The sequence below is a fragment of the Pseudomonas sp. MWU13-2105 genome (genome assembly GCF_023242315.1).
In the GTDB taxonomy this organism is placed as follows: domain Bacteria; phylum Pseudomonadota; class Gammaproteobacteria; order Pseudomonadales; family Pseudomonadaceae; genus Aquipseudomonas.
In genome coordinates this window covers 1-57,671 of the sequence record NZ_JALLIY010000012.1, presented here as the reverse complement: position 1 = coordinate 57,671, position 57,671 = coordinate 1, and the positions used below count along the sequence as shown (strand labels likewise).

At 57.8% G+C, this 57,671-nt stretch carries 46 protein-coding genes and 1 pseudogene (1 of these 47 running past the window's edge); 20 read left to right on the top strand and 27 right to left on the bottom strand.

What is annotated here, in order from left to right:
* The 4 genes from M5B96_RS18440 to M5B96_RS18425 form a co-directional block, all read left to right on the top strand.
* Nucleotides 1-308, top strand: the end of a protein-coding gene (locus M5B96_RS18440) for an efflux transporter outer membrane subunit (RefSeq protein WP_248798162.1). 1,201 nt of this gene lie to the left of the window's left edge; 308 of the gene's 1,509 nt are visible here — the last part of the coding sequence; its start codon lies beyond the left edge, outside the window; its stop codon occupies nt 306-308.
* On the top strand, nt 305-1,534 hold the full coding sequence (locus M5B96_RS18435) for an efflux RND transporter periplasmic adaptor subunit (protein ID WP_248798161.1): 1,230 nt from the start codon (nt 305-307) through the stop codon (nt 1,532-1,534). The genes M5B96_RS18440 and M5B96_RS18435 overlap by 4 nt, the downstream gene beginning before the upstream one ends.
* A 3-nt stretch (nt 1,535-1,537) precedes the next feature.
* Entirely contained in the window at nt 1,538-4,612 is a 3,075-nt protein-coding gene (locus tag M5B96_RS18430) for an efflux RND transporter permease subunit (RefSeq protein ID WP_248798160.1), read from the top strand.
* 443 nt (nt 4,613-5,055) lie between these two features.
* A complete protein-coding gene (locus M5B96_RS18425; RefSeq protein WP_248798159.1) occupies nt 5,056-5,685 on the top strand; it encodes a response regulator in 630 nt (209 codons plus the stop codon).
* 136 nt (nt 5,686-5,821) lie between these two features.
* Here the strand turns inward: M5B96_RS18425 and M5B96_RS18420 are convergent, their stop codons facing one another.
* From M5B96_RS18420 to M5B96_RS18390, 7 genes are all read right to left on the bottom strand, one after another.
* On the bottom strand, nt 5,822-6,226 hold the full coding sequence (locus M5B96_RS18420; RefSeq protein ID WP_248798158.1) for a phosphate ABC transporter substrate-binding protein: 405 nt from the start codon (nt 6,224-6,226) through the stop codon (nt 5,822-5,824).
* Between the two features lie 11 nt (nt 6,227-6,237).
* Nucleotides 6,238-7,392, bottom strand: a complete 1,155-nt coding sequence (locus tag M5B96_RS18415) for a hypothetical protein (protein ID WP_248798157.1) — start codon at nt 7,390-7,392, stop codon at nt 6,238-6,240.
* A gap of 24 nt (nt 7,393-7,416) precedes the next feature.
* Nucleotides 7,417-9,039, bottom strand: coding sequence for a methyl-accepting chemotaxis protein (locus tag M5B96_RS18410; protein ID WP_248798156.1), 1,623 nt, complete (start codon nt 9,037-9,039; stop codon nt 7,417-7,419).
* A 597-nt stretch (nt 9,040-9,636) separates the two neighbouring features.
* On the bottom strand, nt 9,637-11,256 hold the full coding sequence (locus M5B96_RS18405; RefSeq protein WP_248798155.1) for a methyl-accepting chemotaxis protein: 1,620 nt from the start codon (nt 11,254-11,256) through the stop codon (nt 9,637-9,639).
* 330 nt (nt 11,257-11,586) lie between these two features.
* Nucleotides 11,587-12,528, bottom strand: coding sequence for a LysR family transcriptional regulator (locus tag M5B96_RS18400; protein ID WP_248798154.1), 942 nt, complete (start codon nt 12,526-12,528; stop codon nt 11,587-11,589).
* Nucleotides 12,529-12,557: 29 nt separating this feature from the next.
* Nucleotides 12,558-13,415: an HpcH/HpaI aldolase/citrate lyase family protein gene (locus M5B96_RS18395; RefSeq protein ID WP_248798153.1), complete on the bottom strand. Its 858-nt coding sequence runs from the start codon at nt 13,413-13,415 to the stop codon at nt 12,558-12,560.
* A gap of 4 nt (nt 13,416-13,419) precedes the next feature.
* Entirely contained in the window at nt 13,420-14,595 is a 1,176-nt protein-coding gene (locus M5B96_RS18390; RefSeq protein ID WP_248798152.1) for a CaiB/BaiF CoA transferase family protein, read from the bottom strand.
* A gap of 225 nt (nt 14,596-14,820) precedes the next feature.
* On the opposite strand from M5B96_RS18390, the gene M5B96_RS18385 reads away from it, so the two are divergent.
* Both M5B96_RS18385 and M5B96_RS18375 read left to right on the top strand, forming a co-directional pair.
* Nucleotides 14,821-16,569: an L-lactate permease gene (locus tag M5B96_RS18385; RefSeq protein WP_248798151.1), complete on the top strand. Its 1,749-nt coding sequence runs from the start codon at nt 14,821-14,823 to the stop codon at nt 16,567-16,569.
* Nucleotides 16,570-16,629: 60 nt separating this feature from the next.
* Nucleotides 16,630-17,568 (top strand): annotated as a pseudogene (locus M5B96_RS18375) (D-2-hydroxyacid dehydrogenase).
* Between the two features lie 202 nt (nt 17,569-17,770).
* Here the strand turns inward: M5B96_RS18375 and M5B96_RS18370 are convergent.
* The 4 genes from M5B96_RS18370 to M5B96_RS18355 form a co-directional block, all read right to left on the bottom strand.
* Nucleotides 17,771-18,814, bottom strand: a complete 1,044-nt coding sequence (locus M5B96_RS18370; RefSeq protein WP_248798148.1) for a flavin reductase family protein — start codon at nt 18,812-18,814, stop codon at nt 17,771-17,773.
* Between the two features lie 267 nt (nt 18,815-19,081).
* Nucleotides 19,082-20,116: a 4-hydroxy-2-oxovalerate aldolase gene (gene dmpG / locus M5B96_RS18365; protein WP_248798147.1), complete on the bottom strand. Its 1,035-nt coding sequence runs from the start codon at nt 20,114-20,116 to the stop codon at nt 19,082-19,084.
* Between the two features lie 22 nt (nt 20,117-20,138).
* Complete coding sequence (locus M5B96_RS18360) at nt 20,139-21,026, bottom strand: acetaldehyde dehydrogenase (acetylating) (RefSeq protein ID WP_248798146.1); 888 nt, start codon at nt 21,024-21,026, stop codon at nt 20,139-20,141.
* 31 nt (nt 21,027-21,057) lie between these two features.
* Nucleotides 21,058-21,891, bottom strand: a complete 834-nt coding sequence (locus M5B96_RS18355; protein ID WP_248798145.1) for a fumarylacetoacetate hydrolase family protein — start codon at nt 21,889-21,891, stop codon at nt 21,058-21,060.
* A 303-nt stretch (nt 21,892-22,194) separates the two neighbouring features.
* On the opposite strand from M5B96_RS18355, the gene M5B96_RS18350 reads away from it, so the two are divergent.
* The gene (locus tag M5B96_RS18350) at nt 22,195-23,511 is read left to right on the top strand and encodes an MFS transporter (RefSeq protein ID WP_263859624.1); all 1,317 of its coding nucleotides are present in this window, start codon (nt 22,195-22,197) and stop codon (nt 23,509-23,511) included.
* A gap of 81 nt (nt 23,512-23,592) precedes the next feature.
* Here the strand turns inward: M5B96_RS18350 and M5B96_RS18345 are convergent, their stop codons facing one another.
* The 13 genes from M5B96_RS18345 to M5B96_RS18285 all read right to left on the bottom strand — a co-directional run bounded on the left by M5B96_RS18345 (nt 23,593) and on the right by M5B96_RS18285 (nt 36,361).
* Nucleotides 23,593-23,979, bottom strand: coding sequence for a nuclear transport factor 2 family protein (locus M5B96_RS18345; RefSeq protein WP_248798143.1), 387 nt, complete (start codon nt 23,977-23,979; stop codon nt 23,593-23,595).
* Between the two features lie 99 nt (nt 23,980-24,078).
* Entirely contained in the window at nt 24,079-25,308 is a 1,230-nt protein-coding gene (locus M5B96_RS18340) for an MFS transporter (RefSeq protein WP_248798142.1), read from the bottom strand.
* The gene (locus M5B96_RS18335) at nt 25,298-26,107 is read right to left on the bottom strand and encodes an enoyl-CoA hydratase/isomerase family protein (protein ID WP_248798141.1); all 810 of its coding nucleotides are present in this window, start codon (nt 26,105-26,107) and stop codon (nt 25,298-25,300) included. The genes M5B96_RS18340 and M5B96_RS18335 overlap by 11 nt, the downstream gene beginning before the upstream one ends.
* A gap of 36 nt (nt 26,108-26,143) precedes the next feature.
* Complete coding sequence (locus M5B96_RS18330) at nt 26,144-26,902, bottom strand: enoyl-CoA hydratase/isomerase family protein (protein ID WP_248798140.1); 759 nt, start codon at nt 26,900-26,902, stop codon at nt 26,144-26,146.
* Nucleotides 26,899-28,071, bottom strand: a complete 1,173-nt coding sequence (locus M5B96_RS18325) for an acetyl-CoA acetyltransferase (RefSeq protein WP_248798139.1) — start codon at nt 28,069-28,071, stop codon at nt 26,899-26,901. The genes M5B96_RS18330 and M5B96_RS18325 overlap by 4 nt, the downstream gene beginning before the upstream one ends.
* The gene (locus M5B96_RS18320; RefSeq protein WP_248798138.1) at nt 28,068-28,448 is read right to left on the bottom strand and encodes a Zn-ribbon domain-containing OB-fold protein; all 381 of its coding nucleotides are present in this window, start codon (nt 28,446-28,448) and stop codon (nt 28,068-28,070) included. The genes M5B96_RS18325 and M5B96_RS18320 overlap by 4 nt, the downstream gene beginning before the upstream one ends.
* Before the next feature lie 4 nt (nt 28,449-28,452).
* Nucleotides 28,453-28,905 (bottom strand): MaoC/PaaZ C-terminal domain-containing protein, encoded by a 453-nt coding sequence (locus M5B96_RS18315; protein WP_248798137.1) that lies wholly within the window; start codon nt 28,903-28,905, stop codon nt 28,453-28,455.
* Entirely contained in the window at nt 28,902-29,381 is a 480-nt protein-coding gene (locus tag M5B96_RS18310) for a MaoC family dehydratase N-terminal domain-containing protein (protein WP_248798136.1), read from the bottom strand. The genes M5B96_RS18315 and M5B96_RS18310 overlap by 4 nt, the downstream gene beginning before the upstream one ends.
* A complete protein-coding gene (locus M5B96_RS18305; RefSeq protein ID WP_248798135.1) occupies nt 29,381-31,501 on the bottom strand; it encodes an acetate--CoA ligase family protein in 2,121 nt (706 codons plus the stop codon). Before M5B96_RS18305 ends, M5B96_RS18310 begins: the two co-directional genes overlap by 1 nt.
* Nucleotides 31,502-31,541: 40 nt before the next feature.
* A complete protein-coding gene (locus tag M5B96_RS18300; RefSeq protein WP_248798134.1) occupies nt 31,542-32,300 on the bottom strand; it encodes an SDR family NAD(P)-dependent oxidoreductase in 759 nt (252 codons plus the stop codon).
* A 17-nt stretch (nt 32,301-32,317) separates the two neighbouring features.
* The gene (locus M5B96_RS18295; RefSeq protein ID WP_248798133.1) at nt 32,318-33,448 is read right to left on the bottom strand and encodes an acyl-CoA dehydrogenase family protein; all 1,131 of its coding nucleotides are present in this window, start codon (nt 33,446-33,448) and stop codon (nt 32,318-32,320) included.
* Complete coding sequence (locus M5B96_RS18290; protein ID WP_248798132.1) at nt 33,449-34,582, bottom strand: acyl-CoA dehydrogenase family protein; 1,134 nt, start codon at nt 34,580-34,582, stop codon at nt 33,449-33,451.
* Nucleotides 34,583-34,609: 27 nt separating this feature from the next.
* Nucleotides 34,610-36,361, bottom strand: a complete 1,752-nt coding sequence (locus M5B96_RS18285; protein ID WP_248798131.1) for an FAD-binding protein — start codon at nt 36,359-36,361, stop codon at nt 34,610-34,612.
* 352 nt (nt 36,362-36,713) lie between these two features.
* On the opposite strand from M5B96_RS18285, the gene M5B96_RS18280 reads away from it, so the two are divergent.
* From M5B96_RS18280 to M5B96_RS18220, 13 genes are all read left to right on the top strand, one after another.
* A complete protein-coding gene (locus M5B96_RS18280; protein WP_248798130.1) occupies nt 36,714-38,360 on the top strand; it encodes a DUF1302 domain-containing protein in 1,647 nt (548 codons plus the stop codon).
* A gap of 80 nt (nt 38,361-38,440) precedes the next feature.
* A complete protein-coding gene (locus M5B96_RS18275; protein WP_248798129.1) occupies nt 38,441-39,787 on the top strand; it encodes a DUF1329 domain-containing protein in 1,347 nt (448 codons plus the stop codon).
* A gap of 265 nt (nt 39,788-40,052) precedes the next feature.
* Nucleotides 40,053-41,123 carry a WD40/YVTN/BNR-like repeat-containing protein gene (locus M5B96_RS18270; protein ID WP_248798128.1) on the top strand — a complete coding sequence of 357 codons (1,071 nt, stop codon included), beginning with the start codon at nt 40,053-40,055 and terminating at the stop codon, nt 41,121-41,123.
* A 59-nt stretch (nt 41,124-41,182) separates the two neighbouring features.
* Nucleotides 41,183-43,723 (top strand): efflux RND transporter permease subunit, encoded by a 2,541-nt coding sequence (locus M5B96_RS18265; RefSeq protein ID WP_248798127.1) that lies wholly within the window; start codon nt 41,183-41,185, stop codon nt 43,721-43,723.
* 101 nt (nt 43,724-43,824) lie between these two features.
* On the top strand, nt 43,825-44,601 hold the full coding sequence (locus M5B96_RS18260; protein ID WP_248798126.1) for an SDR family NAD(P)-dependent oxidoreductase: 777 nt from the start codon (nt 43,825-43,827) through the stop codon (nt 44,599-44,601).
* 10 nt (nt 44,602-44,611) lie between these two features.
* Nucleotides 44,612-45,844: an NADH:flavin oxidoreductase gene (locus tag M5B96_RS18255; protein WP_248798125.1), complete on the top strand. Its 1,233-nt coding sequence runs from the start codon at nt 44,612-44,614 to the stop codon at nt 45,842-45,844.
* A gap of 202 nt (nt 45,845-46,046) precedes the next feature.
* Complete coding sequence (locus M5B96_RS18250) at nt 46,047-47,153, top strand: helix-turn-helix transcriptional regulator (protein ID WP_248798124.1); 1,107 nt, start codon at nt 46,047-46,049, stop codon at nt 47,151-47,153.
* Nucleotides 47,154-47,320: 167 nt separating this feature from the next.
* Complete coding sequence (locus M5B96_RS18245) at nt 47,321-48,172, top strand: alpha/beta fold hydrolase (RefSeq protein ID WP_248798123.1); 852 nt, start codon at nt 47,321-47,323, stop codon at nt 48,170-48,172.
* A 64-nt stretch (nt 48,173-48,236) separates the two neighbouring features.
* On the top strand, nt 48,237-49,271 hold the full coding sequence (locus M5B96_RS18240; protein ID WP_248798345.1) for a ferredoxin--NADP reductase: 1,035 nt from the start codon (nt 48,237-48,239) through the stop codon (nt 49,269-49,271).
* Between the two features lie 52 nt (nt 49,272-49,323).
* Nucleotides 49,324-50,211: a VOC family protein gene (locus M5B96_RS18235; protein WP_248798122.1), complete on the top strand. Its 888-nt coding sequence runs from the start codon at nt 49,324-49,326 to the stop codon at nt 50,209-50,211.
* A gap of 114 nt (nt 50,212-50,325) precedes the next feature.
* Entirely contained in the window at nt 50,326-51,528 is a 1,203-nt protein-coding gene (locus M5B96_RS18230) for a flavin-dependent monooxygenase (RefSeq protein WP_248798121.1), read from the top strand.
* Nucleotides 51,529-51,606: 78 nt separating this feature from the next.
* On the top strand, nt 51,607-52,803 hold the full coding sequence (locus tag M5B96_RS18225; protein ID WP_248798120.1) for a Rieske 2Fe-2S domain-containing protein: 1,197 nt from the start codon (nt 51,607-51,609) through the stop codon (nt 52,801-52,803).
* Nucleotides 52,804-52,876: 73 nt separating this feature from the next.
* Nucleotides 52,877-54,586 carry an FAD-binding protein gene (locus M5B96_RS18220; protein WP_248798119.1) on the top strand — a complete coding sequence of 570 codons (1,710 nt, stop codon included), beginning with the start codon at nt 52,877-52,879 and terminating at the stop codon, nt 54,584-54,586.
* Nucleotides 54,587-54,625: 39 nt separating this feature from the next.
* Here M5B96_RS18220 and M5B96_RS18215 read toward each other — a convergent pair whose 3' ends face one another.
* From M5B96_RS18215 to M5B96_RS18205, 3 genes are all read right to left on the bottom strand, one after another.
* A complete protein-coding gene (locus tag M5B96_RS18215) occupies nt 54,626-55,531 on the bottom strand; it encodes a transporter substrate-binding domain-containing protein (RefSeq protein WP_248798344.1) in 906 nt (301 codons plus the stop codon).
* Between the two features lie 384 nt (nt 55,532-55,915).
* Nucleotides 55,916-56,731: an HpcH/HpaI aldolase/citrate lyase family protein gene (locus M5B96_RS18210; RefSeq protein WP_248798118.1), complete on the bottom strand. Its 816-nt coding sequence runs from the start codon at nt 56,729-56,731 to the stop codon at nt 55,916-55,918.
* Nucleotides 56,728-57,570, bottom strand: a complete 843-nt coding sequence (locus M5B96_RS18205; protein WP_248798117.1) for a MaoC family dehydratase N-terminal domain-containing protein — start codon at nt 57,568-57,570, stop codon at nt 56,728-56,730. The genes M5B96_RS18210 and M5B96_RS18205 overlap by 4 nt, the downstream gene beginning before the upstream one ends.
* Between the last annotated feature and the right edge of the window lie 101 nt (nt 57,571-57,671).

Genomic DNA, 57,671 nt, shown 5'->3' with positions numbered 1-57,671 from the left:
AAACCGCGTTCCGCGAAATGGCAGACGTACTGACCGAGCGTCAGCATGTGCTGGAACGTGTGCGTAGCGAAAAGGTGCTGAGTGCTCTCGCGCAGAGCAAGGCGCAGCGAACGCTCGCTGAGCTTGAAGCGGGAGGTGCCGACCGCACCCTCTTGCTGGCTTCGCGGATTCGTGTGGCTCAGGCGGACATGGTTTGGCAACAGGCTCGTCAGGCGCTATTGCTCAACCGGCTGGACATTTATCGCGTGCTTTGTGGTGTTGACACTGCACCTGCCCAACTCCTTTCCGACAATGAGTCTTCGCAATGAACCGTCACTCTGAACAACCCGAAACTTTCTGGATGAAGGGGGGCGTTGAACGACAACCTTTGATGAAGTCGGGGAGCGCGATGTGTCATCGTTTCGAGGGGATTTGCCGGGCAACTGAATCGCTTATCGGCAGCTTTTATGTAGTCTGCCTTGTCGCTTTGCTCTTGAGTGGCTGTTCCCGCACCGCGCCCACAGAACCGCCTGTCACGCGCGCCGTCAAGGTGGAAGCGGCAAAGGCGGTGGCAGGAGCGGGCGGACGCTTCACTGGCATAGTCCGGCAGCGCCAGCGCGCCAGCCTGGCTTTTGAGTCCGCGGGGCGATTGGATAGTTTGCGCGTTGATGTCGGGGATAGGGTTCAACAAGGTCAGGTACTTGCCGCGCTCGATCCTCAGTCTGCGCGGCTGCGTCTGGAGCAGGCCAGGGCCAGCGTCAGTGCGAGCCAGGCGCAGGCTGCTGAGCGAAAAAGCAATTATCAGCGCCAACAGCGTTTGTATGCCGCCGGCAGTGTTGCGCAAAGCGTTGTTGAGTCGGCCGCAGTGGCTTATGGGCAGGCAGAGGCTGGGCAACGTCGAGCTATTTCGGATCTGGCTTTGGCGCAGCGTGAGGTTGAACACGCTCGGTTGGTCGCACCTTTTAGTGGGCGCATCGTGGCGCGCCTCGCTGATCGTTATGCGCAACTGATCGCCGGCAAGGTGGTGCTTGAGTTGGAATCTAGTGATGACTGGCAGGTGGTGGCGGCTGTGCCCGCCGCGCTGACCCAAGGACTGAAGCCAGGTGATGCAGCGCAGGCCTATGCTGCGGCGCAACCCTCCACGTCCTTGGACCTGGTGCTCGAAGGGGTCTCGCCCAGGGCGGAAAATGGGTTGTTACAAACCTGCATTTTTCGTCTGCGTACTCCGTCAGTCGCGCTGTCCAGTGGCTTGACCGTCGTTGTCCAGCTGCACGCGGATGCACCTCGTCAACTTTCCATTCCTGTGTCGGCGCTGTCGATGGGGCCGACCAGTGCCAGCGCTCAAGTCTTCGTCTACCAGCCCGCCGCGACGAACACAACGCTTGGCAGCGTAACGACCAGGAGCGTATCGATCGCGGGTGTCGAGCAAGGCCGTGCCTTGATCGACAGCGGACTGGCCGACGGCGAACAGGTGGTTACTGCCGGTGTCGCCTTTCTGTCCAACGGTCAGGCGGTGAGCCTGTATCAACCTTCTACTCGGCTGGCGCACAACTAGATCATGAACCTTACTCGTAGTGCGATGGATGCCAGCCGCTTGACCTTGTTTGCCGCTTTACTGGTGCTGGTGGCCGGTGTCCTGACTTTCTGGAGCTTTCCTTCCCAGGAAGAGCCGTCGGTGACGATCCGTGACGCGCTGGTCAGCGTGGCATTTCCCGGGTTGCCGGCGGAACGGGTCGAGGAACTGCTGGCCAAGCCAATGGAGGACAAGCTCCGGGAGCTGCCTGAGATCAAGAACCTGATCACAACCGTACGGCCGGGCAGCGTGATCATCCAGATCACCGCCTATGACGAGGTCAAGGACCTGGGGGTGTTATGGCAGCGGGTCAGGGCCAAAGCGGCTGATGCCGGGGCGAGCTTTCCGCCCGGTACCCTGGGGCCCTTCGTGGACGACGACTTCGGACAGGTTGCGGTGGCGTCAATTGCCGTCACCGCGCCCGGATTTGCCATGAATGAAATGCGCGGACCGATCAAGCGCTTGCGTAACCAGCTGTATGCCTTGCCGGGTGTGGACCGGATCTCTTTGTACGGCTTGCAGGAGGAGCGGCTCTACCTCGATTTTGATCGCCAACGCCTGGCGGGGTTTGGCCTCTCGATTCAACAATTGCTGCAGCAGCTTCAGAGACAGAATGTCATTGTGTCGTCGGGAAGCCCCTTGCTGGGCGAGCAGAAAACCACGGTCACGGTGACAGGTGAGGTGCTCTCTGCTGCGCAGTTGGAGCAGTTGCCGATTCGGCTGGAGAAAGGGCAGTCGGTGGCACTGGAGAAGTTGGCCACAATTTCAGTAGCAGCCAACGAGCAGCCGGACAGTGCTGCGGTATACCAGGCACAGGATGCGGTGGTGCTGGCTGTTTCAATGAAGGCCGGGCTCAATATCCAGTCTTTTGGACAGGCCTTGCGCGAGCGCCTGGCGCAATTGGAGCAACAGTTGCCGCTGGGTTTTTCGATGCATGTGGTGACCTTCCAGGCCGATGTTGTGCATCACGAAATGGCCAAGATGCAACACGTGATGATGGAAACCGTAGTGATCGTCATGGCCGTGGTCATGCTGTTTCTCGGTTGGCGAACTGGATTGGTGGTGGGGGTGATCGTACCGCTGACCATCCTCGGAACTCTGATCGTGATGCGTGCCCTGGGTGTAGAGCTGCAGACGGTTTCGATCGCCGCGATCATCCTCGCATTGGGCTTGCTGGTGGATAACGGCATTGTCATCGCCGAGGATATCGAGCGTCGGCTGCAGGCGGGGGAAGAGCGTCAGCGCGCCTGTGAGGACGCCGGACGCAGTTTGATGATCCCGTTGCTAACCTCTTCTCTGGTCATCATCCTGGCGTTCTCACCCTTCTTTCTCGGCCAGACCAGCACCAATGAATACCTGCGGTCTTTGGCTATTGTGCTGGCCATCACGTTGCTTGGGCCCTGGCTGCTGAGCGTGACGGTGACGCCATTGCTGTGTTTGCGCTTTGCCAAGGCGCCGGTGCCGGGAAAGGAGGATGCCCATTCACACGGCTACGACTCGCTATTTTACCGTGGCTATCGCCGAGTGATCGAGGGACTGTTGCAGCATCCCTGGCTTTTTCTCGGCAGCATGCTGGCGTTGTTAACCGTGGCGATTGTCGTGCTGACCCATGTGCCCTATGACTTTTTGCCGAAATCGGACCGCAAGCAGTTTCAGATACCCATCACTCTGGAGCCGGGCACGAGCTCGCGTGTGACCTTGCAAACCGTGCGCGATATCAGTCAGTGGTTGAGCGCCGATAAAGATGTGGTCAACAGTATCGGCTATGCGGCCGAGGGCGGGCCGCGGATTGTGCTGGGACTCAATCCGACCTTGCCGGCGCCGGATGTTGCCTACTTCACCGTCAGTGTGCGCGATGACGTTGATATCGATACAGTGATTGCGCGTACAAACCGCTATCTGTTGTCCCAGCACCCGGAGGTTCAAGCGCAGCCCAAGCGATTTTCAATGGGCACCACCGAAGCTGGCGTCGCCATCTATCGGGTGATCGGACCGGATGAAAGCGTACTGCGAGGTATCGCGGGCAAGATCGAAGCAGCGCTCATGGCGCTGCCTGGTACGCAAGACGTGCGTAACGATTGGCGCTCACGGCAACTGCGTTACAGCGTCGTCGTCGATCAGTACCAGGCGCGAAGGGCTGGGGTCAGCACCCAGGACATTGCCCAGGCGTTGCAGCTGCGCAGCGGGGGCTTGCTGGCGTCTTCGATGCAGGATGGCGAGACGAGCGTACCCATTGTCTTGCGCGAACCCACGAACGCCAGTACCCCGACGAACGATCTGGGGAGCACCCTGATCCATCCGGCTGCGGGGGGCGATGCGTTACCTCTGGCTGCCGTCGCGACAGTGCGCGCCGAGGTCGAAGCGTCGACTATCCTGCGTCGCAACCTGGAGCGGACGATCACGGTGGTTGGGCACAATCCGTCGCTGACAGCCAGCTCGATTGTCGAGCGCCTGGCGCCGCAGGTCGATGCCATGGGCCTGCCGCCTGGATACCGGATCGAACTGGGCGGAGAGATCGAGGACTCTGCCGCGGCCAACCAGGCGTTACTGCAGTACCTGCCGCATGCGCTGGTTGCGATGTTGTTGCTGTTCGTCTGGCAGTTCAACTCGTTTCGAAAGCTGTTGATCGTGGTGGCCAGCGTGCCATTTGTTTTGATCGGCGTGTCGGCGGCCTTGGTTCTGACCGGTTACCCGTTCGGATTCATGGCAACCTTTGGCTTGCTATCCCTGGCCGGCATCATCGTCAACAATGCGGTGTTGCTGTTGGAGCGTATCGAGGTCGAACGGGGAGAGGGTTTGCCGCTACACGAAGCCGTGGTGGGGGCTGCGGTCAAGCGGCTGCGACCCATTATCATGACCAAGTTGACCTGTATCATTGGTCTGATTCCGTTGATGCTGTTCGCCGGTCCGCTGTGGAAAGGCATGGCCATTACGATCATGGGAGGACTCGCCCTGGGGACTCTGGTGACGCTGGGGCTGATTCCAGTGCTCTATGGGTTGTTGTTTCGTAAACGCTCAGAAAAGTCAGCTGATGTGCTCAGCTCAAGTCGGGTTGTGTAACGATGAGGACTCGACTCGCCGGGAGGCGCTGATGATCCCCCCCGGATACCGCCGTCTGGCACTGGCCGACCCGTAGACCCAGACCATCATCCCCCAGCCGGGTGATTGTCCTGCATACCAGCAGGTTGCTCTGTGAATCGCATAATCAGTCAGCGACAGGGAGGGCGCTTAAGGCGTTCGTTACAAAGTCCGTTGACGACCCCTTTTACGTCCACTTCGCCCCTGCTTGCTCCTGCACTTCTTGGCTAACTTAGGCTTCTGGTTATAGATCCCGAGGAGTGCAAAGTGAACAACGAAAACAAGATCTACGATTGCGCTGGCGCGGTGTGCATTATCGGTGGCGGTTCTGTGGGCGGCAGGTCGAAGGCTACCGTCAACAGTATCCCGGGACAGGGCGTTCGTGTCCGGGTGCATATCCCTATTCAGCCGGCCCCGGAGGCCCCATGATCCGATTGATGATCGCTGATGATCACGCAATTATGCGTGAAGGCCTGAAACAGATCTTCGCCTTGGCCAGCGACCTGAAAGTTGTGGCCGAGGCGGAAAACGGTGTCATGTTGCTCGAACGGCTGCGTCAGGACGACGTAGACTTTCTCCTGCTTGACATGAACATGCCGGGCATCTGTGGCGAAGATCTGATTGCGCGCATCCGTATCCGTTATCGGCAATTACCGATCCTCGTGCTGAGTATGCACAATGAAGTACAGATCGCCCAGCGGGCGCTCTGGTCGGGTGCCTGCGGCTATCTGACCAAGGATAGCGACCCTGAAGCCCTATTTACGGCTATCCGTAAAGTGGCTGCCGGCGGGCGTTATATCGACGCCGGTTTGGCCGAACAAATCGTTTTTGCCGCCAGTGGCCCGGGACCATGCAGCCAACATGACGCGCTTACCAACCGGGAACTGCAAGTCATGCGTCTGCTGTCCTGTGGCCTAAGCGTCTCGCGGATTGCTATGCAACTGGTCATCAGCCATAAGACCGTCAGTACCCACAAAGCTCGCCTTATGGAAAAAATGGGCTTCACCAGTACAGCCGATATCGTTCGCTATGCCATGACCCAGCCGTCGCTCTGAGCATTCACGCCTCAAGTTAGAATTGGCTGAACGAGTACCGTCGAGTCGATGTAATCCGGAGGCCAATGCGTGCTCGGTTTGGGGTATATAAAACAGCTTGGCGTGCGGCGCCAAGCTTTAGATTAAACTTCAGAGATCAAGGTAAGGTGAACAGCACTTTGACTTTGTCATTCACCGTCGATTTATCCACATAACCGATAGCGTCTGCCTGTGAAGAAACTCGAGTAATGACGGCGTTGTCGTCCACTACGCTGGGCAGTGGTTGGCCTTTACCGGTGAATATCACACCTGACCAATAGGACTTCAACTGCGCTTCATTTTTATTGGTGACAGCACGGTAGAACTTATCCTTGGTGGGGCTCCAAGCGGTCTGATCCACCGCCTTGAACGAATTGTCCTTGCCAAGAAAAATGTTCGCTACGTCCGATTGGGTGGGCGCCGAACTTGCGCCTGTATTGACGATCACCGCCACTTCGGCGTTTGCTAACGAGCCGAAGGTCAGTAACGTGCAGGCGCTGAGAGCGCTAATGATCAGTTTCATTTTTGCTCTCCTTAGAATACGAAATCGACGCCGATACTAATGATGTCACCCTCGAAGTTTCGTGAGGGGGCGCCGAGGGCGCCTGAAGTTTGGGAAAACAGAGCATTGTTGAAAGTTTCCTGGGCGTTCTTGACGAACACTCCCGAAGTGCCACCATGAGTGTCGACTCGCTTGAACTCGCCCTTCACTATAACCGACGGAGTAACGCTGTAGTTCAGGCCGTAGGTCCAAGAGTTTTCACACCCGGAATCATCTTTCATGTGACCATAGGTGACGTGAGCGAGGAAGTCGCCGAAGCGGCGTCCTGCCATGAAGTACATTGCCTCAACGGGACTCGAGCCTTCGGCTATAGTGCGACGGGTCCATTCGTCGCTGGTGATCCATATGCCGTTATCGTATTGGTAACCCACTGAGGTAAAAGTCGCGTGGGTGTTATCAAGTTTAACCAGCGTCTGATCAACGACTCCGAATGGGGTGGTGATAGGCGCATGGTCATCGGAAGTTACATCCGTCTGGGCATAACCAATGCGCAAGGAGCCGAAGTTGTTGACGGCCAACGTAGCGTTAGCGGCAAAAAAATTCTTGTAGTCCACATCGTAAAGCTCATCGAGTATGAACAGTTTACGATTGTTGGCGGCACCACCGGAGGCCTGAACCGTCAGTGAACCAAACGATAACGGCTCGGTATAGATGAAGTCGGCGCCTTCGTAGTTGGTGATTTGGACCTGGCTGTAGACTTCGTCTGGCAGGCGAATCCAGGGGTTGGTAAAACCAATATTGAGTGTGTCCGAGTACATATAAGCCGTTCCGCCAAGGCGGCCGGCGCGGAATTTCAATTTATCGGTTGCCTGCCATGACAGGTATAGCCACTCCAGATTCCCCTGCCACTCATCTTGTTGTGGCTTGATGATCGCTTGAGCGGTCAAACCGACAGTATCGGTAATGCCGTACTGTAATTGCCCACCCAGTTTGGATAGCTGGTCACCCCGCCAATGATCATTCGTCTGACCGGTGATGCCGTAACCATGGCTGTCGCCCGCACCGCCCAGGTGCGTAACACCCAAGGTGCCAAAACCATTAAAACGATAGTCGCCTTGATCCAGCGCGAACGCCGGACTGCTCGCCACGCACAGCGCAGCGATACTTAAGACTCGAGTACTGATCATTCGGATTGCTCTCTTGGTGTTGTGTTAAACGCTGAACTGAGCGGTTGCCGCTCTTAGGTCGTCGCCTGTGCCGACCAGCTGTTCGCCCAGGCGAGCCGTGGCGTCGGCACCATTAGCGGATACTTGTGAATCGAGCTTGAGGACTTCAGTCTCTCGCTGGATAGAGTTCGACAGACCGATTTGCTCATGGGTGAACTGAGCGATACCGGCGTTCAACTCATTGATCTGGTGCACAGCCCCCGCAATGGCTTCCAACGTCTGGGTAGCCTGCACTGAGCGCTCGATACTGGCCTGGGCCTTTTCGCCATTGAGCACCATGATGTCGAGCACTCTGTTTGCACTGTTCTGCAAGCGCTGAATGATGTGTTGGATTTCGGCAGTGGACGCGGTGGTTTTCTGTGCAAGGTTGCGTACTTCATCGGCTACCACCGCAAACCCACGTCCTTGTTCACCGGCGCGGGCAGCCTCGATGGCGGCGTTGAGTGCCAACAGATTGGTCTGTTCGGCCACACTGCGGATGACGGTCAGGACCGAACCCACTTGCTGGGTTTCTTCTTCCAATTGTTGCATGGCCTGAACCGCTTCAAGCACGCTGACACCCAGGTCGCTGATATGGTTCGATAGCCCGCCGATGTTTTGGCGAGCGGAGTCGGCCTGCTTGAACGCCGCACCGGCCTTCTGTGAAGCCTGCTGGGAGCGTTGGGCAACTTCCTGGATGCTGACCGTCATCGTATGGATATCGCTACTGATCGAATCGATACGACCTTGCTGGGACTTAGTGTTTTCTTCTGAGCTCTGAGTCAGTCGGTAGAGGTGCGTGGACATTGCACCCAATGGGCTCGCCGCCTCGACGATCTGGTGGATCGTTGCCTGCAATTTATCGAGAAAACTGTTGAACAGCTTGATCATTTCCCCAATTTCATCGTCCGAGCGCACATCGACTCTTCGTGTCAGGTCACCGTCGCCGCTGGCAATTGCTGTGAGGGAGTCAATCACGCCATGAACGTTGTTCATGATTCGCCGAATGACAAGCACTGAACCTGTGCTCACCAGCAACACCAGTATCATCGTCAGAATGTATCCAACCCGAGTGGTGGTGGCGTTATCCGTGCGGGTCAGCGACAGGTTGGCCTGAAAGTCCTGGTAGGCATTGGCCCGGAAGGTGTCACCCAGCCCTTGGGCGGTTTTCAGATCAATGCTCATGCGGTCAATGTTGGAGTGTAAGCTTTCGAAGGTACCGGAGCCCTTTATCAGTTGCTCGGACGTCGAGAAGGCGTTATCAGCGTAGCGTTTGATCGCCTCGTTCCAGGTCGTCAGTTTTTGATTGCGTGCCGGCTGCTGCTCGGAAAGCTGTTTAAGCTCAGATTGCTTGGCAACGATGTCATCAACTATTTTATGTCCCTCGTTGAGGGCCTCTATCTCACCGGCGGTGACCGCGCTGTTGAGCAAGCCCGGTAAGCGGGAAAACTGGAAGATCACGGCATCTGTTTTTTCAAGCGTTGGATAGCTACCGTTTTCCAATTCGAACAGACGAGTATCGGTATTTGATAACTGCAAGGACGTATAACCGACAAAAACTAACAGTCCAAAAAGTGCCACTGCTGGCATAATCGACAATTTCAATGTCAGGGATATTTTTGCTCGCATTTTTTTGTTCTCAGAGGCGGAGCAGAGTCGTTTAAAGTACGAAAGTCAACGCTGATCGTTTAGTACTCCATTGACTATAGACAGGCTGTAAAACCCTCCGGCGCTCATCGACAGTCGCACTCAACTGACAGAATCAATAACATCACAGCTACGCCTTCTGAGGAGGGGGTGGTGGCGTGATTGTTATGGCATATTCTTCATCCGATGGTGGATTTTCTGGTGGGTGTCGGAGTCAGTAACTCTGTGTCGAAGGAGTGGAAGCAACATGCTATTCGCGTTAAATGCTACAGGCCATGCTCTGCGCTTGACTATCAGGGGGCGCTGATTTTTTGGGTAGGCGGATTTGTGGATTTAGTAGGCATTGCCCTACTGGCGCAGTTTGCGGAAGGGCATTAAGAATATGCAGGCGATCAAATCCTGGATCTGAACATTACAGAGGGCTTACGCAAAAAAGTATCGAATGTAAGCGTTCATGGTTGTATCTCAGTAGTTGATCCATGACCTCGTCGTTGAGTTGGCGCCGTGTGATCCTGCAGGTCGGCGCCGTGGACCCGAGCTGGGTGGAGAGATCAAGGACTCGCCTGGGGGACTCTTCAATCAAACCTTAAAGCGATTGACCAAATCACTGAGGTCGCCCGCAAGCCTTGAGAGCTCCTGGCTTGCTGTATGCGTCTGCTCCGCACCTGCCGAGGTCTGGATCGAGAGGTCGTGTATCCGGACGAGATTGCGGTCCACCTCTCGAGCGACCTCCGACTGCTCTTGGGCCGCACTGGCGATTACCATATTACGTTCGTTAATCCCTGATACGGCATGCGCAATGGTACTGAGAGCATCATTGGCCGCCTGGGCCTGCACCTGCGTCTGGCGGGCTTGGTCCGCACTGGTGAGTAGGGCCTCCACCGTCTGGTGGGTACCTTGTTGAATGGTGCTGATCATGGTTTCAATTTCGCGAGTCGACTCTCCGGTACGATGAGCCAACGAGCGGACTTCATCCGCAACAACGGCAAATCCGCGGCCAGCCTCACCTGCACGTGCTGCTTCGATCGCCGCATTGAGCGCCAGCAGATTGGTCTGCTCTGCTACAGCCCGTATGACGTCCAGAACTTTGCTGATGCTCCGTGTCTGCTCGGCCAGGTTCCGCGCTTGATCCGATGCGTCGACCACGTTATCGGTGAGGGCGCTGATAGCCGTTAACGTATCGGCCAGTTGTACTTGGCCCTGGCGCGCGGTGTCGGAGGCGGCCCTGGATTCGTTGGAGGTCGCAACTGCGTTGGAGGCCACCTCCTCAACGGCATGGCTCATCTCCGTGACGGCTGTCGCGGCCATATCTATTTCGGCGTTCTGCTGATGCAGGCCTTGGGCGCTTTCATTCATGACAGCGCTCATTTCCTCCGTCGAGGAGGCGAGTTGTTCGGCAGATTTACCAATGCGGTCGAGTGTTTCGCGTAGAGTGGTTTGCATGGAGGCCATTGACCTGAGGAGTAGTGAGGCTTCATCTACGCCCGTGGTGTCCAGGTGCTGTGTCAGGTTTCCCGACGCAATGGTTTCAGCCGCCTGCACGGCAGCATCAAGGGGGATTGTCAGACTGCGAGTCAGGCGCCAGGAAAGTAGGAGGGTCAGTAAGAGCGCGAGTGCAATTACAATGGCGGTGATCGTTTTGGATTCGCTGTAAAGTGTAGCGCCCACTTGGGTATGGTAGGCCGTGAGGTCGAGGCTGTGCGTCTGGAGCCGCTTGGCGAATTCATTCATCCGGTTGCCGCTATTGGCCATGGTCGACATGATCTGAATGCGGGCTTGGTCCAGGTTGCCTTGCTTGACGAGTGCGGTAAGCTGGTCTACTTGAATAAGATAGTCACGATAAGCGGCGTGCAGTTGGTCAAAGGTGGCGCGTTCTTCTCCGGTAACGCCCAGGGCCTCGTATCTGGCGAACTCTGCGTCAACGCCCTGGCCAATTTTCCTGATCGACTCCCGAGTGGTATCCACGGCCGAGGGGACTGCTGCCAACCGGAGCGTCTCTACTCGAACCCTTGCCAGCTGTAGGGCCAGATTATCAATGGAGACAATGCCCGGTATGGCGTCTCTTTCAATCAGCTCACTTTCAGTACGTATGCTGGACAGTTGATGGAGGCCGAAAAAACCCAGTGCGGCGACTACAACGGCTATCAGCCCAAAACATAACGTGCTGCGAGGGGCTATTTTAAGAGAACGGAGATTCATGTCTAGTCCTGTATTAGTGTTACCGCCGGGATGTCGGTGCAACTAAATTATCGGCGGCATGGATCGTATCTGAAGGTTTTGTGAATGTGGGGCTGAATTTTTTTAGAAATTATCGTGTGCCGAAAACAACATTTCCAAAAGTAATATTTTTTGATGAGTATTTTTCGCTTGATTGTTTTTGTTGAGTTGTTTTTGGGGGGCGTCTCACGTGAGGTACTTGGCGCTCGCAAGTAGGAGCGGTGGCTGTAGTTTGAATATTTCAGTTTGTAGGATTGCAGATGGACCGCAACAAGAGCAGTTGGTGTGTGGCACGTCAACCGCTGCACGGCATTAGCCTAGCCCGATATCGATGGCATTTCTCCACCAACCCTCTGCCAAAGCCTTGGATAGTTGCATTTTCAGTAGCATTTCTACACGCCTTGCTGCGCCGGACAACGGGCGCTTGGAGTGAGTGGCACAGTAGATCGTGCGCTTGATAGTTGGCGACACAATGCGAGCTGTGTAGATGTGTTCCGGATGGCGGTGAACCGCAGCGAGCGATAATATGGTGTAGCATTGCGTGTCGATGACCATTTGCTGCAATGGTTCATGAGCATCAATTTCGGCAATGATATCCAGACTCACACCATGGCCGATTACCACATCATCGATAACACGCCTCAGCCCGTGTCCGGCGCCAGGTAACACGAGTGGGAATTGATTCAGCAATGAGGCCCTTAGCTCACCGTCGCTGTTAAGTGCGTCTCGACGGAAGCTGTCCGTATGGCCTGCGATGAAAAGATCCTCTGTGATTAGAGGCGTGGTCACCAGATCTTCTGTCTGATGGGTCGAGAATATCAACCCTAGATCAATTTCACCTGTTATCAACCACTCCCGAAGATGCCCACTCAGGCCGCTGACAATTCGCATCTTAACGTTAGGCAGCTCGCGTTTGACCGCCCTGATCAACGGCACTGCCAGTAAAGACGTCAAGGAACCGGGCAGCCCGACCGCGACAGAGCCATGCTCTGCCGACCTCAGATGCTGCATTGCCTGCTTTGCGCCTTGGAAAGCGGCCTGGACATTCTTCGCATGTCCAAGAAAGTCACGTCCTTCGGGGGTGAGGGTCACGCCATCGAAACGACGTTCGAATAGGAGCACTCCAATTTCCTCTTCAAGCAGCTTGATCTGTGCACTGATTGAAGGCTGAGAAATATGGAGATTATTAGCGGCTTTCTGGAAAGACCGCTGTTCAGCCACAGCCATGAAGTATGTGATTTGCTTCAGGTTCAACAGCAGTCCTTCCAGTTCGTGATGAGGTGTCAGCGAGTATTTGATGACTCGTCAAGCAGGCGCTTTGCACGCAGGTAAACAGGCTTGTCGATCATTAGATCACCGACCTTGATAGCGCCCAGCCCTTTGCGGTCTGCTTCATGGAATGCATCGACAATGGTGGTAGCCTCAGCTAGCGCAGCGCTGTTTGGAGTATAACATTCGTTAATTGCGTCCAGGTATTTAGGATGTACGACTACCGCTCCACGAAACCCCAGAGATTTGGCTTCATCCAGTTTTGCCTTGAAGCCGGTACTGTCCCCAAGGTCCGCGATTGAACCGATGAAACCAATGGGCTGTATGCCGGCGGCGCGACAGGCAAAAAGTACCATCATGCTCGGCCCCATCAGTAGTGATGGGATAGGTTTTCCACCGCAATCAAGGGAAAAGTCTTCGCTTCCCAGCATCATTCCCATAATGCGCGGGTCGGCAGCGGCGATCTGATGAAGTGCGGGTAGCGCAATCGCCGATTCAATCTGAAGAAGGAATCTAATCCGGCCCGGAGCAAGCTGCTTTTCTCTTTCAAGGTCGCCAACCAATTGGCTGATGAGCTGGACATCACGATAGTGCTCGACTTTGGGCAGCAGAACGATGTCCAGGTTTTCTCCGATTACTGCTCTCAGATCGCAGACAGCGGTGTTAAGAGGTCCATTCACCCGGACAGCTGCCAGCTTTTTGGAAGCTTTGATCCGTTGAAGGTTATCGTTAATCGAATGGCGGGCAGCTGACTTCCGACTCTCATGAACACCATCTTCCAGGTCCAGGATGATCACATCGGTAGGGCGACCAAGTGCGCTCTCGATAATTTTGGCGTTATCAGCAGGTGCGAATAAAAATGAACGGATCATGGCTTTAACTCTTATTGGCTGGGTAGTGGCCGAGTTCACGGAGGATTTCTTCGTTGTGCTCCCCGACCTTGGGGGCTGGGCGTCTGAAGCCGCCAGGCGTTCCCACAAGTCGAGGAACAATGTTATGCATCGGGATTGTATTCATGTCTTCATCAGGCAAATGTACGATCGTCTGACGCCCCATTGTGTAAGGGTGATCAATCAGATCGGCTACCGTGCAAACCGGGCCGACGGTCACTGCTGCCTGCTCAAAGATCTCCAGTGCCTGATCCCGTGTGTGCTGCATCATGAATCGGCCGATGATTGCATCGAGCTGTTCGCGGTTTTTGACCCTGGCGTTGTTGTCAATGAAGCGCTCGTCACGTTTCAGTTCGGGCTTGCCAATAGTGTCGAAGATTTTCATGGCCATCGACTGCATGGAGCCCGAAAGGGCCACATATTTGCCGTCGCTGCACATATATATATTTCTGGGCGCGGCATGACTTGCTTGATTTCCGGTGCGTTCGGTAGGTATACCTGTTAGTTGGATTTTCGCGGCTTCCGAGGAAATAACCGAGAAGATGGGCTCAAAAAGCGACAGGTCGATGACTTGACCTTTCTTCGAACGATTCACTTGATGCAGGGCTGTGAGTACCCCTGCGGCCCCGTAAACCCCCGCAATCATGTCCGCAAGCGCAAGGGGGGGAAGTGAGGGGGGCTTGTCGGCGAATCCATTTAAGGCCGCGAACCCGGACATTGCCTCAATCAGCGTGCCGAAGCCGGGTTTTTCTTTGTAAGGACCGGTCTGTCCCCATCCAGAGATTCGAACGATGATCAGCTTGGGATTGATTTCGAGCAGGGTTTCCGGCGCCAACCCCATTTTTTCCAGCGTCCCGGGCACGAAATTTTCGATGAAAACATCACTCGTCTTAACTAGCTTCAGCACCACGTCCATGCCTTCAATGGATCGCAGATCAAGTGCCAGTGATCGTTTATTGCGACCATAGATTTTCCAATAAACATCAATTCCTTTTTCTTTCCACTCTCGCAAATCATCACCGGTATTCGCCCGCTCAATTTTAATGACGTCGGCACCAAAGTCAGCGAGGTACACGCTGAGCATGTTGCCCGCCACCAGTCGAGAGAGGTCTAGCACCCTGATATCGTTCAACGGTCCGACGTTATTTTTATCATATTTCATATCTGCGAATTCCTAAGGGTGCAGCGTGGTATGCATTCAAGTTATGTAGGCTGGCCGTCCTTCACAAGTAGTTTTTTTAGATACCCCTTCAAGGTTTGGCCTATGTGGCTGGTTATAGGCAGAACCTGCACCCCATCATGGAAACTAGTATTTCCCAAGCTTGGGCTGATCTGGCTAATGTCGATTAATCAATAAAAAGTGTTCTTCAGAACCGGTAGGTGAAAAATGTACACACAGAACTTTACGCCCATTACGGGGTCTTTAGGCCTCTCCGCATTAAGCGCAGTGATCCCACTCTTTGTTCTCTTTGTCTTACTAGGGCTCCTCAAGGTGTCCGCCCGCTGGGCGGCGTTGTCTGCCTTGATTGCTGCGATCGGAATTGCGTTCTGGGTCTACGAAATGCCAGCAGTTCAAATCGCGAGCGGGACGCTGGAGGGGGCGGCAACGGGCTTCTTTCCCATCATCTGGATTGGCATCAATGCAATCTGGTTATTCCGCCTGACGCAGCTAAGCGGCCACGACAAGGTCATTCGAGGGGCACTCGCAAGGCTCAGCCCCGATTTACGAGTACAGACGTTACTCATTGCTTTTTGCTTCGGAGCACTGCTTGAGTCCTTGGCCGGGGGAGGCGCGCCCGTTGCCATTTGTGCGGTGATGCTGATTGCACTTGGCATAAAGCCGGTGCAAGCTGCGGCCATTTGCCTCATAGCGGATACCAGTCCTGTTGCATTTGGATCACTTGGTCTGCCCATCTCAGTATTATCAAAAGTGACTGGCTTGCCCGTCCATGAGCTAGGGGTGATGGTTGGACGCCAGACACCAATTCTCGCGCTTTTCATCCCATTGATTCTGATTGTGATCGCGGACGGACGCCGGGGGCTGAAGGAAATTTGGCCTTTAGCGCTCGTCGCGGGTATTAGCTTCGCAACCGGCCAGGCCGTTGGTTCAATGTACTTACCGATCGAGTTAGTGGATATCAGCGCCGCATTACTGTGTATTGGGGCCGTCGTAACTTTCCTCAAAGTCTGGAGTCCGGAACGCGTCCGCGAAACTGAAAGCTCAGCTGTTTTGGGCCCCGCGATTTTTGTTCCCGCGAAAAATGAGCGTTTCGAAATGCTGCAATCAGCTTCAACCTTGAATAGCGGAGGCGGCGCCGGGATTATACAAGGCACAAGCTCTGGATCAAGACGATATTCTGCTCGAACACTCGTTGTGGCTCGGGAGACAATCGAACTTTTTCGGGCTTTTGCTCCCTATGCCATCGTCATTGCACTGGTGGCTCTCAGTCAAATAAAAGTGTTGAAAGAGTTACTTGAACTAGGTACGAGTACTCTCCACTGGCCGCTATTGGACGTCGTCACGCCCGAAGGAAGGCCGCTTGGCGTCGTCAATGCGAAATTTGAGTGGCTGCTTTCAGCTGGCTCAATTGTACTGTTTGCTGGTTGTTTGACCATTCCGGTATTGGGGTTAAGCGCTAAACAAGCTTTAAAGGTCTATCTGAAAAATCTTGGTGAGCTGAAGTGGGCGATATTTACTGTTTGCTCTGTTGTCGGTGTTGCCTATGTGATGAATCTGTCCGGTCAGATAGTAACGCTGGGTATTTGGGCTGCTCAAACGGGTCCCGCATTTGCATTTATTTCACCAATCCTGGGATGGATTGCTACTAGCTTGACGGGATCTGACACCTCCGCCAATGCATTGTTTGGGGTGTTGCAGATCACAACCGCCCATCACACCGGCCTGTCAGATGTGCTGCTTGCCGCCGCGAATTCCTCTGGTGGCGTGGTGGGCAAGGCTATTTCACCTCAGAACTTGACTATTGCTGCTGTAGCTGTGGGGATATCAGGGAAGGAGGGGGTGCTGTTTCGCAAAGTCATTGGTTGGACCCTGCTGATGATCACGATCATGAGCGTTCTGGTTCTCTTTCAATCCACCCCGGTGTTGAGTTGGATGGTCCCGAGCGTTCACTCATGATCACTAACATCGTCTGGACCAACAGCATGGGTCCGCGCAGTTGTCAGGAAAGAGGTTGACATGAAAGCTGTATTTCTCGATAGCGATACTATGCCCCTTTCGTTTGAGCGCGAGGGGCCAATTCAATGGGTATTAAGATCCAGCACAAAGCCGTTCGAGGTTGTGTCGGCGCTTCTGGATGTTGAGATTGCGATCACGAACAAGGTCAATCTCACGGCATCAATTTTAGAACAACTGCCGAAATTGAAGTATGTATGCGTGGCGGCATCGGGTTATGATTGAGTTGACATTGCGGCCTGTCAGGCGCGAGGAGTGAAGGTGAGCAATGCGCCTGGATACTCATCGTTAAGTGTGGCTGAGCACGTGATGACTTCGATTTTTATGCTTAGACGCCGTTTCTTCGAATACCAGCGCCTCGCCCAAACAGAGTGGCATTCCTCTCAACATTTTTGTGTACATGGTGGAGCCATTCGGGACGTCCGTGGTGCAATTCTCGGTATCGTTGGCCGCGGGGCTATCGGTCAATCTGTAGCAGAGCTGGCCAGTGCGCTGGGAATGAAAGTTCTGTTCGCCGAGCATCGAGAGGCTCACACCATACGGAAAGGTTATACGGCTTTCGAGGATGTCTTGCGTCAAGCTGACATCCTTACGCTCCACTGCCCTTTAACGACCGCATCACATAATTTACTCGATGCTAAGGCATTTAAAGTTATGAAGTCCTCCTCTCTATTGATCAATACAGCTCGAGGTCCATTGGTTGAGCTGGAAGCGCTGAAGAATGCATTAACATCAGGACTCATTGCTGGCGCATCGATCGATGTTCTGGATACAGAGCCGCCCGCCATGGGCCATCGATTGATAGGACTTGATCATCCCAATCTCATTGTTACACCCCACGTCGCCTGGGCGAGCACTAGCAGTGTGGCTAGGCTGGACGATATCATTGTTGCTAATGTTATGGGGTTCTATGACGGAAATCCGATCAATTTGATATGTTGATTCGTCAAAGGGGAACACGATGCTCCACATGCGGTTCAGTGGCGCGGTTAGGTGAAATACAGAGGATCAAGAAATTTATTCTTCTCTCAATGGGGACCCGTTCTGACGCGCACTTAATCAACGTGCTGCGTAATCATCGGCGGGCCGGATCATCATTGAGGTATGGTGTTGTTCAGCTCCATGATCCTCCGAGACTGAACACCTAGAACCAGCGATAAGGGATCAATGGACTGTGAATTCTCACGAACCGGCTCAGCAGGGTACGTAATGCAATCGTCTCAGGTACACCCAACTGGCGCATCATATTCTCCTCGACTTGCTGGCTTTGGCTGGTTATCCGGGTAACCAGTACTTTGCCTTCCTGTGTCAGATAAATATGTGAATGGTCTATGTGCTCCGGTGGGTTGGTTGTCTCTTCAATCTCATCATCAATACGGATCAGGCCTCTGGCGGCCAGGTCGTTGATCGATTCGCGTCCCACGAAGCGGCCTGTATAAGCTGCCAATGTGATCAGTTCGTGGTAGGTCCGCGCCTCTCGTGCCCCAAGTGCGTTGAGTATCAGGTATTCGATGTCGTTCAATTCCAACTCGCTGGCGTGCTCGCGCGACTTTGCAGAGAAGTGTAAATAGGCGCTGGCCAGTAGATAACCCAGCGAACTGGTTTCACTGACATTGCGTGGATCTTCGCCATCAGGAGGCATGACCGTCTGGGTAGTGCTGGTTGCGATGGCGTAGTTGCCGCTTTGGAACACCAGCGGTGGTGTGTCGCATTTATCAAACCGGAGTACTTCGCCGACCAGAATGACGTGATCGCCGCCGTCATAAATATGTGCGGTACGGCACTGAAGCCGAGTGGTGCACCCGGAGAGCAGTGGTGCTTCGCCCAGGCCATCTTCGTACTTGATATCTTCGAATTTCTCCGCACCACTGGTGCTTCGAGCAAAGCGCCCAGAAAGATCGTTCTGGTCGTGAGCGAGAATATGCACCGCCCAATGGCTGGCGCTCTCAAAGGCAGCCAGGCTCTGTGATTTACGCGCCAGGCTCCAAAGTACCAAAGGTGGGTTCAAGGAGACGGAGTTGAAACTGTTGGCCGTCACGCCCACGGGGGCGCCATCCGGGCCCCTTGCGGTGACGATGGTGACGCCGGTGGTGAAGGTTCCCAGCGCTTGTCGAAATTCTCTGGGGTCCAGGGTTGTTTCAGGGAGCGGCTGTCGATTCTGTTGGGAGGGCTGCAGGTCGTTGATCATGTGAGTGCTCGTTGGCGGTGGCTCGGGTTCAATAGGGTGAATTGTGTTATGGACAGGAGCGCTGAGCATGGTCAAAACGGACGATGTGGGGGACAGCGAAGTGAAAGGTATCAGGCAGGGAAAAACTGAACAGGGCGATGCAGTCGGCGCAATGGAGGCGTGCGGGCAGCAAACAGCAGTGCTGTTTTCGTGTAGGTGCCAACGGATTGGTAGCGCACCCCGCGTGACAGTGGCAGCGGGGTACAGGATGCCTGGGGACGCCGCGAATCAGCGGTTGATGCCTCGCTCGCGAGCCATGTCGAGGGCCAGGTCTTCGATCATGTCTTCTTGCCCTCCGACAGTCTTGCGTCGGCCCAGCTCAAGCAGGATTTCATGGGAGGGGACGCCGTATTTTTGTTCGGCCCGCTTGGCGAACAGCAGGAACGACGAATAGACACCGGCGTACCCAAGCATCAGCGAGTCACGGTCGACCCGAACGATGTGCTCCATCAATGGGAAGACTTTTTCCTCGGCGACATCTGCTAGTTTGAAGACGTTCACCCCAGTGATTATGCCCATGCGGTCGCATACGGCATTGAACACTTCCAGGGGCGTATTCCCGGCACCCGCGCCCAAGCCGGCGGCGGATCCATCAATGCGGTTGGCACCGGCGTCAACCGCTGCCAACGAGTTGGCGATGCCCATCCCCAGGTTGTGGTGGCCGTGAAAGCCCAATTCTGTGCTTGGGTCGAGTGCCTGGCGCACGGCATCGATACGCACTCGAACATCCTCGGGCAACATGTATCCGGCCGAGTCGGTAATGTACAGACAGTTGGCGCCATAGCTCTCCATGAGCTTGGCTTGCTTCACCAGGCTATCGGCATCCAGCATATGTGCCATCATCAGGAAGCCGACGGTATCCATCCCCAGTTTTCGACCGTACTGAATATGCTGCTCGGAGACATCGGCTTCGGTGCAATGAGTCGCGACCCGGATGGTCGTAACCCCGCATTCGTAGGCCATTTGTAGATGATCGACGGTGCCTATCCCGGGCAGCAGCAGGGCCGAGACCTTGGCCTGGGTCATGCGCGGGATCACAGCCCGCAGATATTGCTCGTCACTGTGTGCGCCAAAACCGTAGTTTACAGACGTGCCCCCGAGCCCATCGCCGTGGGTGACCTCGATCAGTTCTACTCCGGCAATGTCCAGGCCGGTGGCGACGTCGATCATTTCCTGCAGACTGATCTGGTGCCGCTTCGGGTGCATGCCGTCGCGCAGTGACATGTCGTGCAGGGTGATTTTTTTACCGCGTGAGTGAGTCATGGCGATCTCCCTTAGAAATGGATTAGGACTTCAGCATTTCTTCGGCAAACATTTCCGCGGTGCGGGCGGCCGCTGCGGTCATGATGTCGAGGTTGCCGGCGTACTTGGGGAGGTAGTCGCCCAGACCTTCCACCTCCATGAATATCGACACCCGGTTACCATCGAACACTGGGCCGTTCTTCAGGATGTAGCCGGGCACATACTTCTGGACCTCCTTGACCATGGCGTGGACCGACTGGGTGATCGCGTCGCGGTCAGGCTCGCTTTCGGTCAGGCAATGGATGGTGTCACGCATGATCAGCGGCGGTTCCGCGGGGTTGATCACAATGATCGCCTTGCCCTCTTTGGCCCCTCCGACCTTGACCACCGCTCCCGCCGTGGTCCGGGTGAATTCGTCGATGTTTTTGCGTGTTCCCGGGCCGACTGAACGCGCTGATACCGTCGCGACGATCTCGCCATAAGCGACTGGCTGTACCCGTGATACCGCGTTGACCATGGGAATGGTCGCCTGCCCGCCACAGGTCACCATGTTGACGTTCATCACCTGTTTGCCCAGCTGCTCGACCAGGTTCACCGAGGGCACGCAGTAGGGGCCAATGGCTGCGGGCGTCAGGTCGATCATCAACACGCCCAGCTCGTTGAGCTTGCGCGAGTTTTCCGCATGCACATAGGCTGAGGTGGCATCGAAAGCGATCTGGATGTTGTCGGCCTTGACGTGTGCCAATAGCCCATCAACACCCTCGGCGGTGATCTTCAAGCCCATGTCTTTGGCGCGCTTCAAACCTTCCGAAGTGGGGTCAATGCCCACCATCCACACCGGTTCCAGTACTTCACTACGTTGCAATTTATAGAGCAGATCGGTGCCGATGTTACCGGGACCGATCAGGGCGCATCTGATTTTGCGTGTCATGGCCAGTTTCTCGCTTCAGTGTGGGGCAGGTTCAGTCGGTGAAATGAATCGAGGCGCAACCGATATCGCTGATAGTCAGCTCGAAGTGATCACCGGCGTGCACCGGCACCAGCGGTACCAGCGACCCGGAGAGGATTATTTCGCCAACGCGCAGCGGCATGCCGAAGGCGCCCAAGGTGTTGGCCAGCCAAGCCACCGCCTCGGCGGGGTGGCCCTGTACCGCGCTGCCCAGACCACTGGAGTGCAGGACACCGTTGCGCGACATGTCCAGGCGCACGTTGGCGAGGTCGAGACTGGCTGCCGAGATGCGCTGTTCACCCAGGACGAACACGCCGCAGGAGGCGTTGTCGGCAATGGTGTCCTGAATCGCGATCTTCCAATCCTTGATCCGCGAGTCGACGATCTCGAAACATGGCACCACGAACTCCGTGGCCCGCAGCACATCGTCCAGTGTCACGCCCGGGCCGAGTAAATCCTGTTTGAGGATGAAGGCAATTTCGCCTTCGGCGCGGGGCTGGATCAGGTTGGCCTGCGTAAGGCTGATCCTGGAGGCGTCGGCAAACAGCATCCGGTCGGTGAGAAAGCCAAAGTCAGGCTGGTGCACACCGAGCATTTCCTGGACCGGTTTACTGGTTACACCAATTTTCTTGCCGATGACGGTCTCGCCGTCGGATTGGCGGCGATCCATTATCTGGAGCGAGATACGGTAGGCGTCTTCAAGGCTCAGCGAATGCTGGCTGGTCAGGGGATCGATCACGGTGCCATCACGCAGGGCACGGTAAAGCCTGTCGGCCAACTGGTGCTGCAGGCGAGTGTTGTCTGAATGGGTGTGGGCGAGGGGTGCAGATGGATTTATGGGAGGCATTCGACCGTCCTCTTGTCAGGTTCTGCAGCCATGATGCCGCAAGCCTGGAGGTTCGCCCTCGTCCTCTCGGACTACCCCCAAGCCCTTTCTGAGCGAGTGACTTGCAGCGTCTACCGATGCCAGGTGTCGGGTCGAGGAGCGTTTCCGGGTGGGCGCAAGTGGAGGCGTTAGTCTGTGCGGACGAGGCGGGAAGGGCGCTAGGTGCTCACACTGGGGTTAAACCTTTGAGGGCGTCTTCCAGTGAGTATTCAATCCAAGGCCGGGTTACCAGTCGAGCTGTCGCCACAACAGCGTATTTGTGCCATGTGCGGGGTCTATGCGGTGCTCTTCCTGTTGGGCCTGGAGACCACCATCGGTGGCAGTATCTTGCCGCTGGCGGCCACTGAACTCCATGGGCTCGGGCGCTTTCCCCTGATCGGAACGCTGCAGATGCTGGCGAGCGCCTGCACCACATTGATCGCCGCGAGGCTGGGTGACATGTATGGGCGCAAATACCTGCTGCAGTTGTCCATTGCGCTGCTGGCTCTGGCGGGTGTGGGATGCGGGATGGCGCAGTCAATGGAACAGTTGCTGGCGATGCGGGTATTGAATGGGGTGGCCATTGGGATGATGGCCGCCACGGCGTTTGCGGTTCCGGCCGATGTCTTTCCGGATCCTGTGCAACGAGCCCGTTGGCAAAGTCTTAGCGGAGTCATGTTCGCACTGTCGAGCAGCATCGGTCCGCTGTTGGGCGCGATGCTGAGCGATGCCTTCGGTTGGCGCTCTGCCCTGTTTGTGGTCCCGCTGGCGGCGGCCCTGGTGCTGGTGGTGCTGTGTTTCATTCCTGCCAACAGGCCGCTACATCTGCAGCCCCAGCGCTTTGACTGTATGGGGGCGGTGCTGCTCTGCGTGCTGATCGTCTCGTCGTTGCTCGCCTTGCAGGTGCATTCGGGAGACTCTTTGGCGATAGCGTTCTGCGCCGGATGGCTGGTGTTGTGTGGGGGCTCCATGGCGGGATTGTGGCGGCATCAGTTTCGCGTGGCGCAGCCGATTCTGGCGCTGGACATCCTGCGCAGCAAAGGGGTACGGCAGATCAGCTACTCAACGCTGCTCAGCGGCGCGGTGCTGTTTATCTTGTTTTTCTACAGCCCGATCCTGCTGCACACCGTCAGTAAACTGAGCCTGGTACAAGCCGGTGTGGCAATGATCCCATTGCTGATCGGTTTGCCTGTGGGCAGTGTGCTCAATGGCCTGTTGTTTCGTCGGCAGCGCCGGCCCCAGCGCTTGATGGCGGCCGGTGCGTTGTTTCTGGCCATGGGCTGCGGACTGCTGTTGGCGTTAGGCCCGGAAAGCTCGCAGCACCATGTCTTTATCAGTTTCGGTTTATGTGGCCTGGGTTTGGGGGTGATCAACCAGAACCAGATCTTGTTCATGCAGATGACAGCGCCCATGGCTCATATCGGTGCGGCCACCGGGCTGCTCTCGACGGCGCGCACCTATGGCGGGGCACTGGGCAGCGCGCTGCTGGGGGTCGTTCTGGCGCTCAGCGGTATCGATCAGGCGCTAATGGCAGGCTTGCTGTTTGCGTTTCTCGCCGCACTGCTGCTCATTCCCCTGAGCCTGCGATTGCAGCTGTCCTGATCGGGCGGGTGCTGTTGGCTTTCCACCAGGCCTGCTTCGGCAGGCCCTTGCATCTGTTTCTGTGCAATGAAGAAAGGGATCTTACTGTGGCGTCGGCAGGGTGATGTCGCCTGGGCCGAAATAGGCTTGCATTGATTTGAACAGGCCATCCTCGGTAAAGGTCATCACATCAATCACCTTGACCCGTGTTTCGCCTTGCGCTGTGTTGACCACGGCTTCAAAGGCCATGGCGGCCGCATTGCTGTATGACGCGCGTATGGGCGCCGAGAGGGTGAGCAGGGCGCCATTGCTCATTGCGTCGCGGTAGAACGCTTCAATCTGCACCTTGCCGGTCTTTACAGGTGTGCCGTAAGGGTCTTCGACCGTGGCACTGTCGCTGTAGAGCGCGACAACCGCCGCGAGATCGTTACGGTTAAACGCGTCTATGTAGGCCTGCATATGGTTTTTCATCTGAATTTCGCTGGGCATGGTGAGGCTCCTGGGTCAGGTGGTTTCTAGGGGGGTGAGGGAACAATGGGGCGAAATCGACATCGCAGAGAGACGTGCCATGCCTGCCAGTGCTCCCCATTATCCATGGTCGTTCGCCTGGGACTGCTTGCGAGGAATGGCCAAGGGGCTGAGGGTGGCGAGTGCCAACAGCGCCGCGGTGCAACCCAGGGCTATTGGGTAGGAGTGGTATTGGGCGATCAGGCCGATCAGCACGGGCCCGACGACCATGCCCAGGTCGGCCGACATCTGGTAGCTGGCGATCACGGTGCCGCCGCGGCCATTGGCAACATCTCCAGCGATGGCCGCAGCGGAGGTCGAGCAGAAAGCGGTGCCAAGTCCCATGATAGCCATCCCGGCGATATAGGCCGTTAGGGATTGTCCGCCCAGAATGGTCAAAAAACTACACAGCACCAGCGACAGACCCAGTATCAGTGTCGGCTTTCTACCCCAGGAATCAACCAACTGCCCGGATTTTGGCAGGAGCAACGTTTGCGCCAATGCACCGACCGTCAGGCCTATGCCAATCCATTTGGCCGGCTGCTGCAGTATCAGCAGCAGGAACAGTGGCAATACCGATACGCGTACACCGTAGACCGCGAAGCCGATGCTGAAATTGCTGGCCAACGCCGCGCGATAGGAGGGCAGGCGCAGGGCCTGGCCAAGACTGACCGTTGCTTTGTTGGGTGCTGTACCCGGCGAACGCTGATAGCGCAGGTGCCGCAGCAGGACCAGTGCAACGATGGCTGCCGCGCCAGTGGCCGCACCGTAAATGAAGAAGGGCAAGCGTACGGACATACCAACGAATAAGCTACCAATGGCCGGCCCGGTTACGGCGCCCACATAGTAGGCGCCCATGAACAGCCCCGCGGCTCTACCTCTGTGACTCGCGGCAGTGGTGCGCAGCATCAGGCTCATGGCGGAAATGCTGTAGAAGATCGAGCCGACACCGCACAGGCCACGGAACGCCAACAGTTCCGTGGCCGACGCCGCCAGCCCGGCACCGAAGCTGCTTAGCGCCAGCAAAATCAGGCCGCCACCGAGGACTCGGTATTCACCCAGACGGTTGACCAGGCGCCCCCCTGGCCAGGCCATCAGCAGGCGCGCAAAGGGGAACGAGGCGATGATCATACCGATCATGGCGCTGCCGACGCCCAGAGACTGGCCGAAGACGGGAATGGCCGGTGACTGGATGCCGAAGCCAACCGCCGAAACAAAGCTGATGACGCATAGGCAGCGCACTTCCAGGGAAATGCCGTTTAACCAGCCCGGGCTCGATGCACCGTCATTCACGTCCCGTTCAGCGCCCATGGAACGTCGGCGTGCGTTTTTCCATGAATGCGCTCGCGGCTTCTTTGTGGTCGTCACTGAGGAACGTCGCCGCCTCCAGGTGCAACCCCGTATCCATCAGCAACTGGCTGCGCTGGCGCAGGATATGGTTCAGCGTGCGCTTGGTGCCCTGCAAGGCCAGGGGGGGGAGGGCCGCAAGGCGCTGCACGAGGGCCAGGGCCTGATCCTGAAGTTGATCGGCAGGCACTGCGCGCAGTGCCAGTCCCAGGCGGGCCGCCTCGATACCATTGAGGCGTTCGCCGGTCATCAGATAATACTTGGCCGCGCGGAACGACATCGCCAAGGGCCAGGCGAGCGCGCCACCGTCGCCTGCCACCAGGCCGACGGGGACGTGGGTGTCGGCAATCTGAGCGTCCTCGGCAATGATCAGAACATCGCACATCAAGGCGAGGGTCGCTCCAAGCCCCATCGCGTAGCCCTGCACGGCGGCCACCAGCGGTTGGGGAACCTCGATGAAACGCTCGATCAGGCGCGCGGCACTCTGGGTCACCAGAGCCATGGACTCGTAGGGTGTGTGCTCCACCTGAGAGGTGTCCGCAAAGGCTTTGACATCCCCCCCTACACAGAAGGCGCGCCCCGCACCTGTAAGCAGCACCGCACGTACGCTGGGGTCGTGGCGCAGATCGTGAAGTATCGCTTCCAGACCTTCGTGCATGTCATCGCCGACCGCATTCAGGCGGTCGGGGCGGTTGAGGGTCAGTGTCAGTATGCCATCTTGCTGATGGGCAAGGATGCTGCGAAAACGTCCGTAATCGGCCATTGTGGGTTCCTTTTTTTGTTGTAGAGGGACCGGGTATCAGCGTCGTTTGAGTTTTTCCTGCATCGCCGCGCGAGCTTGCGCGCGCTCGGGAGCGAGCAACGCCAGGGTCTGTAGGGTGACTTCAGCTTCCAGTTGCTCGGCCAGGCTTTGCCGCGAGGCTTGTGCCAGCAGCTGCTTGGTCAGGCCAACGGCGCGACCCGGCTTGGCGGCGAGTTCGGTGGCCAGTTGCAGCGCCCGGGGGAGTAGCTGTGCAGGTTCAAGGATTTCGCTGATCAAACCCCAGGACAGTGCTTGATCGGCGTCCAACCGTTGATTGCCGCTTAACCAGGCAAAGGTCCTGGCATAGCCGAGCAGGCGGGTGATAAACCAGCTGCCTCCGGAGTCCGGCACCAAGCCGATGTCGACGAAGGCAGGGACGAACTTGGCGGTGTTGGAGGCCAGCCGCAGATCGGCGGCACAGGCCAGTGACAGTCCGGCGCCGGCCGCCGCGCCGTTGATCGCGGCGATTACCGGTTTTTCCAGCGCCGCCATCGCCAGGGTATGGGCATTGAAGGTGTGTCGCAGGGTGCTATGGCCGGCATCTTGCGGTGCGTGCTGGGCTTTCAGGTCGGCGCCCGCGCAAAAGCCCCGGCCGTTACCGGTGAGCACGACGGCACGAACCTCTACATCACTGGCCTCGTGCCAGGCATCGGACAGCTCGCGATGCAGCTCGGCGTTGAAGGCGTTCAGCGACTCAGGCCGATTGAGGGTAATCAGCAATACCGAGCCTTGGCGCTCGCGAAGGACGCTGCTCATAGGGCTGCCTGCGTGCCGAAGATGGCCGTGACCTGGCTGGAAAACTGGCCGCCGTTGCCGTGCGCCAGCGCCCGTTCAAGGTTCGATTGTTGGCGTGCCCCGGCCTCGCCACGCAGCTGACGCACGGCCTCAATGATGGCGAAGATTCCGTACATACCAGGGTGGCAATAGGACAAACCGCCACCGTTGGTGTTGGTTGGCAGCGCTCCGCCGGGGGCGATACGACCGGCGCCGACGAAGGCGCCGCCTTCACCCTTGGCACAGAACCCCAGGTCTTCGAGAAACATGATGGTGTTGATGGTGAAGGCGTCGTAGAGCTGTAAGACGTCGATATCGCTCGGAGTGACCTGGGCCATGGCATAGGCGCGGGCTGACGACTCGGTGGCGATTGTGGTGGTCAGGTCGGGCATCTGCGAAATGCTTCGATGAGAGTGGGCTTCACCGGCTCCGAGCAGGTAGATCGGTGGTTTGCGCAGATCCTTGGCCCGCTCGGCCCGGGTCAATACCACCGCACCGCCTCCGTCGGTGACCAGGCAGCAATCACGCACGCTCAAGGGGCTGCTGACCATTTTACTGTTCAACACATCCGCGATGCTCAGGGCTCCCTTGTCGTGGCAGAACGCGACGGGATTCAGCAGGGCCCAGGCCCGTGCGGCCACGGCCACCTCCGCCAGTTGTTCGCGGGTGGTACCAAACTGGTGCATATGCCGGGCGGTAGCCAGGGCATAGCCGGACACGGGGTGACGAGGGTTGTAGGGCGCCTCGTAGTTGGGCCGTTCGATCAAGCCACCTGGAGCCAGTTTGCGCTGCGCATCCGCGCGCGGGGTACTGCCGTAGACGATCAACGCGGTATCACATAGGCCGGCTTGCAGCGCGGTCGCGGCATGCAGCAGATAGGAGACGAACGAGCTGCCTCCGATATTGCCGCTGTCACTGTAGCGTGGGCGAATCCCCAGGTATTCGCCAAGGTCCAGGTTGGACATGAAGCGCCCCATCACGCAGCCGAACAGGCCGTCGGCATCCTGCATGCCCAGTCCGGCGTCAGCCAGGGCACGCACCGCGGCTTGCCCGGCGAGTTCGATGGCATAGCGTTCCGGGCCGACATCACCCAGGTCGGACTCCGCGATACCGACCACGGCGGCGGCACCACGTAACGGATGTGCTCTCATGCCATGCCCCCTTCAGCCAGCTCGAACACCACCCGTGGGCCAGCGCTTTGCTGATGTTCGACCCGAGCTTTGACCCGCGCACCAATGCTGGGGGCTGCACAATCGAGCACGGTACTCATCATGCGAAACCCTTCATCCAGATCGACCAGCACAATGTTGTAGTTGTGCTCCTTGTCGAACACCACGCTTGAGGAGTAGAGCGTGCCCAGCCCCTGACTGTCGCGCAGCGTGAGTGCCACCGAGCCGCAAGCAGGGCAGCACAGTCGCAGGTAAAACACCGCACTCTGGCAGTGATTGCAGTGCTGATAGACCAACGCGCCACGCGCCAGGCCCTCGAGGTAGCGCTGGTAAGGCGCTCGCTCATGGATATCGATCATGGTGTCAGCTCCGGTTGTCGTGGTAGGCGGCGACGGCCTTGGCGGTCAGCACGTCCTGGCGCTCGCCGTTGGCCGCTTCACGCTGCACCAGCAGCTCGCAGCTGACCTGGGTGCCGCCGGTTTGGCAGGGTTCTGTCGCAATCACCTTGCCGCTGAGGATCAAGGTATCGCCAGGCCAGACCTGAGAGACATAGCGCACCGAGTATTTGCGCAATGCGGCCAGGCCGAGCCAGGAGGTGGTGTAGGCGCAAAGGATGCCCGCCGTCAGCAGGCCATGACCGAACACACTGCGATAACCCGCGCGCTGGGCAAAGGTTTCATCGTGATGGATCGGATTGAAATCGCCGCTGGCCCCGGCATAACGCACGATATCGGTACGGGTGATGGGACCGACACGACGTTCAGGAGCGGTATCGCCGATCTGGTAAGGCGAGACACTGTGGTTGGTACGGTTCATGTCGGCAGTACCTCGGACACGTTCAATGCAGGAGCGGGTGGCATTTCGATGATGGTGCTGCGGGCGATCAGCGCCAGTTGCTCCTGGGCGTCGAAGAAGCTCATTTCCCGCACGATCAAGGTCATCAAGCCCTTCTTGCCTTGTTTGTGGCTGACGTCGGTGATCGCCGTACGCACGGTGAGTTCTTCACCGGCAACAATCGGGCGTAGGTACTCCCATTCATTGCCTCCGGCGAGGACGCGTTTGAGGTCGAGATTCAGTGGGTTGCTTGCTGAATCTGGCTGCCAGTGCGAAGCCACTGTGCTATACGTCGGCGGGATCGGTTGCGCGTCGAAACCCTGTTGCCGCGCCGCGTTGCTGTCGAAGTAGTAGCTGTCGGTGCAATACACCGCTCTGGCGAACTCGACGAGTTTGCCTTCCTCGACCTTGAAGCGAAACGGCGGGAACTGGTAGCCGAGCAGAGAGTGGTCAGTCATCACTGGTGCTCCATGGTGGATGATCTGCCGGCCAGTACCACCAGCGCGTCAGCAGCGAAGGCGAGGCCGTTGGCGACGCGGATGGGGTTGACGTCCACCTCTTCGACCTCATCCAGTTCGAGTGCCAGGTTGCCCACGCCGACCATGATCGTCGCGACCTGTTCCTGCTCATGCTCCGACAAACCACGCCGTCCCTGGATCAAACGCCCTTGCAGCAATTGACCGAGCGCCGCGCGCGCCATGTCGAGGTCGAACGGGGGCCGTAGCAGGGCAGTTTGCGCGAGCTGTTCGACCAGCACGCCGCCAAGACCAATCGCCACCATCGGACCGAACAGCGGATCACGTTGCAGGCCACAGGTCAGCTCCATGCGCGCTGGAACCATCTGTTGCACCAGCACGCCGTCGAGGGTGGCGTGTGGCGCGCGTTGACGCACCTCCGCCAGCATGGACAGGTAGGCTTCGCGAACCTCGGGTTCGCCTTGCAGGCCAAGGCGAATGGCGCCCACGTCGGACTTGTGTGGCAGTTGGTAAGACATGACCTTGAGCACGACCTTGCCGCCAATGCGCTCGGCGGCGGCCACCGCTTCATCGAGGTCATGCACCCATTCTTCGCGGGTCAGCGGGATTGCGTATTCGGCGAACAGGCGCTTGCCCTGGGCTTCCATCAATACATACTCGCCCGGGGGCAATTGCAGGTGCCGTCGAGCTCGCGCCGCGCGGGTCGGTTCGTACTGCCAGCCCGGCTCGTTCAGGGGCTTTCGCACGGAGTGTCGATAGAGCGCGGCCAGGGATTTTGCCACGCGTTGCGGGTCAGTGTAGGTTGGCACACCTGCCTGTTTCAGCGGCTCGACAAGATCGGTGGAAAGCACCGCCATTGGCTTGCTGGTGCGTTGGTAGTAGGTCGCGAGGTCTTTCGCCGCGCCTATGGCACGGGCCCAGGTGACGGTGGTGATCATGTCGACCGAGTCGCTGCTGGCCAGCACATTCAGCAAGGCGCCGATAGCTTCGGGGCGCGCCGCGGCAGTGGTGTCTATCGGGTTGGCCACGTTACCGAAGAATGGCCTGTGCAATACCAGGAGCATTTTATCCTGCTCGTCTTCGGGGAAGGTCGGTACGGCCAATCCGTTCATGCCTGCTTCATCGGCCAGCAACACACCGGCTCCACCCGAGGAGGTCATGATCGCCAGGCGGTTACCGCCGACGCGACGGCCATCCTGGAAAATCATACCCAGGTCGAGCATCTCCTCCATGCTGCCGGCGACGATGACGCCGTACTGCCGGCAAATGGCATCGAACACATCGGCGGCGCCGACCACCGAGGCGGTGTGGCTCATGGCAGCCTTGGCCGCCGCTTCCGAGCGACCGGCCTTGAGTACCACCATGGGTTTGTCGAGGGTATGGGCCCGGCGTGCTGCTTCGATGAAGATCTCCGGATCGCGCAGTGTTTCGCTGAAAGCCAGCAGCACACGCACCTCCGGCCGCTCGACCAGGTAGCGCAGGACCTGGGCGATGTTCACGTCGAGTTCGTTGCCGGTGCTGACGAACCAGCCAAGATGCAGGCCGGTGAGCAAGCCCTTGGTCGTCAGGTAGGAGCCGAAACCGCCGCTTTGCGACACCAGGGCTACGCCGCCGCCGGGAGGCAGGGGCTCGTCGGGAGTCAGGGCAAAGTTGGCCATCACCCCGCCGCCAATACTCAGGTAACCGATGCAATTGGGGCCAATCACCCGGATCCCCGCGGCCCTGGCCTTATCGGCAATACGTTGTTGCAGGGCAATGCCTTCGGCTCCGGCTTCGGCAAAGCCGGAGGAGAGCAACACGATACCTCCGACGCCCTTGGCCACGGCCTGCTCCATGACCCCTTCGACTGCGTGGCTGGCCACGGCGATGACCACCAGGTCGACAGTTTGCGGCATGTCTTGCAGGCAGTTGTAGGCCAGGTATCCCTGGACCTCGCTGTCCTTGGGATGGATCGGATACAGCGGGCCGCTGAAGGAGCGTTTGAGATTGGCGAAGACCAGCCCACCGATGCTGTTGAGATTGTTGGAGGCGCCGACCATGGCGATTGAGCGTGGAGACAGCAGGCGGTCCAGGTCAGGGGCGGCGGTATCGAGAGGCGTCATTGTTATTGTCCTTGTCTGTTCTGATCGCAACCGTTGCGCCTCAGCGCACCATCATCGAGCCGCCGTCTACCGACAGCACTTGCCCGGTGATATAGGAGGACTCTTCACTGGCCAGATAGAGGAATGCCGGGGCGATTTCCGCGGGTTCCGCTGAACGCCGTAGCGGATGCTGTTTGAGGGCGGCCTCGCGGGCATCGGCGAATTTCGCATCGGTCATGATGGCTTTGGTCATTTCCGTGGCCGCCGCCGGTGCGATGGCATTCACCAGAATGTTGTGCTTGCCCAGTTCACGGGCGGCGGTGCGCATCATTCCGAGCATCGCCGACTTGGCCGCCGCGTAGTTGATCTGGCCGATCGAACCGTTCTGGGCTGTGGAGGAACTGCTAAAGATGATGCGTCCCCAGCGCCGTTCGATCATGTCGTTGACCACCGCCTGCAGCCAGTAGAACGAGCCATGCAGATGCACGTCGATGACCTGGTTCCACTCGCTGTCAGTCATCTTGTGCAGCATTGCGGGACGGGTGATACCGGCGTTATTGACCAGAATGTCGATGGGGCCAAAGCTTGATTTGATCAGCGCTGCGGCCTTGTCGACTTCATCGCGTTGAGCGATGTCGCAGCGCACGAACAGGGCGCTGCCGCCTTCGGCGTTGATCTGCTCCGCGGCGTCCTCGCCCGCCGCGACATTGACGTCGACGATGGCGACCTTGGCGCCTTCCTTGGCGTAAAGGTTGGCAATACTGCGGCCAATACCCTGCGAAGCTCCGGTGACGACGGCGATACGATTGTTCAAGCGCATGGTATTGCTCCTTCAGGTTAGCGAGGCATATCGAGCATGCGTGCCAGGATGTTTTTCTGGATCTGCGACGAGCCGCCATACACGCTGACCGGGCGCGAGGTGAAGTACTCGCTTAACCAGCGCGGTGCGTTGCCGGTCAGGGCATCAGCACCCAGAACATCAAGTGCGACGTGCATCGTGTACTGGGCGGCCTTGGACCACAGCAGCTTGCCGACCGAGCCTTCCGGGCCCGGGTCGCGGCCTGCGAGACGCAAGGACAATTGCTGGGCGACGTTGAGGCTCAGGGCTTCGATGTCGACATGGGCGCGGGCCAGCTTGATGCGGATACTCATGTCGCTCAGCAGCCCACGCTCACCGGCGATCTGTTCAAGCTCGCGCAGTTGGCGGCGCAGCACTGAAATTGAGCCGGTGTCGGAAGCCCCACGTTCGTAGGACAGGGTGGTCATCGCGATACGCCAACCTGCGCCGGCCTCACCGATCTGTTGCGTCAGCGGGATATTGACGTCATCGAAAAAGACCTCGGCGGTTTCCGGGTCACCACTGTGCAGAACAATGGGTTTGACGGTGATACCGGGTACATTCAACGGCGTCAGCAAACAGGAAATACCCTTGTGCTTGGCGGCACTGGGGTCGGTGCGAGCCAGCAACAGACACCAGTCGGCTTGCAAGGCGCCGCTGGTCCACATCTTCTGGCCATTGACCAGGTAATGGTCGTCATGCAGTTCGGCGCGGGTGCGCAGCGAGGCCAGGTCGGAGCCGGCCCCCGGTTCGCTGAACCCTTGGCACCATTGCACTTCGCCGCTGAGCAGAGTGGGCAGGAAACGCAATTTCTGCTCTTCGGTTCCATAGGTAAAAATCGCCCGGCCCAGGTAGTTCACCATGCCTGGAAGACGCGGGGCATCGGCACGCCCGGCCTCGTCGTTGAGAATGGCGTCGAAACTGGGCGACAAGCCCTGACCGCCATATTCCCTGGGCCAGTTCAGGCCGATGTAGCCGTTGGCATAGAGCGCCTTATGCCAGTCCCTGGCCAAAGCGCGGGTACCTTCGGGGGAGGTGATATCGCGCCAGTTAGCAGGCGTGTTGTGCTTGAACCACTCGCGCAACTCCAAGCGGAACGTGGCTTCTTCCGGCGTATCTCGGTAATCCATTCAGTGCGCTCCCAGACGGACATTGGCGATCTGCTGCAATTGATGGTGCTCATCGCCAAACAACCGGGCGTTGAGCATGGCGCGACGGGTGTAAACGTGGGCGATGTGTTCCCAGGTTTGGCCGATGCCGCCATAGACCTGCATAACGGTTTCGCTCACGGGCAGGGCTGCGGCTGCGGCATAGGCCTTGGCGGTGCGTGCGGCGAGTAGTGCTTCGTCGGCATCCAACTGATCCACAGCCCAGGCCGCATAGCAGTTGATGCTCTGGGCGGCCTGCTCCTGCACAAACATCTCGGCGCAAAGGTGCTGAATTGCCTGGAAGCTGCCGATCAGCACGCCGTACTGCACACGCTCCTTGCTGTACGCCACGGCCCCGGCCTGAGCCCCGGCCAGCACCCCGACGATGTCGGCAGACACGGTGATCAGCGCGAGTGCGAGCCAACGTTTCAGTTGTTCTGCGTTCAGCGGTTTGCCGATAGGCTGTGCCGCAAGCGTGGTCGAACGCCAGTGCAGCAGACCGCGGGTCAGGTCGGCGACGTCCTGGCCCGGCTCGAAGCCTTGCGCCAGGCTGACGCGCACCACCTGGCCAGCGCTCAGGCCGAGAGCGTACTGCGCACCCTCGGTATCCCAAGCGATGCTTCCGGCCTCATTGGGGGCGGCGAGACGTTCGAGAGAGCGGTCAAGCAACAGGCCGTAACGCGTGACACCTGTGGCCAGTTCCTCGATCAGAGCTTCAGGTGCGTCCGCCAGAGCGAGCAGTTCACTGGCCAACACCGCTGCGATAAAAGGTTGCGGGGCGAGGGTAGTACCCAGAGCCTGCGCGGCAATCATCACTTCCACACCCGACGCCAGCGGCACACCGTTGTCACGTGCGCGCAGGCCGAGCATTCCCACATCGGTGAGCATTTTCCAGCCAATTGCCGGCTCTCGGGTCTCGAGGTCGTGTGGATTGGCGATCCCTATCGATTGCGCCAAGCGCTTGGCCGTACTTTCGAACATCATTTGTTCTTCGTTGAATAACGCGAGCACGGGGCGGCCCTCCAAAGGTTCTTTTTTATGGGCTACGGGAGCCACTGGCGGCTGATTTAGCGCCGCGTTGCAGCCCATTTTGCTGGCTGCAATACCGGCTGGCATCCCGCATTCGGACTACAGGCGCGGTCTTCAGAGCGAGGTTTGTGTGGCGGTTTCGGCTGCTTTCGAAGGGCGGCTGTTCTGGGCAATATGATTGGCTGCGCGGTAGCCGAAGGTCAGGGCTGGCCCCAGTGTTCCGCCAGCGCCAGGGTAGGAGTGGGCGGTCACTGCCCCGGATGCGTTGCCAATGGCATACAGACCGGGGATAGGCTGACCTTGGGTATTCAGTACATTGGCGTTGCGATCGACTTTCAGTCCGCCTTTGGTACCCAGATCCCCCAGGTCGACGCGAATGGCGTAGTAGGGCGCGCGCTCCAGCGCGCCGAGGCTGGAGTTGGGTTGATGGCGGGGATCACAGTAGAAACGATCAAAGCTGTACTGACCGCGATTGAAATCCAGGTCGACGCCGGTTTGGGCGTAACCATTGAAAACCTGTACGGTCTCGCTGAGTGTCTGCGGATCAAGACCAATTTTAAGCGCCAGTTCTTTGATCGAACCCGCGCGATACAGCACGCTGTCCCACCATTCCGGTGGCAGGCTCGAATCCGGCATGATCGAGCCGGGCATGATTCGCCCGAGGATGTTCTTCTTGCGGTAGTTGGCATCGAAGATGAACCAGCAAGGGGAGTTGGCGCCGCAGAGAGCATCGTCTTTGAGCATCTCATGTCCGAAGTCGTTATAGGACATGGCCTCATTGGCGAAGCGTTTTCCGAGTCGATTGACGCATAGGCTGTGGGCGTAGCTGCGTTCGATGAAGAGGGCGCTGCGCATATTGACATTCGGGGTATCGGCGGCTGGAATCCGGACGGTGGGCGCCCACCAGGCTTCATCCAAAAACTCGGTATCTGCGCCAATGCTTTCGCCTGCGAGCAGGGCATCTCCTGTGTTGTTGTGCATCGGAGTGACACTCCACTGCACCTGTGTGCGCCCCTTCAGCAGTTCGGAACGCAGTGTCTGGTTCTGCTCGAAGCCACCGGAGCCGACGATCACCGCATGGCTTGCGTAGATAGAAAACTCATTGCAGTTTTGAGTGACCACTGCACCGACTACCGCACCATCTTCGACGATGAAACGTTCCAGGCGGGTATTGAGCAGGAGGCTCACTTTGCGTTTTTTAAGCCCGATGCGCAGGCCTGCTATCAAGGCGTTGCCCATGGTCACACGGCGGTCGCGACGGGTCTTGAGACGCCAGGAAATGTTCGACCAGTAGTTCCATATCAGCGAAAAAATCTTGCGTTTCCAACCCTTGGCGCGTGCTCCCAGCAGTTGTCCGTCGTAATAGTCCAGGGCGATACGACCAAACAGTTTGGCACCCATATCGGCTTCACGCAGGGCGAAAAAATCCTCGCCTAGTACACCGGCATCTACCGACTCGACGAACATGGTACGCCCTGTGTCGAGAGCTCCTGGCAAATTCTGGCAGTAGTCGGAGTAACCTGGGACGGCGTTGTACTTCACACCCACCTGCTCACGCAGGTAGGTGACCATCTCCGGAGCGGAGTCGAGATAGGCAAATAATTTTTCTTCCGGGACCCGGTTTTCGGTGCAGGCCTTGAAGTAGGTCAGCGCTTGGTCGTAGGTGTCCTGGTGGCGGATATCCGGGTTGTTGGGGATCCAGATACCGCCCCCGGACAGGGCTGACGTGCCGCCATAGCGATCACTTTTTTCGATAACGATGACCTGCAGGCCACAGTCGTGGGCGCGGTTGGCGGCCAGCAGTGCTCCTGCCCCAGAGCCGACGACCAGTACAGCGCATTGCTTGTTCTCGATGAACGCGTTCATTGCAGACAGTCTCCGTAAGGCAGCACCTCAGGTTGAAGAGGTGCTTTTTCTTGTTTTTTGCACGGCGAAAAGCTGGGTCAGCTCGGCGCTCTCGGGCTCGCTTTGCACATAAGTTCAACGCGAATGGGGCGCTTGAGCATCGCCCGAATGGACTAGGTGGCTGCTCAGCGGAGTAGGTCGGGGAGTGTTTTTTCGGTGGGTCGCTGCGGACTAATCCAAACGGGCGATGTTGGCCCGGTGCTTTGTGCTGACACTGATTGCGACGTCAAGGAACAGGGGCTGGCCGGCCCCAACCTGTCACCAGGACAAGCTGAACAACAACAACACCAGACTTGGACTTGCGGAGCACACCATGTACAAGAAGAAAGGCACGACGGTCTATCGCTGTCGGGGGGCGTTAGCGCCACTGCTGATGGTTGGCGCAATCATCAGCCCCTTGGCTCACGCCCTGTCTATTGATACGGGCAATCCCGATTTACAAATCAACTGGACCACGGATTTTCGTCTGGGCATGGGGTGGCGCACCGAAGGTATTGCGAAGAGCATCGGTGGTGATCCCACCAACCATCAGTCCGATTACTCTGTCAAGCAAGGTGAGATGTGGAAGCGCCGCCTCGATGTGCTGACAGAAATGGACGTCATCTACAAAGACGATTACGGCGCAAGGGTCAGTGCCACGGGATGGTATGACAACGCCTACGATGATCATGACCTGAAAAGTAACCCATCATTACAGGGTATCTCCGCCTACTCCGACGACAAGCTGTCGCGGTCGGCGCAGCGCTACTACAACGGGCCGTCCGGTGAGATTCTCGATGCGTTTGTGTTCGGCACGTTCAGCCTGGGTGACACCCCTGTCTCGCTCAAGGCCGGGCGGCACTCGATTGTCTGGGGTGTTGCTCAGGTTGATTCCAGCGATGCCATTTCCTGGAGCCAGCAGCCGATGAACCTGCAGAAGGGGGCGGAGATCCCGGGAGCATCACCGAAGGAACTGGCGATGCCTTTGACGCAGCTCTCCTTCCAGAGCCAGCTCAATGACACGGTTTCTGTGGCCGGTTACTACCACCTAGAGTGGAAGCCCAACCGGCAAAGCGAAGGTGGAACGTTCCTGGGGGGGCCTGACTTTCTCTATAGCGGAGATGGGCGGATCTACGCCGGCTCTGCTCCTGGGCTGGGAAATTTCTACATCAATCAGGGCGACGTGATAGAGCCGCGTAACAAGCAGAGTGGCAACTATGGCCTGCAGATGACCCTGACGCCGGCTTGGTATGGCGGCACCATTGGTTTGGTTTACCGGCGCATGGACGAGATGCAGCCTTGGGCGGCGAATTTCGAGGTCGATCCAAGTGATCCGATTACCGGTCTGCGTTTCCATCAGGTTTATAACCGTGGTGTCGATCTCTTTGGTCTTTTCACCAACTTCAACTGGAAGGACGTCAGTTGGGGGGCTGAGATTTCTTATCGGCGTGGCACGGCTCTGGATAGCAACGGTGGCCCGAACCTTGGCGGTAGTCTTGACGGTGCGACCGGTAACACGTGGCACGCGATCTTTAACGCCCAGGCTTCATTGCCGCGCTCGTCGCTCTACGACACTGGCGTCGTGGTGGCAGAACTCGGCTACACCTATCTGGACAAGGTCACCCATAACCAGAGCGCGTTCAACAAGTGCCAGGACGCAACGGATGGTCCTGGTTGTGGGACACGCGATGCCAGTAACTTCTCGTTGATTCTCATGCCGTCCTGGTTGCAAGTGTTTCCAGGTGTCGACCTGACGGGCAACCTGACCCTGGCCGGTTATGGTTTGCAAGGTAACTCTCCAGTACCGGTTGGCTCTGCCGCGCGCTCCGGAGCCTGGGCGACGGGTGTCACGGCAGATATCAACATGAAGTACAAAGTAGGGGTCCTTTACTCCGATGCCTTTGATGTCGAACAGCGCGTGGGTGCGATGGGCAGTACGGACCGCGGACGGGTAACCCTGACTTTCCAAACCAGCTTGTGAGAGCGCGTGCAGGTCTTGCACGGCGCTGGTTTGTAGAGGGCGAACGTGCTTGGGCGCTGCGCACCAAGAGGATATAGAAAATGAATGCTAATCAGTGGGCAATTGCGTTAACCCTGGCCTTGTCGATATCGGCGCCTGTTCTGGCGTCTACCGCCGAGGAAGCGGCTCAGTTGGGTGGCAACAAGTTGACCGAGTTCGGCGCGGAGAAAGCGGGCAATGCAGATGGCAGCATTCCGGCTTGGAAACCGGACTGGAAAGGTCCGACGATGCCGGAAAATGGTGGGATTTACCCGGACCCTTTCCCCGATGAAAAGCCGCTGCTGACAATTACCGCGGCCAACCTTGAGCAATACGCCGACAAGGTCAGTGAGGGCACCAAAGTGCTATTGAAGCGCTGGCCTGACTACAAGGTTGAAGTCTACAAGAGCCATCGCGTGGTGGATTTTCCGCAGTGGTTGAAGGTTGCCACCGTCAAGAATGCAACACGCGCCAAGAGCACGTTCAACGGTGAGGACCTTGAAGGTGCAATGGGGGGCTACCCGTTCCCATTGCCGACGACCGGTGCTGAAGTGATTTGGAATCACAACCTGCGTTATTACGGCCCTCCCTACCGCTCGCGTTTTTCCGGGTTCATGATTGATTCTGCGGGTAACCGTATTACCACTCATGAACTTGATAACTATACCGACTCGCCCTATTCCGATAACCCCGAGCAAGAGCAGCAGTACTACCAACGTCGTTTGAGTACCTATGTGGGGCCACCACGAAACGTGGGCGACAAGGCGCTGACATTTATGGTGATGCACGCCAAGCAGGACGGCAACAGCAAGACGTGGGTCTATACCCAGGGGCAACGGCGTGTTCGTCAAGCCCCCGAGTTCGGCTATGACAGCCCATTGTCAATTGCAGGCGGTGCCTATTTCAACGATGAATTGGGGATGTGGGAAGGGCAGTTGGATCGCTTTGACTTCAAGTTGGTCGGCAAGAAAGAAATTTATGTGCCCTATAACAACTACAAGTTTCTGATGCACACATCGGCGGATAACGCGTTTGGCAAACAGTTCGCCAATCCGGACGTGATGCGTTGGGAGCTGCATCGGGTTTGGCAAGTAGAAGCGACCCTGAAGCCAGGCATGCGCCACGCCCAGAGCAAGAAGGTCTTTTATGTGGACGAGGACAGTTGGTCGATTGTGTTGTACGAAGGTTACGACCAGGCGGGCAAGATTATGCGTTCGGCCCAGGGCTTGGTGACCTACGACTGGAATACTAAATCGGTACCCAATACACCGATCATTATTTATGACCTGGTCAAAGGCCAATACTGCTCGTCCATGCACCTGACCGGTGGCATCGGTTACCTGAGGGTTGCGCGTTGGGCCAACGGCAAGCTGACACCGGACTCTATGGCCGGTACGGGTATCCGTTGACATCAACTGCCCATCTTGAACTGAATCGGCGCGGGGCTTGCCCCTGGCTTTAGTCCCCGTAGCCGTCTTTCTGAGCGATCTAGTCCAGATGGGGGATGTTGGCAAATGGCTAACTGCCGAGACTGACTCTGCATCCTTGAAGCGCGGCTTTGCTCAAGGTTGCGGTGCCCGTGTAGCCAGCAGAATAAGAACAACAGCTGCCTGTTCGCAGGCACGCTTTCTGGAGTCTTGCCTGAGCGTGACGCAAGGCTTCAAAGGAGTCCTCATGCTTGGTTTTATCTCGAATACGCTCCGAACCCTGATGCTTGGGGTGATTTTATTGTCCCATGCCGCTGCTCAGGCCAATACCTTCGTCGACCCTCTCGATCAACCTGCGACTGCCTTGAACCGGGCGGATCAGCAGCCGCTACGCGATATCGCCAAAGCGGGTAAACGCTTGGTGGCGGCGGGCAGTAACGGGTTGATTATTTTTTCCGATGACCAGGGGCAAAGTTGGAAACAGGCTCAAGTGCCGGTCAGCGTCGATCTGAACGCGGTGTTTTTCTTGGATGATACCCAAGGTTGGGCTGTCGGCCATGGCGCCGTGATCCTGTACAGCTCGGATGCCGGTACAACGTGGACCAAGCAGCTCGATGGTCGGGTGCTGGAGCCCCTGTTTATTGATTACTTCAGCCACCACTCTGGATTGAACGAGGAGCGTGCGCAAAGTTACCTGTCTGCCATTCTCGCCATGACCCGGCCAGGCCCCGGGCAGTTTTTCATGGGGGTTTGGTTTGACAAGGCCGGTAATGGCTTTGTGGTCGGCCCCTTCGGCTTGCTGCTGGGGAGCCGCGATGGTGGCCAGAGCTGGCAACCCTGGAATACTCAGATCGATAACAACGATTTGCTGCACCTGACGGCTATCCGCGAGGTTGGCGGGACGCTGCTGATCACCGGAGAGCGCGGCCGTGTCTGGCGCTTCGATAATGGGACGAAGCGTTTCGAATCCAGTGAAACCGGTTATCAGGGGACGCTGTTCGGGATTACCGGTACTCCTGGTGGCTTGCTGGCTTTTGGGCTGCGCGGTCATGTGTTCCGCAGTGCGGATGCAGGGCGTAACTGGATCGAGGAGAGGAGTGTGTTCAGCGCCGGTATTACCGCGGGTACCGCTCTGGATGACCAGCGACTGGTGCTTGTCAGCCAGTCGGCCCAGGCCGGTCTTAGCCGTGATGGTGGCCTGTCTTTCAACTTGCTGGATGTAAAACAGCCCTCCCTGTTTACCGGCGTGGCGGGGCTGACGGGGGAGCGCATCGCGCTGGTCGGACTGAACGGTGTAACGATCATGGCTGCCAAGTAGAGCCCCAGGCTGAACTTGCAAGTGGCGAACCACAGAGCTTGGGATAGAGGAACAATAAGATGGCCAACTCCTTGGAAAATAATGAAACGCCTGTGCTCAAAGATCCACGGCAATTCGATACCCGTTCAGGGAGTTTTATCGAACGCTTGATTTTCAATCATCGGCTGTTCTTCGTGGTGCTGTGTTCGGTGTTGACCTTGGTACTGGGAGCCAAGGCGACCCAGTTACAGGTCAACGCCAGCTTTGAGCGAATGATGCCGAGTTCGCACGAATTCATTCGTAATTATCTAAGCAATAAATCCGATCTGGCAGCGCTGGGCAATTCGGTCCGGGTCATGGTGGAGAACCCCAACGGTTCCATCTACGACCGCGCTTATCTGCAAACCCTTCAGGAAATCAATGATCGGATCAACCTGGCACCGGGTGTCGATCGGGCCTGGATGCGATCGCTGTGGATGCCCGGCGTGCGCTGGAGCGAAATCAGTGAAGTCGGCATGGATGGCGGCCCGGTGATGCCTAATGGCTATGATGGCTCACCCGCCAAGATGCAGGAGCTGCAGCAGAACGTCTTGCGCGGCAATCTGGTGGGGGACCTCGTCTCTTCGGACATGCGTTCTTCGGTGATTCTGGTCCCGCTGCTGGACAAGGACCCGGTCACGGGGGCGGCCTTGGATTATCGTCAGTTCGCCGACTTTCTGGAAAAGGACGTTCGCGCTCGTTACGAAGTGCCTGGACCTGACGGCAAACCGCAAGTGCGCATTCACATTATCGGCTTCGCCAAGTTGATCGGCGACTTGATTGCCGGTCTGACCCAGGTCATGGGGTTCTTTGGTATTGCAGCGGTCATCGCCGCCGTCATTATCTTCGGTTACACGCGCTGCCTGCGCAGTACCGTGCTGCTGGTGGTGGCGTCGTTGAGCAGTGTGATCTGGTTGCTGGGCATCATGCAGTTGCTGGGCTATGACATCGATCCCTATTCGATCCTGGTGCCGTTCCTGATTTTCGCCATCGGCATGTCCCACGGTGCGCAAAAGATGAACGGCATCATGCAGGACATCGGACGCGGTACGCACAAGTATGTGGCCGCTCGCTATACCTTCCGCCGGCTGTTCATCGCCGGGCTTTCGGCATTGCTGGCCAACGTTTTTGGCTTTGCGATTTTGATGGTGATCGATATCCCGGTGATTCGCGACCTGGCCACCACCACCAGCATCGGTGTGTGCGTGCTGATCTTCACGCAACTGATCATGGTGCCGGTCATGCTCTCGTACCTAGGCGTCAGTCAATCGGCGGCGCGGCGCAGCGTGCGCAATGAGGAGCGGTTGGCTGCCGCGACCAAGAGTAACTCGTTTTATGCTGCGGTCGGCGCGTGGCTGCTCAAATGCACCACACCCAGGTATGCGCGAGTGCTGGTAGTACTGGCCCTGGTGGTGGGGGCTTTGGCGTTGGTGGTTCGCGGTGGACTGCAGATTGGCGATCTGGATGCCGGTGCGCCGGAGTTGCGCTCCGACTCGCGTTACAACCGGGACGTGGCGTTTTTCAATCAGAGCTTCGGACGTTCCACCGACCAGTTTGCGGTGATCGTCAAGACCAAGCCTGGCGGCTGCTCGAGCTTCGAGACCTTGACCGAGATTGACCGCCTGACCTTGCTGCTTCAGGGGGTTCCCGGGGTGCAGTCGGTCGCTAGCCTGTCCAGTGGCGTGCGCTTTATAAACTCCAGCTACGGTGAGGCCAACCCGAAGTGGATGAGTATTCCGCGACAGGATGAGGTGGCCGCCCAAGCTGCTCAATATGCTGCCCTGCAGTCTCCCGAATTGAGCAATGTCAGTTGTTCGGTCTCGCCGGTCATTGCTTATCTGGCGGACCACCGCGCGGGAACGTTACAAGGAGTGGTGAATGCCGTGCAGGCCTTTGCCGCACGACATGACAACGAGGACCGCCAGTTCCTGCTGGCCGCTGGGCCCGCCGGTATCGAAGCAGCTACTAATCTGGTGGTGGCCGACGCCAGCGTGAAGGTGCTGCTGCTGCTGTATACCTCGGTGGTGGTGTTGTGCCTGATCTCTTTCCGTAGCTGGAGGGCTGTATTGGTGGCCCTGATTCCACTGGTGATTACCTCACTGCTTTGCGAAGCGCTGATGGTAGTCATGGGCATGGGGGTCAAAGTGGCGACCCTGCCGGTGATAGCGCTGGGTGTAGGCGCGGGGGTCGACTATGCGCTCTACCTGCTCAGCGTACAGCTGACACTGCAACGGCGTGGCGCGAGCCTGGCAGAGGCCTACGGTGGAGCGCTGATGTTCACTGGTAAGGTGGTTGCGCTGGTCGGCTTGACGCTGGCCACTGGCGTACTGACCTGGGTGTTTTCACCGATCAAGTTCCAGGCTGATATGGGCATCCTGCTGACCTTCATGTTCCTCTGGAACATGCTCGGGGCCCTGGTGCTGATTCCGGCGCTGTCACACTTTCTGCTCCGTGGGGAAACCCGGCAGCCTGCGATAGGGGGGGAACCGCCCATTGACGCCCAAGAAGACAGATCGCCCGATCATACGCCGACACCCACCGTTCGAGGCGCCGATGCGCCGGCTGTCGTCGGCGGAAACTGATACGGATCGACGAACTAGAGGGGTTTGCTGCGTGCTGCATCGCCGCTAGCCGTTGTGACTGCTCTGATGACGACTCAATTCAAATAACAAGGACTCTGATCATGACATTTGCATCTCGTTTCCAAGACAAAAATATCATCGTTACCGGCGGTGCGTCCGGTATCGGACGTGCCACGGTCATTCGTTTGGTGTCGGAAGGGGGCACCGTGCTTGCGGTTGATCGAAATGCCGACGGCCTGCGCGAAACACTGGAGTTGGCCAACTCGGTGGCTGACTATGGTGGTGGTGCACGCTCGGTACTGGCCTCGATCACGGATGAGATTGAGGTTCGCCATGTAGTGCAGGATTTCGTCCGGGAGCAGGGTGGGTTGGATGTGTTGGTCAACATGGCAGGAATCCTGCGCTCGACCCACACCACAGAAACCAGCTTCGAAGACTTCATGCTCATCCTCCAGATCAACCTGGGGGGGACTTTCCTGTTTTGCCGCGAGGCATTGCCCTTCCTGCTGGAAAGCCAGGGCAACATCGTCAACGCGGCCTCGACGTCGGCGTTCTTTGGACATGCCTATATGGCGGCCTATTCGGCCAGCAAAGGCGGGGTCGCCGCCCTGACCCAGGCACTTTCCCGGGAGTACTTGAATCGCGGGGTGAGGGTCAACGCAGTAGCCCCTGGCGGGATCGGCACGCCGATGGTTGTCGCCCAGGCGCAGGCATTTCCTGAAGGTACTGACTTTAGTTTGTACGCGCATCTAACCCGCCCCGACAGGCAGCTGGGTGAGCCTCAGGACGTTGCGGCAGCGATTGCGATGTTGGCTTGCGAAGATGGTGCCTTCATCAATGGCGCGATTTTGCGGATCGACGGTGGCACTCACGGTTGAGGACATAGTAATGCTCGTCAGCACCACACACACCTCACCATTCTCGCCCCTCAGACTTGGGCCGGTTACCCTGCGCAATCGCTTCATCAAGGCAGGGGCCAACGAGGGGATGACACCCGACGGCATGCCGACCAAGGCCTTGGTCAAACACCACCGTGATGTCGCGGCAGGAGGCGTGGCCATGACGACAGTCGCCTATGGTGCGGTTTCTCCGCAGGGGCGCACGTTCCTGCATCAGTTCTATCTGTCTCGGGAGGTTGTGCGCCATCTGCGGGTACTGACGGACGCCGTGCATGCCGAGGGCGCTGCGGCTTGTCTACAGATCACTCATGGCGGCTCCTTTACTGCGTTACGTCCGTCGAGCGGTCGTCCCCAGTCGGCGTCCTCCGGCTTCAATGCTTTCGGGTTCCTGCATGGCATCCTGCTGCAACAGGCCATGAGCGAAACGGATATGTACCGCGTCGCTGGTGAGTTCGCCCAGGCTGCCGTGTTGGCGCGGGAGGCGGGGTTCGATGCGGTCGAAATCCATATGGGGCATGGTTACCTGCTCAATCAGTTTCTGTCGCCCCTGACTAATCGCCGTGTTGACTCATACGGCGGTAGCACTGAGGGGCGCAGCCGTTTTCCGGCCATGGTCTTGCGTCGGGTCAAGGAAGCCGTTGGGGCTCATCTCGCAGTGGGCTGCAAGCTTAATCAAACGGACGCTGCACGCGGTGGAATTGATGCCAAGCAGGCCTCGGTTACCGCGAAGATTTTGCAGGATAACGGCGCCGATATCCTGACTTTGAGCGGTGGGCACAACATCTTCAGTCCCTGGGCCTTGTTTGGTAGCCCTATGCCGCTGGCTGACATGCGAGCCCAGGCCAGGGGCCTGGGCCGTATCGGAGTCTGGGCCTTGACTATGCAACAGCCCAAGGCTCTGGCGTTTCGCGAGCTGTACTTCCTCGAGCACGCCCGCCAGGTGCGACGAGCGGTGTCGATGCCCTTGGCGTTGGTTGGGGGCGTGAAGTCGCTTGCCGCGGCGCAGCGGGTCATTGATGAGGGATTCGAGGGGGTCGCCCTGGCGCGGGCCCTGATCCACAATCCGGCGTTCGTCAACGACTTGCAAGATGCCAGGGTCATCAGTTCCGGATGCACCAGTTGCAATCGCTGTGTCATGGGCATCTACGACCCGTCAGGTGTGCGGTGTGTACTCAATGACGACAACGATCCTGGGCTTAGCAAACGCCTTGCGGCGGATTGACCAGTAACATCGAAGGGCGTAATTAAACACATGCGGATAACCACAATAATAAGAGGTGATTGTTATGCATGCCGTGAAAAGGTCGAGTGTCGGACCTGCCGTGCTACCACGTTTTCCGTCTGTACTGAACATCCCACCCGCCACCGTTTCAAGGCCCGGATTACCGGAACTGTTCGCTCGAGAGAAGACTCGGGAGGCTGCCTTGGGACATGTTGATCAAAACCGCATGACATTGGCTATCTATCAAGGCTTGCTTGGCAAGGAGCCCTGGCGAGATACCACCTGCCATCTTGCTGCCTACATGTCTGCTTCGGCGATTATTGTCATCAGGCCCTCTACCAGTACTGATCTTGGATTTCTGGTCTGCCACCCGCAGAACCCCGAAATCGAGCACGCTTACCGCGTTCATTACTGGACGCTGGATCCGTTCCTTGATCTTCCCATTGATCAGGTATTGACCATCGATGAGTACCTGGGGGAAGAGAGGTGGCTTAACTCTGAATTCTATAAAACGTTCATCGGACAGGGTGGGGTTCGCCATGGGCTAGGTGTCAACATCGTCTCAAAAAATGGCACCGTCTGTCGTTTACGGCTTTATCGCCTGCCCGACCAACCCGCGTTCACTGCACAAGACAAGACCCGCCTGGGTGATTTGGTCGCGCACTTCGGACAGGCCCTGAGTCTGGCGGCGCACCTTGAGCGGCATGAGACTCAAAGCGAGCTTTATGAGGGGGCCCTGGACCGACTGCACATTGGTGCGATCGTTCTGGATGAGAACCAGCATTTGCTGCGTTGTAATCAGGTCGCCAAGTCCATGCTCAGCGAGGGTGATGGAATCAAAAGTGTCGCCAATGGTGTGGAGGCGCACTACAAGTATGAACGCAGCATGCTACGAGAGCTTATTACTACAGCGGGTCCTGCTGCTCAGGTAATGTCTATTTCGCGACCCTCGGGCAAGCGTAAATTGGGGGTAGTGATCAGAAGCATCCCCTTGCGTGAGGAGTCCGAAGGCAAAGGGCGGCCGGCATGGGTGATGTTTATCTGCGATCCGGATGTTCAGACCACCGCGCCACGGGAAATATTACGTCAAGTGTTCGACTTCACGCCTGCCGAAGCGACCTTGGCCATGGAGTTGGCCAATGGGTTGTCTCTTGATGAAGCGGCCGAGTTGCTGGGGATCCGGCGCAATACCGCCCGTACCCACTTGCGCGCCATCTTTGCCAAGGCCGGTGTCAGTCGTCAGGCTGAGCTGGTCAGAATCGTGCTCAACGGCGTGGTTGGACTTTCCAGCTTGAGTCCCGCCGATTAGTTCATAGGGGACGCGGGCATAAAAACGGAAGAGGCCGCTCTTCCGTTTTTTTATGCCTGGATGCAGGGGAGGGGGCTGTTTCAATCAGGGCGCCTAGTCCAAGCGGACCATGCGGCGTGCAGGGAGCCGCGTCATATTCAGGGCATAACAACACGTGGAGAACGGTTATGCCCTCGCAGCCCGCAATTTTTCCTTCACCGATTCCGGTGGGTCATTTTCTCGAGGTGCGTGATGCCTACAGTGTGCACTACCACGAAGTAGGCCACGCCAGCGCGGATCGTCCCACCCTGGTCTTCCTGCATGGCAGTGGTCCTGGTGCAAGTGGATACAGCAACTTTCACCTGAACTTTCCTTTCTTCGCGGCACAGGGCTTCCATGTTCTGGTCCCGGATTACCTAGGGTATGGCCTGTCGGATAAACCAGACGACATCGAGTACACCTCGACCCTGCACGTCGAGGTCCTGCGCGAGTTACTGAGCAAACGCAACGTCAGCCGAGCCGTCCTGGTTGGCAACTCCCTGGGCGGAGCCATTGCCTTCCAGTATGGGCTCACCTACCCCGAGCAGGTCAGCAAGTTGGTGGTCATGGGCCCGGGTGGCGTGGAGGCACCTGCGGTGTGGGCGGGACGGATGAGCGGCTTGCGTTGTATGAGCGCATTCATCCAGGAGCATAAGACTGACCGCGCGTCCTTCAGAACCTTGCTCGAACATATTGTCGCTTCGCCGCAAACCATCACCGACGCGGTGATCGACTCCCGTCTTCCAGTATGGATCGAACAGCCCCTGGCGGTTTTCAGCAGCATGAAAGTCGAGGTTTTCGCCGACCGTCTGGCACAACTGCAGATGCCGGTCCTGTGCCTTTGGGGGCAGCAGGACAACTTCCTCCCGGTGGGCCATGCCTTGATCGTGGCTGGACTGATCAAGGATGTCCGGGTGGTGATCTCGAGCCGGTCCGGGCACTGGTTCATGCTTGAAGAGCCTGACTACTTCAACCACGAAGTCATGACGTTTCTGAATTGAGCTGAGTGCGTTCGCCGGTTGCTCGGGGAGCGCAAGGTCCATGGTCATCGCAAGAGTCAAGGTCATGTCAATATCTCTTTATCACCGGCTCCGAGTCGCAGATGTCATCGAGGAAACACACGACAGCAAGTCGATTGTGTTTGCCGACCCTGTGGAGCGAAGTATGTTCGCCTATAAGCCAGGTCAGTTCCTGACCCTGCGTATTCCGGCTCGAGGCCAAACGGTGGCGCGTTGTTATTCTCTGGCCAGTTCCCCCGGTGCCGACAGCGCACTGAAAGTCACGGTTAAGCGCGTGCAGGACGGGGTCGCTTCCAACTGGGTATGTGATCACCTGCGGGCCGGCGACACCGTCGAGGTACTGCCACCCGCGGGGATTTTTTGTCCATCTTCACTGGATGTGGACTTCTTGTTGTTTGCTGGCGGCAGCGGTATCACGCCGGTGATTTCCATTCTCAAAGCCTGTCTGTTGCAGGGCTCCGGACGGGTGTTGTTGTTCTACGCCAATCGGGATGAGCGTTCGGTGATCTTCCGTGACGAGCTCCAGCATCTGGCCCGGGACTACCCGCAGCGACTGACGGTCGTGCATTGGCTGGAGTCGGTGCAGGGACGGCCGACGCTTGAGCAATTGGCAAGTGTTGCTCAGGCACATGTCGAATCACATGCTTTTGTCTGTGGCCCGGGTCCGTTCATGGATGCGGTGGAGCGTGCGCTTCTGGACCTCAAGGTGGATCGGGCACGGATTCATGTGGAGCGCTTTGTCTCGTTGAACAGTGATCCGGGGATCCTGGCGAATATGCCTGCAGACACCTCTCAGGACGGCCGAAGAACCGAACTCAATGCACAGCTGGATGGCGTCAACCATACGCTGTCGTGGGCTTCGGGAGTTGACCTGCTCGATACGTTGCTCGGAGCTGGAGTCATGGCGCCTTTCTCATGCCGTGAAGGTCGTTGCAGCGCCTGCGTGTGTCGGGTCAGCGAGGGAGAGGTGAGCATGCGCCATAACGAGGTACTGGGGCGTGACGACCTGGTTGAGGGCTGGGTCCTGGCCTGCCAGGCGCGCCCGCTCAGTGCAAAGGTCTCAATCAGTTTCGATGGCTGAGGGCACTGTTGTCGACTGTGTTTAAAACAAGAAATTGCATGAGGAGCGAGTGATGAGCATCAATCAATTGGCGTATGTGGTGGTTGAGTCCACGGATATCGAGAAGTGGCGATTTTTTGCTACACAGATCATCGGCCTGGCGGAGTTACCTGCGCAGGATGGGGCGATTTACCTGAAAGCGGATAGTCGCCACTACAGGATTCTGGTCGTGCCTGGTGCGCGCGACGGGTTGTATGCCTCGGGATGGGAAGTTGTTTCGCAAGAGCATTTTCTTGCTGTAAGACAGATCGTTTCCGGCGCGGGTGTCGAGATCATCGAGTCATCGGCGTTGGACCGACAGTTGCGGCAGGTGACAGGGTTGTTTTCTTTCGTGGACCCATCAGGTAACCGGCAGGAAGTGACGTGGGGCCCCATTTCCGACTTCGCTCCGTTTGTCTCGCCCATCGGGGTGGCGCGTTTTGTCACGGGCAATATGGGGATGGGACACGTGGTTTTGCCTTCGATGAATTTCGATGCCTCATTCCGTTTCTGGCGTGATGTGTGTGGCTTCGGGCTTTCCGACATGCTTCACGCCCAGCTGTCTGCGGAGCATCGTGCGCGCATCTATTTCATGCATTGCAATCCACGCCAGCACAGCCTGGCGCTGGCTGAAATGCCTCAGCCCAGCGGTTGCGTGCACATCATGCTGGAAGTGCCGGGTATCGACGATGTCGGACGCGCACTGGACCGTATCGCCGCTCATAACGTGCCCTTGGCCAGCAGCCTTGGACGCCACGTCAATGACGAAATGGTGTCGTTCTACGTGTGGACTCCCGGCGGTTTCGCCCTTGAGTTCGGCTGTGGCGGCCTGGTCAAGGACTGGGATAACGACCACTCGGTTTTCGAGACAACCCGTGGCAGTCACTGGGGTCATCAATGGGCTGCTCCCCCCGCGCATTGATCCACGCGTGCCTAGTCCTGATGGACGGCGCGCCACCTGCCGTCGTTGGTGATGATACGTGGGTGGGCAGTGATGGGCGAAAAATTGGGTTCACTCTTTCGGAAGACAAAGACCATGCAAACAGTCGAGATGAAACAGCGTGCGATGGATATCCCGAGTCGCGAAGAACTGATAGACCGGGCCAAGGCCATGATCCCGGTGTTGCGCCAACGCGCGGTGTTGGGCGACGAGCGTCGAAGCCTGCCAGAAGAAACCATCGCCGACCTTCAGGCCGCGGGCCTGTTCCGCATCCTGCAACCCAAGCGCTATGGCGGCTACGAGATGAGCCCCAACGTGTTCTACGAGGTGGTGATGGCGCTCGCCGAGGGCGATATGTCGGTCGGTTGGGTGTATTCGGTGGTGGCGGTACATGCCTGGCAGATGGCGCTGTTCGATGATCGCGCGGCCCAGGAGGTATGGGGCCAGGATGACTCCACGTTGGTGTCGTCGTCCTATATGCCCAGCGGGCGTGCCAAGCCTGTGGAGGGCGGCTACTTGTTCAGTGGGCGTTGGGGTTACTCCAGTGGCTGCGACCATTGTGACTGGGTGTTTCTCGGCGGTTTCGTCGAGCAGCCTGAGGGGCAGCCAATCGATGCCCGGACCTGGCTGATCCCGCGCCAGGATTACGAAATCGTTGATACCTGGCATACAGCCGGCCTAAAGGGCACGGGCAGCAAGGACATCGTCATCAAAGATGCGTTCGTACCGGAGCACCGTACGCACAAGATGATCGACGGATTTACCTGTAACAGCCCGGGTAACCAATGGAACACCTCGCCGTTATACCGCATGCCGTTCGGCCAGGTGTTCAGTCGGGCAGTGTCCACGGCGGCCATCGGCGCGTTGCGCGGCATGCTCGATTGCTTCTTGGACACGGCCAAGGTGAGGGTCAACGTAGTCGGCGCCAAGACCAGTGACGATTCGGTCGCTCAACTGGTGGTCGCCGAGGCGGCTAATGCGATCGATGAACTGACACTCATCCTCAAGCGCAATTTCGAGGTCCTGGAAGGCTACGCCGGCCGTGGAGAGACTCCGCCAATAGAGGAGCGAGTCAAGTATCGCTTCCAGGCCAGCTTTCCGCCGGAGCGCATCTCGCATCTGGCCTCTCGTCTGTTCAAGGCGGCGGGTGGGGCGGCGGTCTATACCCACAATCCTTATGGGCGCTTCCTGGCAGATATCAATGTCGGCCGCCAGCATGCCGCCAACCAGTTCCAGATGTTCGGCACGAACTGGGCGAAGGTCCAACTGGGGCAACCTAGCCAGGACTACTTCCTGTAGTGCGATGTCGTGAAGACCGGAGTGTTGACGACATTCACGATCTTTAGCCTGAGAACAATAAAAAGAGTGGAGGTTTATATGAGTGACCTGACCCATAGTTCGGCTGAGAAAGCCCACATCATTGTCAGCGACCAATGTGAGCGATTCGCCCGCGGTTGGCATTGCCTGGGACTGAGCGAGCGTTTCAGGGACGGCAAGCCGCATACCCTTGAAGCGTTCGGTACCCAACTGGTGGTATTCGAGGGTGAGCACAGCAAGAAGCTCAATGTCCTCAATGCCTTTTGCCCGCATCTGGGTGGGAACCTCGGTGAAGGCACGGTCAAGGGGGACAATATTGCTTGTCCTTTCCACGACTGGCGTTGGGCCGGCGATGGTAAGTGCGCGGCCATTCCTTATGCCAAGCGGGTGCCGGCGCGCGCGCGGACGCAGAGCTTCATAACCTGCGAGGAGAACCGGCAACTGTTTGTCTGGCATGACCCAGAGGGTAATCCGCCACCGTCGGATGTGATCATCCCGCGTCTGGAGGGGGCGTTCAGCGCGGAGTGGAGTGACTGGGACTGGTCGATCCACGAGGTCGATACCAACAGTCGCGAGTTGGTCGACAACCTGGTGGACGTCGCTCATTTTTTCTATGTGCACGGTGAAGGTAGGGGGGCTGCGAGTACCTATTTCAAAAATGTCTTTGAGCGGCACTTCGCGACTCAGTATCTGGAGATGGGGCCGCAGCCGGATGTACCCACTTATCAAAAGGATGCCGTGTATACCGGTGACCTGCGTGAGCTGGATGGCTACTCGCGCGGTGAGACGACCTACCACGGCCCGTCTTATCTCGTGTCCCGGTTGATGTCCAACTTCCCGGGGGGGGACCCGGTGGAGTCTTACGAAATTCTTGCCCATTACCCGGTGCACGCGAACAAGTTTGTGCTGCACATGGGGTTTATCACCCTCAGCAATCCAGCGCTTAGTGCCGAGCAAAATGCCGCCCGGGCCTCGTCTGTTGCACAGATGTTGCGTTATGGCACGCTACAGGACGTGCATATCTGGAAAACCAAGGCCCGTATCGACAATCCACTGCTGTGTGACAGCGACGGGCCGCTGTACCAACTGCGTCGTTGGTACCAGCAGTTCTTCGTCGACGTGGCGGACGTCAAAGCAGAAATGGTCAACCGCTTCGAGGCTGAAACCGACACCCGTCATGCACTGCCGATTTGGGATCAGCAAGCGTCGGAGAAGATCGCTGAAGAGGCGCGGCAAGCGGCGCTTAACGCTTCTTGAGGCCATGGGGAATTACGCCGCTGCAAGGCGGCGTAATCGCTTGGGCAGTCCATTCAGTTCCATGGGGTTCGGTATGCAATCTGAGTTTGGTCCAGCGTCAGCGCATTGGTACAGCAGGGTCGAATCGCCTGAGCGGGTAGAGGGGGCTGATGACCTGGAGTGGGATGCCACCACGGATTTTGCGGTTGTCGGTTATGGCGGTGCAGGAGTGAGTGCGGCGCTTCAAGCGGCAGAGCGTGGCTTGAGCGTGCTCGCTGTGGATGCCTTCGCCGGGGGCGGTGCGACGGCAATGAATGGCGGTATTTTCTATGCCGGCGGCGGTACCTCGGTGCAGCGCCAGGCCGGCGTTGAAGACACGGTGGAGGAGATGTTCAAGTATCTTCGACTGGAGACTCAGGACGTTGTCAGTGCGCAGACATTGCAGCGCTACTGCGAGGGAAGTTCGGCCGACCTTGATTGGTTGGTCAGCCATGGCGTACGTTTTGACAGTGCCTACTACCCGAAGAAAACCTTCTACCCGCCAGCGGGTTATTTCCTCTATCACTCTGACAGCGCGTTGGCTGCCGTTTATGCCGCTCAAGCCAAACCGGCGCCACGGGGGCACAAGTACTGGCACGCCCCCTCTAATCAGTCGGTCGGGTTCGGTATTCACCTGACCGAGCCTCTGCAGGCGCGTGCCGCCACTTTGGGGGTCGATTTCTGGCCACGTACTGAGGCCCGTCGATTGATCGTAGCGGCCAGCGGTGAGGTGTTGGGTCTGGCGGTGATTCGTATGTTGCCCGGTTTACCCTCAACCATTGCCTACGCCGAGGCCCAGGAAAAAGCGCGTCGGCTCCTGCAAAAGCTGCCGAGCTCAATGCCGGGCTTCGCGCGACTTGAGCGCAAAGCGCAGCACTATTGGCGCCAGGCCGAAGCGCTGCAGCGCGAACATGGTGTGCTGCGTCGTATTCGTGCTCTGCGCGGTGTCTGCCTGAGTGCCGGAGGGTTTATCTGGAATCGGCAAATGGTCGCAAACTATGCTCCCAAGCACGTCGCAAGCATGGCCATGGGGTCTCCGGGAGGCGATAACGGTAGCGGTATCCGCTTGGGCCAGAGCGTGGGGGGCGCTGCGCAACTGATGGACAGAATGAGCAGTTGGCGATTTATCAATCCACCCTCGCAGTGGCCAAAGGGTATCCTGGTCAACTCGCAGGGGCGCCGTTATGTCAACGAAGAGCTGTATGGGGCGGCCGTCGGCTGGGCGATGAATGAGCATCAGTCCGGAGAGGGCTACATCATTCTCGACCAAGCGCTTTACCGAGGTGCATGGCGTGAGGCTGTGCTCGATAATCTGTTTCCCTTCATGCGCATTCCACTGATGCTTGCACTGTTCTTTCAGTCCCGCAAAGGGCAAACGCTCGAAAAGCTGGCGCGCAAACTCAACATGCCGAGCGAGGCACTGCAGGAGGCGGTCGCGCGTTATAACCGCGGCGCGGATGGCCTTGAACCTGATGAATTCGGCAAGAGCCCTTTGGAGTGCCATGCTCTGCGAAATGGGCCGTTCTATGCGGTGGATGTATCACAGTGCAGCAAGATGTTTCCTTGTCCTGCGATGTCCGTGGGAGGGCTGCGGGTTGCTGAAGATACCGGCCAGGTGCTGCGTGAGGATGGTTCGGTGATCAGTGGGCTGTATGCCGCCGGCAGAACGGCCATTGGTCTACCGTCCAATCTTTATGTGAGCGGGCTCTCCGCTGCGGACTGTGTCTTTTCCGGGCGTCGCGCGGCCTGGCACGTCAGTCGGTGATACCAAGACGTTGAGGCAGATGGTAGCGGTTTGGAGCGTTTAGTCAGAAATGGGCTTGTCAGTGGGGTTTGTAATTATTTCTTTAAAGATTGGGCTCATTGGAAACTTTAGATTCAACCCCTTTGGCGGGATTGGTTGATTGAACCACTTATCGTAGAGCGATTTGATTTCGCCCGATGAAAAGATTGCTTTGATAGTGTCATCCACCACTTTCTTGAATGCAGGCTCGCCTTTGCGCATCATACAGCCGTAGATCTCATTGGATTGCGGGGTACCGGTCATGGTCCAATCGTCTGGTTTTTCTGCCTTCGCCATCTCTCCCGCAAGCTGGGCATCGTCTAGCATGAAAGCCACGGCGCGTCCACTCTCAAGTATCTGATAGGATTCACCAATATCTTTGCCTGAAATGACATTCATGCCCATTTGCTGCTTGGCATTCATGGCTTTTAGCAACCGTTCTGAAGTGCTACCTGCCGTGGTCACTACATTTTCGATTTTCAGATCTGCGAAGTCTTTATAGGGCGAGTACTTCTTGGTTAAAAGGCGTGTGCTGATTGCGAAGATGCCAACCGAGAAGTCAAGAAGTTGTCCGCGCTCGGCATTATTCGTGGTTGAACCGCACTCTAAGTCCACGCTGCCGTTCTGTATGAGTGGAATACGGGTTTGGGAGGTGATTTGATTGTATTTTATGTTAAGGGTGGGTAAGTTTAGCTCTTTTCTGAGTGCCTCCACGATTTTTAACTGAATGTCCTGAGAGTAACCGATAGGAGTGCCCGAGGCATCAGCGATGTAGGAGAAAGGAATAGATGAGTAGCGGTAACCCAAGATGATGATGCCGGACTCCTTGATTTTTTGAAGGGTACCGGTGAGCTCCGTGGCCATTAGCGTTGGACATATAAGAGTCGCGGCAATCGCACCACTCAGTAGTCTTGGGATAATCCACATCATGAACACCTCAGATTGTTTCGTCAGGTCTTTGTCTGACCCAGGCCTTTGCCCGCTCGGCGTTAGATGACACCGAGCTTCGCGAATGTTGATTTAACGCTGGCAGGCTTTCAATGAGGAGTACTTTGGCGCTTGGGTTTGTTGCTGCTGCGCTAACAGGTATGGCCCGGTTTTTTATCAACACCCCCGCGCGTTGGGAAAATCACTATCTTGGGTGGCTGATAGGACTTGTCGTTCACGTTATTGTGCTTGTAATGGGGTTCTGTTGGACGATTGTTTCAGATGGCCTTCATCCGGTATATTCTGAATAGCAGATGAGTGCTATACGCTGGACCTATAGATTAGACGCTGTCAGTTTTCGTTAGTCATGGTGCCGCCATTGGATCAGCTCGCAAGCGCCAGAATGGCTTGCGCACGACCTATGACCGGCGCATCGACCATTTGCCCATCCAGCACGAAGACGCCTTCACCTGGGCCGGCCGCTTCCATGATGCGTTGCGCCCAGATCAACTCATCAGGTGCGGGTTTTAGCGCCTGATGAATGATCGTCACTTGTCTTGGATGGATACACAGCGCTCCCCCGAAGCCCATGTCTCGGGCAAATTGGACGGCGCCGTGCAGCCCCGCAGTGTCCTCGATGGACGGAAATACGCCGTCCAGTGCCGGTGCGAGTCCGGCAACCCGAGTGCTGAGCAGCACGGCATAGCGGGCATGGCTGAGAAACTCTTCGGCGGCAGGGCTGCCGGTGCTCAGGTTCAGGTCCAGGCCCAGGTCGAGGCTGCCGAATGACAGGCGCTCAATACCCTGGGTTCCGGCGATCTCCTGGAGTGCAGCCAAACCCTTGGCACTCTCGATAATGGGCCAGATCGGCTTCCCGGTTCTCCCGGCAGTCAGCACTTGTGTCGCATTTTCGGCTTTGGGCAGCAAGATTCCGATTACGCCGGCATGGCGTCGGCACAGGTCCAGATCCGCAGCGTGTGCCCAGTGCCCCGGGGCATTCACACGAACCAGAATCCGTACTTCAGGGGTGTCGCTCAGAAATCGTTCGAGGTTGTCTCTGGCCTGTTCCTTGAGGGTTTCCTGCACGGCATCCTCCAGATCGACAATGACCCGGTCCGCGCCGCTGGCGATGGCTTTGGGGATGCGTTCTGGGCGTGTGGCCGGCACAAACAGGGCGGAGCGGACAATCGACGTACTCATGTTGCTTCTCCCTCGCTGAACTCGATTTCTCCGATCTGTGCGGTGCCGCCCTGATTGCCTGCCCAGACTTGCGCCTTGCCGCTGTCGATCAGACGACCACCTACCTCGAAAGGTTGTGGTGAAATCAATGGTCGGACGCCACGGAAGGTGAAGCGCTTCAAGCGCGCGGTCGGGTGCGCTCGGGTAAAGGCGCGCAAGTTCAGGGTAGCGATCAACGGACCGTGCACCACCAGGCCCGGATAACCTTCAGTCTCTGTGACGTAAGGCCAGTCATAGTGAATGCGGTGGCCATTGAAGGTGACCGCGGAGTAGCGGAACAGCAAGGTCGGGGAGGGCTCGACCGGTTCCTGCCATTGCCCTTCGGGCAGCGCTTCGGTGCCGCTGAGCTTGGGCGGCGAGGGTTCCCGGTAGACGATGTCCTGTTCATCCTGCAGGGCGCGCTGGCCGTTCTGGAAATACTCATGGCGTACGGTGACAAACAGCAAGGAACCGGTACGCCCGTGTTTTTCTTCAACATGGGTGATGGTCGAGATGCAAGACACCTTGGCCTCTACCAGTAATGGCTGGGAAAACTCCAGTCGGCTACCCGCCCACATGCGATTACGGTTATGGGCCGGCGGCAAGAAACCACCGAGCGCCGGATGGCCGTCAGGGCCCAGTTCGCCGGCGACAACCGGTTCCTGGAAGAACGCCCAGTGCCACAAGGGCGGCAGCGGTTCGCCTGGTAGGGGAACCTCTTCGCCCAAGGTCGCGGCTATTCGTTTGACCAAGTTGAAGCTGATCTGATCCTGACTTTCCTGACGACGGCCGATCCAGGCCGAAAAATCGATATTGTTCATACACATTGCTCCTGTCGGTCGTTGATCAGGCCAGGGCGGCCATTTCGGGGATAGCTTCGAACAAGTCCGCCACCAGGCCGTAATCGGCGACCTGGAAGATT

Excerpts from the sequence above, each read along its gene's own strand:
- M5B96_RS18300 (WP_248798134.1), bottom strand. The coding sequence starts at position 32,300 with ATGCGCTTGAACAATCGTATCGCCGTCGTCACCGGAGCTTCGCAGGGT.
- M5B96_RS18385 (WP_248798151.1), top strand. The coding sequence starts at position 14,821 with ATGTACACACAGAACTTTACGCCCATTACGGGGTCTTTAGGCCTCTCC.
- M5B96_RS18260 (WP_248798126.1), top strand. The coding sequence starts at position 43,825 with ATGACATTTGCATCTCGTTTCCAAGACAAAAATATCATCGTTACCGGC.
- M5B96_RS18230 (WP_248798121.1), top strand. The coding sequence starts at position 50,326 with ATGCAAACAGTCGAGATGAAACAGCGTGCGATGGATATCCCGAGTCGC.
- M5B96_RS18210 (WP_248798118.1), bottom strand. The coding sequence starts at position 56,731 with ATGAGTACGTCGATTGTCCGCTCCGCCCTGTTTGTGCCGGCCACACGC.
- M5B96_RS18280 (WP_248798130.1), top strand. The coding sequence starts at position 36,714 with ATGTACAAGAAGAAAGGCACGACGGTCTATCGCTGTCGGGGGGCGTTA.
- M5B96_RS18330 (WP_248798140.1), bottom strand. The coding sequence starts at position 26,902 with ATGAGCAGCGTCCTTCGCGAGCGCCAAGGCTCGGTATTGCTGATTACC.
- M5B96_RS18420 (WP_248798158.1), bottom strand. The coding sequence starts at position 6,226 with ATGAAACTGATCATTAGCGCTCTCAGCGCCTGCACGTTACTGACCTTC.
- dmpG (WP_248798147.1), bottom strand. The coding sequence starts at position 20,116 with ATGACTCACTCACGCGGTAAAAAAATCACCCTGCACGACATGTCACTG.
- M5B96_RS18325 (WP_248798139.1), bottom strand. The coding sequence starts at position 28,071 with ATGAGAGCACATCCGTTACGTGGTGCCGCCGCCGTGGTCGGTATCGCG.
- M5B96_RS18295 (WP_248798133.1), bottom strand. The coding sequence starts at position 33,448 with ATGGATTACCGAGATACGCCGGAAGAAGCCACGTTCCGCTTGGAGTTG.
- M5B96_RS18270 (WP_248798128.1), top strand. The coding sequence starts at position 40,053 with ATGCTTGGTTTTATCTCGAATACGCTCCGAACCCTGATGCTTGGGGTG.
- M5B96_RS18405 (WP_248798155.1), bottom strand. The coding sequence starts at position 11,256 with ATGAATCTCCGTTCTCTTAAAATAGCCCCTCGCAGCACGTTATGTTTT.
- M5B96_RS18320 (WP_248798138.1), bottom strand. The coding sequence starts at position 28,448 with ATGATCGATATCCATGAGCGAGCGCCTTACCAGCGCTACCTCGAGGGC.
- M5B96_RS18335 (WP_248798141.1), bottom strand. The coding sequence starts at position 26,107 with ATGGCCGATTACGGACGTTTTCGCAGCATCCTTGCCCATCAGCAAGAT.
- M5B96_RS18310 (WP_248798136.1), bottom strand. The coding sequence starts at position 29,381 with ATGACTGACCACTCTCTGCTCGGCTACCAGTTCCCGCCGTTTCGCTTC.
- M5B96_RS18290 (WP_248798132.1), bottom strand. The coding sequence starts at position 34,582 with ATGCCAGCCGGTATTGCAGCCAGCAAAATGGGCTGCAACGCGGCGCTA.
- M5B96_RS18415 (WP_248798157.1), bottom strand. The coding sequence starts at position 7,392 with ATGATCAGTACTCGAGTCTTAAGTATCGCTGCGCTGTGCGTGGCGAGC.
- M5B96_RS18265 (WP_248798127.1), top strand. The coding sequence starts at position 41,183 with ATGGCCAACTCCTTGGAAAATAATGAAACGCCTGTGCTCAAAGATCCA.
- M5B96_RS18410 (WP_248798156.1), bottom strand. The coding sequence starts at position 9,039 with ATGCGAGCAAAAATATCCCTGACATTGAAATTGTCGATTATGCCAGCA.
- M5B96_RS18255 (WP_248798125.1), top strand. The coding sequence starts at position 44,612 with ATGCTCGTCAGCACCACACACACCTCACCATTCTCGCCCCTCAGACTT.
- M5B96_RS18390 (WP_248798152.1), bottom strand. The coding sequence starts at position 14,595 with ATGAAATATGATAAAAATAACGTCGGACCGTTGAACGATATCAGGGTG.
- M5B96_RS18395 (WP_248798153.1), bottom strand. The coding sequence starts at position 13,415 with ATGATCCGTTCATTTTTATTCGCACCTGCTGATAACGCCAAAATTATC.
- M5B96_RS18245 (WP_248798123.1), top strand. The coding sequence starts at position 47,321 with ATGCCCTCGCAGCCCGCAATTTTTCCTTCACCGATTCCGGTGGGTCAT.
- M5B96_RS18425 (WP_248798159.1), top strand. The coding sequence starts at position 5,056 with ATGATCCGATTGATGATCGCTGATGATCACGCAATTATGCGTGAAGGC.
- M5B96_RS18285 (WP_248798131.1), bottom strand. The coding sequence starts at position 36,361 with ATGAACGCGTTCATCGAGAACAAGCAATGCGCTGTACTGGTCGTCGGC.
- M5B96_RS18370 (WP_248798148.1), bottom strand. The coding sequence starts at position 18,814 with ATGATCAACGACCTGCAGCCCTCCCAACAGAATCGACAGCCGCTCCCT.
- M5B96_RS18360 (WP_248798146.1), bottom strand. The coding sequence starts at position 21,026 with ATGACACGCAAAATCAGATGCGCCCTGATCGGTCCCGGTAACATCGGC.
- M5B96_RS18350 (WP_263859624.1), top strand. The coding sequence starts at position 22,195 with ATGTGCGGGGTCTATGCGGTGCTCTTCCTGTTGGGCCTGGAGACCACC.
- M5B96_RS18205 (WP_248798117.1), bottom strand. The coding sequence starts at position 57,570 with ATGAACAATATCGATTTTTCGGCCTGGATCGGCCGTCGTCAGGAAAGT.
- M5B96_RS18430 (WP_248798160.1), top strand. The coding sequence starts at position 1,538 with ATGAACCTTACTCGTAGTGCGATGGATGCCAGCCGCTTGACCTTGTTT.
- M5B96_RS18340 (WP_248798142.1), bottom strand. The coding sequence starts at position 25,308 with ATGGGCGCTGAACGGGACGTGAATGACGGTGCATCGAGCCCGGGCTGG.
- M5B96_RS18240 (WP_248798345.1), top strand. The coding sequence starts at position 48,237 with ATGTCAATATCTCTTTATCACCGGCTCCGAGTCGCAGATGTCATCGAG.
- M5B96_RS18355 (WP_248798145.1), bottom strand. The coding sequence starts at position 21,891 with ATGCCTCCCATAAATCCATCTGCACCCCTCGCCCACACCCATTCAGAC.
- M5B96_RS18235 (WP_248798122.1), top strand. The coding sequence starts at position 49,324 with ATGAGCATCAATCAATTGGCGTATGTGGTGGTTGAGTCCACGGATATC.
- M5B96_RS18435 (WP_248798161.1), top strand. The coding sequence starts at position 305 with ATGAACCGTCACTCTGAACAACCCGAAACTTTCTGGATGAAGGGGGGC.
- M5B96_RS18215 (WP_248798344.1), bottom strand. The coding sequence starts at position 55,531 with ATGTGGATTATCCCAAGACTACTGAGTGGTGCGATTGCCGCGACTCTT.
- M5B96_RS18315 (WP_248798137.1), bottom strand. The coding sequence starts at position 28,905 with ATGAACCGTACCAACCACAGTGTCTCGCCTTACCAGATCGGCGATACC.
- M5B96_RS18225 (WP_248798120.1), top strand. The coding sequence starts at position 51,607 with ATGAGTGACCTGACCCATAGTTCGGCTGAGAAAGCCCACATCATTGTC.
- M5B96_RS18345 (WP_248798143.1), bottom strand. The coding sequence starts at position 23,979 with ATGCCCAGCGAAATTCAGATGAAAAACCATATGCAGGCCTACATAGAC.
- M5B96_RS18275 (WP_248798129.1), top strand. The coding sequence starts at position 38,441 with ATGAATGCTAATCAGTGGGCAATTGCGTTAACCCTGGCCTTGTCGATA.
- M5B96_RS18220 (WP_248798119.1), top strand. The coding sequence starts at position 52,877 with ATGCAATCTGAGTTTGGTCCAGCGTCAGCGCATTGGTACAGCAGGGTC.
- M5B96_RS18305 (WP_248798135.1), bottom strand. The coding sequence starts at position 31,501 with ATGACGCCTCTCGATACCGCCGCCCCTGACCTGGACCGCCTGCTGTCT.